The organism is Paraburkholderia kururiensis (assembly GCF_034424375.1).
Taxonomy (GTDB): Bacteria; Pseudomonadota; Gammaproteobacteria; order Burkholderiales; family Burkholderiaceae; genus Paraburkholderia; species Paraburkholderia kururiensis_A.
This window is the reverse complement of the sequence record NZ_CP139965.1, coordinates 5,839,757-5,897,427: the sequence shown is the minus strand read 5'-3', so window position 1 is coordinate 5,897,427 and position 57,671 is coordinate 5,839,757. Positions and strand designations below refer to the sequence as shown.

Annotated in this window: 51 protein-coding genes and 1 pseudogene (2 of these 52 running past the window's edge); 12 read left to right on the top strand and 40 right to left on the bottom strand. The window is 65.1% G+C overall.

Annotation, left to right across the window (positions count from 1 at the left end; all coding sequences use genetic code 11):
- Nucleotides 1-499 (top strand): annotated as a pseudogene (mutS, locus tag U0042_RS26435) (DNA mismatch repair protein MutS); its annotated part reaches 1,583 nt to the left of the window's first position; the annotation flags it as partial.
- A complete protein-coding gene (locus tag U0042_RS26430) occupies nt 486-1,757 on the top strand; it encodes a hypothetical protein (RefSeq protein WP_232833405.1) in 1,272 nt (423 codons plus the stop codon). The pseudogene mutS and the gene U0042_RS26430, both read left to right, overlap by 14 nt.
- 42 nt (nt 1,758-1,799) lie before the next feature.
- Here U0042_RS26430 and U0042_RS26425 read toward each other — a convergent pair whose 3' ends face one another.
- Complete coding sequence (locus U0042_RS26425; protein WP_114811509.1) at nt 1,800-2,345, bottom strand: FKBP-type peptidyl-prolyl cis-trans isomerase; 546 nt, start codon at nt 2,343-2,345, stop codon at nt 1,800-1,802.
- A gap of 32 nt (nt 2,346-2,377) precedes the next feature.
- On the opposite strand from U0042_RS26425, the gene U0042_RS26420 reads away from it, so the two are divergent.
- Both U0042_RS26420 and U0042_RS26415 read left to right on the top strand, forming a co-directional pair.
- Nucleotides 2,378-3,616 (top strand): cupin domain-containing protein, encoded by a 1,239-nt coding sequence (locus tag U0042_RS26420; protein WP_114811508.1) that lies wholly within the window; start codon nt 2,378-2,380, stop codon nt 3,614-3,616.
- A gap of 229 nt (nt 3,617-3,845) precedes the next feature.
- Complete coding sequence (locus U0042_RS26415; RefSeq protein WP_081601951.1) at nt 3,846-4,106, top strand: hypothetical protein; 261 nt, start codon at nt 3,846-3,848, stop codon at nt 4,104-4,106.
- A 150-nt stretch (nt 4,107-4,256) separates the two neighbouring features.
- Here the strand turns inward: U0042_RS26415 and U0042_RS26410 are convergent, their stop codons facing one another.
- From U0042_RS26410 to U0042_RS26400, 3 genes are all read right to left on the bottom strand, one after another.
- A complete protein-coding gene (locus U0042_RS26410) occupies nt 4,257-6,509 on the bottom strand; it encodes an ATP-dependent DNA helicase (RefSeq protein WP_114811506.1) in 2,253 nt (750 codons plus the stop codon).
- Nucleotides 6,510-6,570: 61 nt separating this feature from the next.
- Nucleotides 6,571-6,804 carry a DUF465 domain-containing protein gene (locus tag U0042_RS26405; RefSeq protein ID WP_114811505.1) on the bottom strand — a complete coding sequence of 78 codons (234 nt, stop codon included), beginning with the start codon at nt 6,802-6,804 and terminating at the stop codon, nt 6,571-6,573.
- Between the two features lie 110 nt (nt 6,805-6,914).
- Nucleotides 6,915-7,814: a colicin transporter gene (locus U0042_RS26400; protein WP_232833404.1), complete on the bottom strand. Its 900-nt coding sequence runs from the start codon at nt 7,812-7,814 to the stop codon at nt 6,915-6,917.
- A 208-nt stretch (nt 7,815-8,022) separates the two neighbouring features.
- Here U0042_RS26400 and U0042_RS26395 point away from each other — a divergent pair, with 208 nt between their 5' ends.
- Nucleotides 8,023-10,371, top strand: coding sequence for a Tex family protein (locus U0042_RS26395; protein ID WP_114811504.1), 2,349 nt, complete (start codon nt 8,023-8,025; stop codon nt 10,369-10,371).
- Between the two features lie 134 nt (nt 10,372-10,505).
- On the opposite strand, the gene U0042_RS26390 is transcribed toward U0042_RS26395, so the two are convergent.
- From U0042_RS26390 to ndk, 17 genes are all read right to left on the bottom strand, one after another.
- The gene (locus U0042_RS26390; protein ID WP_114811503.1) at nt 10,506-12,392 is read right to left on the bottom strand and encodes a potassium transporter Kup; all 1,887 of its coding nucleotides are present in this window, start codon (nt 12,390-12,392) and stop codon (nt 10,506-10,508) included.
- A gap of 345 nt (nt 12,393-12,737) precedes the next feature.
- The gene (locus U0042_RS26385; protein WP_198665330.1) at nt 12,738-13,295 is read right to left on the bottom strand and encodes a phosphoribosyltransferase; all 558 of its coding nucleotides are present in this window, start codon (nt 13,293-13,295) and stop codon (nt 12,738-12,740) included.
- 16 nt (nt 13,296-13,311) lie between these two features.
- Nucleotides 13,312-14,658 (bottom strand): adenylosuccinate synthase, encoded by a 1,347-nt coding sequence (locus tag U0042_RS26380; protein ID WP_114811502.1) that lies wholly within the window; start codon nt 14,656-14,658, stop codon nt 13,312-13,314.
- 206 nt (nt 14,659-14,864) lie between these two features.
- Nucleotides 14,865-16,016: an ATP phosphoribosyltransferase regulatory subunit gene (locus U0042_RS26375; RefSeq protein WP_114811501.1), complete on the bottom strand. Its 1,152-nt coding sequence runs from the start codon at nt 16,014-16,016 to the stop codon at nt 14,865-14,867.
- A gap of 151 nt (nt 16,017-16,167) precedes the next feature.
- Nucleotides 16,168-16,359, bottom strand: coding sequence for a DUF2065 domain-containing protein (locus tag U0042_RS26370; protein ID WP_017778040.1), 192 nt, complete (start codon nt 16,357-16,359; stop codon nt 16,168-16,170).
- A 35-nt stretch (nt 16,360-16,394) separates the two neighbouring features.
- On the bottom strand, nt 16,395-17,297 hold the full coding sequence (gene hflC / locus U0042_RS26365) for a protease modulator HflC (RefSeq protein WP_114811500.1): 903 nt from the start codon (nt 17,295-17,297) through the stop codon (nt 16,395-16,397).
- A gap of 11 nt (nt 17,298-17,308) precedes the next feature.
- Complete coding sequence (hflK, locus tag U0042_RS26360; RefSeq protein WP_114811499.1) at nt 17,309-18,679, bottom strand: FtsH protease activity modulator HflK; 1,371 nt, start codon at nt 18,677-18,679, stop codon at nt 17,309-17,311.
- A 60-nt stretch (nt 18,680-18,739) separates the two neighbouring features.
- Nucleotides 18,740-19,975 carry a GTPase HflX gene (hflX, locus tag U0042_RS26355; RefSeq protein ID WP_114811498.1) on the bottom strand — a complete coding sequence of 412 codons (1,236 nt, stop codon included), beginning with the start codon at nt 19,973-19,975 and terminating at the stop codon, nt 18,740-18,742.
- 58 nt (nt 19,976-20,033) lie between these two features.
- Complete coding sequence (hfq, locus tag U0042_RS26350; RefSeq protein WP_033352116.1) at nt 20,034-20,270, bottom strand: RNA chaperone Hfq; 237 nt, start codon at nt 20,268-20,270, stop codon at nt 20,034-20,036.
- A 140-nt stretch (nt 20,271-20,410) separates the two neighbouring features.
- The gene (gene der, locus U0042_RS26345) at nt 20,411-21,748 is read right to left on the bottom strand and encodes a ribosome biogenesis GTPase Der (RefSeq protein ID WP_114811497.1); all 1,338 of its coding nucleotides are present in this window, start codon (nt 21,746-21,748) and stop codon (nt 20,411-20,413) included.
- A 349-nt stretch (nt 21,749-22,097) separates the two neighbouring features.
- A complete protein-coding gene (bamB, locus tag U0042_RS26340; protein WP_114811496.1) occupies nt 22,098-23,243 on the bottom strand; it encodes an outer membrane protein assembly factor BamB in 1,146 nt (381 codons plus the stop codon).
- A 69-nt stretch (nt 23,244-23,312) separates the two neighbouring features.
- Entirely contained in the window at nt 23,313-23,942 is a 630-nt protein-coding gene (locus tag U0042_RS26335; RefSeq protein ID WP_114811495.1) for a tetratricopeptide repeat protein, read from the bottom strand.
- Nucleotides 23,943-23,999: 57 nt separating this feature from the next.
- Complete coding sequence (gene hisS, locus U0042_RS26330) at nt 24,000-25,340, bottom strand: histidine--tRNA ligase (RefSeq protein ID WP_114811494.1); 1,341 nt, start codon at nt 25,338-25,340, stop codon at nt 24,000-24,002.
- Nucleotides 25,341-25,360: 20 nt separating this feature from the next.
- Nucleotides 25,361-26,674, bottom strand: coding sequence for a flavodoxin-dependent (E)-4-hydroxy-3-methylbut-2-enyl-diphosphate synthase (gene ispG, locus U0042_RS26325; RefSeq protein WP_114811493.1), 1,314 nt, complete (start codon nt 26,672-26,674; stop codon nt 25,361-25,363).
- Nucleotides 26,675-26,762: 88 nt separating this feature from the next.
- Nucleotides 26,763-27,869 carry a helix-turn-helix domain-containing protein gene (locus tag U0042_RS26320; RefSeq protein ID WP_114811492.1) on the bottom strand — a complete coding sequence of 369 codons (1,107 nt, stop codon included), beginning with the start codon at nt 27,867-27,869 and terminating at the stop codon, nt 26,763-26,765.
- A gap of 232 nt (nt 27,870-28,101) precedes the next feature.
- Nucleotides 28,102-29,259, bottom strand: a complete 1,158-nt coding sequence (gene rlmN / locus U0042_RS26315; protein WP_114811618.1) for a 23S rRNA (adenine(2503)-C(2))-methyltransferase RlmN — start codon at nt 29,257-29,259, stop codon at nt 28,102-28,104.
- 110 nt (nt 29,260-29,369) lie between these two features.
- Nucleotides 29,370-29,795, bottom strand: coding sequence for a nucleoside-diphosphate kinase (gene ndk / locus U0042_RS26310; RefSeq protein WP_114811491.1), 426 nt, complete (start codon nt 29,793-29,795; stop codon nt 29,370-29,372).
- Between the two features lie 269 nt (nt 29,796-30,064).
- Here ndk and U0042_RS26305 point away from each other — a divergent pair, with 269 nt between their 5' ends.
- Nucleotides 30,065-30,763 carry a Bax inhibitor-1/YccA family protein gene (locus U0042_RS26305; RefSeq protein ID WP_114811490.1) on the top strand — a complete coding sequence of 233 codons (699 nt, stop codon included), beginning with the start codon at nt 30,065-30,067 and terminating at the stop codon, nt 30,761-30,763.
- Nucleotides 30,764-30,855: 92 nt separating this feature from the next.
- Here U0042_RS26305 and U0042_RS26300 read toward each other — a convergent pair whose 3' ends face one another.
- From U0042_RS26300 to U0042_RS26255, 10 genes are all read right to left on the bottom strand, one after another.
- Nucleotides 30,856-31,629 (bottom strand): MBL fold metallo-hydrolase, encoded by a 774-nt coding sequence (locus U0042_RS26300; RefSeq protein ID WP_114811489.1) that lies wholly within the window; start codon nt 31,627-31,629, stop codon nt 30,856-30,858.
- Nucleotides 31,630-31,636: 7 nt separating this feature from the next.
- Nucleotides 31,637-32,776: an outer membrane protein assembly factor BamC gene (gene bamC, locus U0042_RS26295; RefSeq protein ID WP_114811488.1), complete on the bottom strand. Its 1,140-nt coding sequence runs from the start codon at nt 32,774-32,776 to the stop codon at nt 31,637-31,639.
- A 122-nt stretch (nt 32,777-32,898) separates the two neighbouring features.
- On the bottom strand, nt 32,899-33,822 hold the full coding sequence (gene dapA / locus U0042_RS26290; RefSeq protein ID WP_114811487.1) for a 4-hydroxy-tetrahydrodipicolinate synthase: 924 nt from the start codon (nt 33,820-33,822) through the stop codon (nt 32,899-32,901).
- A 44-nt stretch (nt 33,823-33,866) separates the two neighbouring features.
- Nucleotides 33,867-34,475: a class I SAM-dependent methyltransferase gene (locus tag U0042_RS26285; RefSeq protein WP_198665329.1), complete on the bottom strand. Its 609-nt coding sequence runs from the start codon at nt 34,473-34,475 to the stop codon at nt 33,867-33,869.
- 24 nt (nt 34,476-34,499) lie between these two features.
- Nucleotides 34,500-35,702: a tryptophan--tRNA ligase gene (locus U0042_RS26280; protein WP_026122090.1), complete on the bottom strand. Its 1,203-nt coding sequence runs from the start codon at nt 35,700-35,702 to the stop codon at nt 34,500-34,502.
- A gap of 4 nt (nt 35,703-35,706) precedes the next feature.
- Nucleotides 35,707-36,372: a site-2 protease family protein gene (locus tag U0042_RS26275; RefSeq protein ID WP_114811485.1), complete on the bottom strand. Its 666-nt coding sequence runs from the start codon at nt 36,370-36,372 to the stop codon at nt 35,707-35,709.
- Nucleotides 36,373-36,400: 28 nt separating this feature from the next.
- Nucleotides 36,401-37,036, bottom strand: a complete 636-nt coding sequence (locus U0042_RS26270; RefSeq protein WP_114811484.1) for an L-threonylcarbamoyladenylate synthase — start codon at nt 37,034-37,036, stop codon at nt 36,401-36,403.
- A 135-nt stretch (nt 37,037-37,171) separates the two neighbouring features.
- Nucleotides 37,172-38,002: a 3',5'-nucleoside bisphosphate phosphatase gene (locus U0042_RS26265; protein WP_114811483.1), complete on the bottom strand. Its 831-nt coding sequence runs from the start codon at nt 38,000-38,002 to the stop codon at nt 37,172-37,174.
- Nucleotides 38,003-38,136: 134 nt separating this feature from the next.
- A complete protein-coding gene (locus U0042_RS26260; RefSeq protein WP_114811482.1) occupies nt 38,137-39,021 on the bottom strand; it encodes an alpha/beta fold hydrolase in 885 nt (294 codons plus the stop codon).
- Between the two features lie 118 nt (nt 39,022-39,139).
- The gene (locus U0042_RS26255) at nt 39,140-39,979 is read right to left on the bottom strand and encodes a ferritin-like domain-containing protein (RefSeq protein WP_114811481.1); all 840 of its coding nucleotides are present in this window, start codon (nt 39,977-39,979) and stop codon (nt 39,140-39,142) included.
- Nucleotides 39,980-40,289: 310 nt separating this feature from the next.
- Here U0042_RS26255 and U0042_RS26250 point away from each other — a divergent pair, with 310 nt between their 5' ends.
- The 3 genes from U0042_RS26250 (at nt 40,290) to U0042_RS26240 (ending at nt 42,409) form a co-directional block, all read left to right on the top strand.
- Entirely contained in the window at nt 40,290-40,814 is a 525-nt protein-coding gene (locus U0042_RS26250; protein ID WP_114811480.1) for a gamma carbonic anhydrase family protein, read from the top strand.
- A 106-nt stretch (nt 40,815-40,920) separates the two neighbouring features.
- Nucleotides 40,921-41,871, top strand: a complete 951-nt coding sequence (gene hslO, locus U0042_RS26245; protein WP_114811479.1) for an Hsp33 family molecular chaperone HslO — start codon at nt 40,921-40,923, stop codon at nt 41,869-41,871.
- A 148-nt stretch (nt 41,872-42,019) separates the two neighbouring features.
- Nucleotides 42,020-42,409 carry a hypothetical protein gene (locus U0042_RS26240; protein WP_114811617.1) on the top strand — a complete coding sequence of 130 codons (390 nt, stop codon included), beginning with the start codon at nt 42,020-42,022 and terminating at the stop codon, nt 42,407-42,409.
- 38 nt (nt 42,410-42,447) lie between these two features.
- On the opposite strand, the gene ftsB is transcribed toward U0042_RS26240, so the two are convergent.
- From ftsB to U0042_RS26195, 9 genes are all read right to left on the bottom strand, one after another.
- Nucleotides 42,448-42,897, bottom strand: a complete 450-nt coding sequence (ftsB, locus tag U0042_RS26235; protein ID WP_114811478.1) for a cell division protein FtsB — start codon at nt 42,895-42,897, stop codon at nt 42,448-42,450.
- An 85-nt stretch (nt 42,898-42,982) separates the two neighbouring features.
- Nucleotides 42,983-44,266: a phosphopyruvate hydratase gene (gene eno, locus U0042_RS26230; RefSeq protein ID WP_017778012.1), complete on the bottom strand. Its 1,284-nt coding sequence runs from the start codon at nt 44,264-44,266 to the stop codon at nt 42,983-42,985.
- A 135-nt stretch (nt 44,267-44,401) separates the two neighbouring features.
- Complete coding sequence (gene kdsA, locus U0042_RS26225; protein WP_114811477.1) at nt 44,402-45,256, bottom strand: 3-deoxy-8-phosphooctulonate synthase; 855 nt, start codon at nt 45,254-45,256, stop codon at nt 44,402-44,404.
- Nucleotides 45,253-46,914: a CTP synthase gene (locus U0042_RS26220; RefSeq protein ID WP_114811476.1), complete on the bottom strand. Its 1,662-nt coding sequence runs from the start codon at nt 46,912-46,914 to the stop codon at nt 45,253-45,255. Before U0042_RS26220 ends, kdsA begins: the two co-directional genes overlap by 4 nt.
- Before the next feature lie 130 nt (nt 46,915-47,044).
- A complete protein-coding gene (locus U0042_RS26215; RefSeq protein WP_114811475.1) occupies nt 47,045-47,848 on the bottom strand; it encodes an alpha/beta fold hydrolase in 804 nt (267 codons plus the stop codon).
- 123 nt (nt 47,849-47,971) lie between these two features.
- Complete coding sequence (locus U0042_RS26210; protein ID WP_114811474.1) at nt 47,972-50,629, bottom strand: ComEC/Rec2 family competence protein; 2,658 nt, start codon at nt 50,627-50,629, stop codon at nt 47,972-47,974.
- Nucleotides 50,630-50,834: 205 nt separating this feature from the next.
- Nucleotides 50,835-51,623 carry a TatD family hydrolase gene (locus tag U0042_RS26205; RefSeq protein ID WP_114811473.1) on the bottom strand — a complete coding sequence of 263 codons (789 nt, stop codon included), beginning with the start codon at nt 51,621-51,623 and terminating at the stop codon, nt 50,835-50,837.
- Between the two features lie 102 nt (nt 51,624-51,725).
- On the bottom strand, nt 51,726-52,472 hold the full coding sequence (gene lolD, locus U0042_RS26200; protein WP_114811472.1) for a lipoprotein-releasing ABC transporter ATP-binding protein LolD: 747 nt from the start codon (nt 52,470-52,472) through the stop codon (nt 51,726-51,728).
- Nucleotides 52,465-53,718 (bottom strand): lipoprotein-releasing ABC transporter permease subunit, encoded by a 1,254-nt coding sequence (locus U0042_RS26195; protein WP_114811471.1) that lies wholly within the window; start codon nt 53,716-53,718, stop codon nt 52,465-52,467. The genes lolD and U0042_RS26195 overlap by 8 nt, the downstream gene beginning before the upstream one ends.
- 232 nt (nt 53,719-53,950) lie before the next feature.
- Between U0042_RS26195 and U0042_RS26190 the strand changes: the two genes are divergently transcribed.
- The 3 genes from U0042_RS26190 to prfB form a co-directional block, all read left to right on the top strand.
- Nucleotides 53,951-55,057, top strand: a complete 1,107-nt coding sequence (locus U0042_RS26190) for a regulator (RefSeq protein WP_114811616.1) — start codon at nt 53,951-53,953, stop codon at nt 55,055-55,057.
- A gap of 79 nt (nt 55,058-55,136) precedes the next feature.
- A complete protein-coding gene (gene recJ, locus U0042_RS26185; RefSeq protein WP_114811470.1) occupies nt 55,137-56,843 on the top strand; it encodes a single-stranded-DNA-specific exonuclease RecJ in 1,707 nt (568 codons plus the stop codon).
- Between the two features lie 52 nt (nt 56,844-56,895).
- Nucleotides 56,896-57,671, top strand: a protein-coding gene (gene prfB / locus U0042_RS26180) for a peptide chain release factor 2 (protein ID WP_114811469.1) whose coding sequence is annotated in 2 segments (ribosomal slippage) — nt 56,896-56,976 and nt 56,978-57,671 — 1,104 coding nt in all; it runs 329 nt beyond the window's last position. Because the reading frame shifts where the segments join, the coding sequence is not laid out codon by codon here.

The following is a 57,671-nucleotide window of genomic DNA, read 5'->3' as shown; positions in this document are numbered from 1 at the left end:
CAGCTGCTACACGCTCTTTGCCACGCACTACTTCGAACTCACGCAGCTGCCGGCGGAGTTTCCTCAGGCGGCCAACGTACACCTGTCCGCTGTCGAACACGGGCACGTGATCGTGTTCCTGCACGCCGTCAACGAAGGTCCAGCGAGCCAGAGTTACGGTCTTCAGGTGGCGCAGCTCGCCGGCGTGCCGTCCACGGTAATCCGGGCAGCACGTAAGCATCTCGCGCTGCTCGAGCAGCAGTCCGCAGCGCAGCCTACGCCGCAGCTCGATCTGTTTGCCCCGCGCCCCACGACGGAAGCCGAAGACGAAACGGAGCCGCGCCACGAAGTGCGGGACGAAAACGATCAGCATAGCGAAGCGTCCCCGGTCGATCCGGTCGCCGAAGCGGTTGCCGAGCGATTGCGTGCCATCGACCCGGATGAACTGCGGCCACGCGAGGCGCTCGATCTGCTCTATGAATTGCACGGGCTCGCGACGGCGCCACATGAGAAACGCTGAGCGGTCTGCGCGCACTGCACGGCAAAGGCATGCGTGCGTGCGGGCGGTCGCCGCGGCCGCCTTGGTTGGCGCGCTGCTGGGGCTTGCTTGCGCCCCGGCTCGCGCCGCGGGGCAGCGCTACTCGTTTGCCGTCATTTCAGGCGCGATGCGAAGCCCGGCCGACGAAGCCGCGACGCAGCGGTTGATCGAAGCAGCCGGACTGAACAGGAATGTGGCGTTCATCGTCTATGACGGCGATCTCAAAGGGCCTACCGAAGCATGCAGCGACGCGCTTTACGAGCGTCGCCAGGCGGTGCTGGAAACGGCGCGGCCAGCACTGATATTCGTTCCCGGCCAATACGACTGGGTCAGTTGCTCCGCACGCGACGCAGGCGGCTTCGACCCGGTAGAAAGGCTCGATCGGTTACGGCAAACATTTTTCGCGGACCCCACTTCGATGGGACAAACGCGCCTACCCCTTACCCGCGAAAGCGAAGTATCGCGCTTCAGGCCATATCGGGAAAACGCGCGATGGCAGGTGGGGGACACGATCTTCATCGGACTCAACGTGCCGGGCGGCAACAATCATTACCTGACCGCTGGCGGCCGCAATGGTGAATTCGAAGATCGCACGATCGCCAATGCCTTCTGGCTCGAACATGCAGGCGAGTACGCCCGGCGTCGTGGCGCGCGAGCCATCGTGATCTTCACTCAGGGCGATCCGGACCCCGAGCGCTACGAACGGCCAGACCGCTTCGCCTGGCTGCGCTTTGCGCGTCGTGAGCGGCGCGATGGATATCTGGAATTCAAGCGAAGTCTGGTCAAACTCGCCGAAACGTTTCATGGCCCGGTCGTGGTGATCCATGAAGACGATGGCCACCCGGCTGGCGGTTTTCAGATCGATCAGCCGCTACGCAACGACAAAGGCGCGCGAGTCGCCAATCTCACGCGTATCGCATTCGCGCCGCGTAACAGGCTTATGCAGTGGATAGAGGTGGATGCAGACATGGCGCGGCAGCCACCGTTTCGCGTAAGCGTGCGTGACGTGCCGAAAGACTTGCCGCTGCCACAGCCACCGGCCCTCGTGCCCGGAGGCGACAGCGCACCGCCGATTCCCGCAATGCCGGAAGTCTCTTCCGCGCCGGATGTACCCACTCCCTCGTCGGGGTATGCAGAGCCGGCCAGTCAGCCGCCCGACTCCAGCACAGGCAACGGCGGCAATACGACTCATCCCGGCTATACCGTTCCGCCACCGAGCGGCACGGGCACCGTGCCTTGAACTGCACCGGCGTCAGTTGACGACGCCGGCATACCACGAGGTTCAGTGCAACGTGGGCTTTGAACCGGCTTCGCCCTCGTCATCATCTTCGTCTTCGTCGACGATTTCGAGGCCGTTCGCGCCATGCGCGTGCTCGTGCTGGATCTCGTCGTCCGTGGCCTGACGCACTTCCGTAACAGTCAGTGCAAACCGCAGGGCCATGCCGGCGAGCGGATGATTGCCATCGAGTACGACCTTGTCCTCGGCAACATCCGTCACCGTGTAGATCAGCGTGTCGACATCTTCGTCGCCCTCTTCGGGCGTACCTTCGAACTGCATGCCCACTTCGAGCGGCTCGGGAAAGCGGTTGCGCGGCTCGATCTTTACCAGTTCGGGATCGTATTCGCCAAATGCATCTTGCGGATCAAGCTGAATCTGGGTTTCGAAGCCCGGCTCCTGCCCGTCAAGCACTTCCTCGATCTTGGGGAACGTGCCATCATAGCCGCCGTGCAGATAGACCATCGGCTCGTCGCTTTCCTCAATCAGATTGCCCTGCGCATCCGACAGCTTGTAAGCGACCGAAACGACAGTGTCCTTTGCGATTTTCATTCGATTCTCCAGAATACAAATCACATTATACGATGCCCAAGCGGCCCTCCGACTATCCGGCCGGCCAACGCGCGACCGCGTCGCGCATGCCGGCTCCGGCTTCCGGCCGGCCCCTTCCCGATCAGCCCACGCCGTTGCTCGGCGGCCTCACTCCGACGCAATTCATGCGCCGGTATTGGCAGAAAAAACCGTTCCTGGTCCGTCAGGCGGTGCCCGGCATTGCCTCTCCCGTCACACGCGAAGAACTCTTCGAGCTGGCCGCGGGCGATGATGTCGAATCACGTCTGGTCACGCATTTTCGTGGACGCTGGCAACTCGATCACGGCCCATTCGACACGACTGCCCTGCCGCGCGTCACCCAACGTGCCTGGACGCTGCTCGTCCAGGGCGTGAACCTGCATGACGACCGCGCCCGCGCGCTGCTGGACAGGTTTCGCTTCGCGCCGGATGCCCGGCTCGACGACCTGATGATCTCGTACGCCACCGATGGTGGCGGTGTGGGACCGCACTTCGATTCATACGACGTGTTTTTGCTGCAGGTGCACGGCAAGCGGCATTGGCGCATCGGGGCACAACGAGACCTGTCGTTGCGTGACGATCTGCCCTTGAAAATACTGGCGCATTTCGAGCCCGAAGAGGAATGGGTACTTGAGCCAGGCGACATGCTTTATTTGCCGCCGCATATTGCGCACGACGGCATCGCCATCGGCGAGTGCATGACCTGCTCCATCGGCTTTCGAGCGCCCTCCGCAAGCGAACTCACGTCACAATTCCTCTACTACCTGGCGGAACGCGGCAACGCCCATCGCGGGGACGACACGCTCTACAGAGATCCGAAACAGCCCCCCGTGAGTGAACCGGCCCGACTGCCGACAGGGCTGGTGGAACGCGTGGGCGCGATCCTTGCGAACATTCGCTGGAAGCAATCCGACGTGTCCGCATTTCTCGGTGCCTGGCTAAGCGAACCGAAGTCAAACGTGGTGTTCGAGCCCCCCGCGCGCCCGGCAAATGAAGCCGCATTTGTGAACCGCGCTACCCGCGCCGGTGTGCGGCTGCACCGGAAGACAGTTCTGCTGTACGACAATCACTCATATTTCCTGAATGGTGAGCAAAACTCTCTTCCATCAGGCAAAAGTTGGCTCATTGACCTCGCGAATAGCCGCACGTTGAGTGCGAAACGCTTTGTAACACTCTCGCACGATTCGTCGGTGACAGCACTACTGCACGAGTGGTATTGTGCGGGCTGGGTAGAGTTGGGCGGGCTTGCATAAGCCTTTCCACCTGCTATACCGTTACGGAAACGTCTGTATGAGAAAGACAACGTATTGACCCCGCATTTGTCGACGGTCGGTACGAAAGTGCATATAATTTCCGCCCAAGCCGTAGGGAAGATTCACGCTCATGAAGTGCGTCTCCACCAGCGGCCCGGGTCGGTGTTGGAGCACATTACCGGTATTATTTTGCGCTGTTGCTTACCTTTAACCATAAAAGGACGTGATCATGAAGAAATCCCTCCTCGTAGCATCCCTGTTGGCAGCCGTTGCACTGGCTGCTTGCAACAAGAGCAGCGATCAAGCAGCTGCCCCGGCCGCTAGCGACACGTCGGCTGCTTCGGCACCGGCTGCTGCCGCGAGCGACACGGGTGCTGCTTCGAGCGCCGCTGCTGCGAGCGACACGGGCGCTGCTTCGGCTACGACGGGTGCTTCGGACGCAGGCGCTGCTGCTTCGGCTGCTGCTCCGGCGTCGGGCGCAAGCCAGTAAGTCGTTGTTGCGCGAGTTCGCCTTCGGGCGAACGTCTGCCAGAAGCCAGACGCGCTATACGCGAGCCCGGCTTCCGGCAGGCAAAAAACAAAACGCCACGAAGTTCGCTTCGTGGCGTTTTGTTTTGCGCGCTGTCTTTGATATGGACGATCAGCTCCTCGGCTTTCCGTCGCCAAAGAACTCCCGAACCACCTCGATCTCGCGTGTGCGCCTGAACGGCGGCAAGCTCTGCCAGATCCGGCGCCCGTATGGCTTATCCACGAGTCGTGTGTCGCAGATCATCAACACGCCGCGGTCCGTCTCGGCGCGAATGAGCCGCCCTGCCCCCTGCTTGAGCGTGATGACAGCCTGCGGAAGCTGATGGACCGCAAACGGGCTCAGCCCCTTCTTCGTCAGCGCGTCGAGGCGCGCCGCCAGAACGGGATCGTCGGGCGGTGCGAACGGCAGTTTGTCGATGACCACCAGCGACAGCGCATCTCCACGCACGTCGACACCCTCCCAAAAGCTCTGGCTGCCCACGAGAATGGCATTGCCGTAGGCGCGGAACCGCTCCAGCAATTCCGTCCGGCTCGCGTCGCCCTGCACGAGCAACGGTGTATTCCAGCCACGCGCATCAATGGTGTCGCGCAATTTTGCTGCTATCCGGTCCACGGCGCGCAGCGTCGTGCAGAGCATGAACACGCCGCCGCCGGAAGCTTCGATGGCGGGCAGCGCCGCATCGAAGACCGCATCCGTGAACGCGGGCGACGACGGCTGCGGCAAATTGCGCGGCACGTATAACAGGCCTTGCGTCGGATAGTCGAATGGACTGGGCAGCGTCATCGAGCGGCGCGCGTTCAGTCCCATCTGCGCGGCATAGTGCGTGAAATCGCCGCGCACCGACAGTGTCGCCGACGTGAAGATCCACGCGCGCGGCACACCTGCGCGCTGCTTCGCGAAAATGGGCGCCACCGACAACGGCGTCTCGTGCAACTGAACCGTATGCGAAAAGACCTCGACCCACCGCACCTTCTCGTTCGGGTCCGCTGCGATATGTGTGCCCGATGCGTTCTGCGCCGCATCCTGAGGCTTCGAAGAGGCCTCGGCGGGCTCGGGCACCGTCCATCCTGCGAGCGTGTCCTGCAGTTCGCGTGCACGGCGCAAACAGGCGCCCAGTGACTCCGCTCGTTCGGCTTGACCGGCCAACGCGGTGGCGAGCGCCGCGAGTTCCGCTTCGACCGCAACCAGCGCCGGGAACAGCGGATGGTCCTCCGGCAGTTGCGTCACCGACAGTCGCACCGAATCTTCCTTGAACGCGAGCCGCACGTCGCGCGCCGCGCGCTCGAGCGCCGCGCCGAGCTTCACCCATTCGACAGCGTCGCGCGCATGACTCAGCCCCTCAGCAACACAGTCTCGTGCCAGTTCGAGCAGTTGCGTCGTAGAAAGCGTCTCGCCGAAGAAAAGCGTCGCTGTCTCGGGCAGTTGGTGCGCTTCGTCGAAGATGATCGTGTTCGCCGTGGGCAGCAACTCCGCCATGCCCGTGTCGCGCAGCATGATGTCGGCGAAGAAGAGGTGATGATTGACCACCACGATGTCGGCCTGCTGCGCTTCGCGGCGTGCCTGCATCACGAAGCAGTCCTTGTAATGCGGACACTCCTGACCGAGGCAGTTCTCACGCGTCGAGGTCACCATCGACCAGACGGCAGCCGTCTCCGGCACGCTCGCCAGTTCGGCCTTGTCGCCCGACTTCGTGATTTTCGCGAACCGCACGATCTCCTGAAGCCACGCCGTTTCCTGACGCGACGGCAGGCGCCCGTTGTCTGCGGTGCGCTGCAGGTAGTAGTGGCAAAGATAGTTCGCGCGACCCTTGAGCATCGCGACCGACACCGGTACAGCGAGCGCGTCGCGCACGGTGGGAATGTCGCGCTGGAACAGCTGATCCTGAAGATGCTTGGTGCCCGTCGACACTACGACCTTGCCGCCCCACAGCATGGCGGGCACAAGGTAGGCATATGTCTTGCCGGTGCCCGTCCCCGCTTCCACGATGAGCGTGTTTTCGCCGCCGTCGATGCCCGCCTGCTCGTCGCCGCCAGCGTCAGCCTGGCTGTTGCCCGAGCTGGGCGCGCCCGCACCTTGCAGGCGCCGCGCCGGACGCTTCTGCGCCTCGAACATGGCTGGCTCGGGCATGGCACGGCCCGAGGCCTCCATGGCGGCCGCCACGGCGTGCGCCATCTCGATCTGCGAGGCACGCGGGCGATAGCCGTCGATCTCGCGCGCGAGCACGCCGTCGGCCGCGAAGATGGCATCGAGTTCCGACACGCGGCGCGCATTTAGCACAGGCGCGTCCGCGTTGGCGCGCAAGGCGGACGCCGGCGCATCGCCGTCGGGCGTCGCGCCGGAAAGAGAAACAGGCGATGAATTCAAGGCAAGCGGTTTCCTGCAAAGTCCGGTGTGCGCGTAGGCCCCGGCGCCTGCCAGGGCGCGATTAAACGCGCCTGTCGGATGTCCTCAATGAATCGGGTTCCAGTTGCAACTGCAACAGGATGATGTTGTCCTTGACCTTCAGCTTGCGCTTCTTGAGACGCTGCAGCTCCAGGTCGTCGGAGCCGGGGTCGTCCGACATCCTCTCGATCAAGCGGTCCAGATCGCCGTGCTCCGATTCCAGTTGCAGAATGCGGTCGCGAATGACCTCGGCCTTGACATGATGTTGATCGCGCATGCTCGCCTCCTCACCGATGCGGCGAACGCCGCGCCGCGTGCGCGGTTTCGCCTGAGGTTGCCGTCCGACTGACAAGCGGCAGTGCCGGTGCTGCTGCCGCCCTTCCTGCCTTACTGCGATTGCTGCTGACCCTGCTGTTGCTTCAACTGATCCTGCTGCTTCTGCTGCGCTTTTTCCGCGGCCTGACGCTGACGCTCGTCCACGTCAGCCTTATGCCTCGCAGCGTCTTCCTGCTTCTGCTCGAAACGCTGAGCCTTCTCCTGCCGCTCCACCGCCTTCTGCTGGCCTTCGCGACGCGCCTCGTCGAGCTGCCGCTGGAAGTCGGCCTGCTTCTTGTCGTACGCGGCCTGATTTGCGGCCTTTTGTGCGGCGTCGGGACCACGACGAGCCTGGTCGACTGCGTGTTGCTGCTGCTTCTGCTCGAAGGCCGCTGCGTTGGCCGCGCGCTGCGGCGCTTCGGCGGCGCGCTGCGCTTCGTCCAGCGCATGCTGGCGCTGCTTCTCTTCGTAGGTCTCTTGATTGCGAGCTTCGTCTGCGGCCCGCTGCGGCGCGTCGGCTTCGTCCTGAGCGCGCTTGAGCGCCGCCTGCTGGTCGCGCTGCTGCGCCCGCACGGCTCGCTGTTCGTCGTCGAGCGCCAGTTGCTCCTTGCGGATGTCGGCCTGGACCGCGCGCATCTGGTCGCGTGCCTTGTTCAGGCAGTGATTGACGAAGAAAGTGCTGTAGCAATTGTGCTGCGCCACGGCATAACGATAGTTGTTATCCGCGCCACGCCGGTCGAGTTCCTTTTGCCGCACGTCGAAATCGCTCTGCGCGGCGGGTGCTGTGTCCGAACCGCCGGAAACGGCAGCGGACGCGCCGGCTGGCGCACTCGTGCCATGAGGTGCATCGGTAGTGGCCTCCACCGGCGGCGTCTGCGCAGCAACCGATGACGCCGGGCAAACCACGATCGATGCGACCACCACAAGTGCAGCGCCAAGCGCGACATCCCGTGCCGCGGTAGCCCTGCCCATAACGGGCAAAACGGGGAAAAAACGCAAGTTTGTCAACGTCATTAGAGGGCCACGGAACATGCGCGAAATTCTATCACCGTGCGCTTGAGCGCTCGGGCATTTATGGCAAAATGCCCCGCTTCAGCAATCCGCCGCGCAAGGCGCCCAGCCCGCCGGCGCGCGGCTTTCCGCGCCGTAGCGCGGGCCTCGCAGGAGCATCGAACAGCTTATGACGGACACCGTAGCACTCAAGATCGTACAGCGCATCGCCAACGAACTGTCGGTTCAACCACGCCAGGTGGCGGCCGCCGTGCAACTGCTCGACGAGGGGTCGACCGTTCCGTTCATCGCCCGCTACCGCAAGGAAGTGACGGGCAACCTGGACGACACGCAGCTGCGTACGCTCGAAGAGCGGCTCCTTTATCTGCGCGAGCTCGAAGAGCGCCGCACGGCGATCATCGCGAGCATCGACGAACAGGGCAAGCTCACGGAAGAACTGCGTGCCGCCATCGAGGGCGCCGACAGCAAGCAGCTGCTCGAAGACCTCTACCTGCCCTACAAGCCGAAACGCCGCACGCGCGCCCAGATCGCTCGCGAAGCTGGGCTGCAACCGCTCGCCGACGCGCTGCTCGCCGACCCGCAACTCGATCCGCAAACCGAAGCGGCGAAGTACGTCGACGCCGAAAAAGGCGTGGCCGACGTGAAGGCCGCACTCGACGGCGCGCGCGACATCCTCTCGGAGCAGTTCGGCGAAACGGCCGATCTGCTCGGCAAGCTGCGCGACTACCTCTACAACCAGGGCGTGGTGTCGTCGAGCGTGATCGAAGGCAAGGAAGGCGAAGAAGGCGAGAAGTTCCGCGACTACTACGACTACGACGAACCGATCAAGACCGTGCCGTCGCACCGCGCGCTCGCCCTCTTCCGCGGCCGCAACGCCGGCGTGCTGCTGGTGAAGCTGGGCTTGGGCGAAGAACTCGACGCTCAGGTGCCGCATCCCGGCGAGGCCATGATCGCGCGGCACTTCGGTATCGCGAACCAGGGCCGTCCCGCCGACAAATGGCTCTCGGACGTCTCCCGCTGGTGCTGGCGTGTGAAGGTGCAGCCGCACATCGAAAACGAATTGCTCACCAACCTGCGTGAGCAGGCCGAAGCGGAAGCGATTCGCGTGTTCGCACGCAACCTCAAGGACCTGCTGCTTGCTGCGCCCGCGGGCCCGCGTGCCGTGATCGGCCTGGACCCGGGGCTGCGCACCGGCGTGAAAGTCGCCGTAGTGGACCGCACGGGCAAGCTGCTTGCCACCGACACCATCTACCCGCACGAGCCGCGCCGCGATTGGGACGGCTCCCTCGCGAAGCTCGCACGCCTTGCGCGCGAGACGCAGGCGGAGCTGATCAGCATCGGCAACGGCACGGCCTCGCGCGAAACCGACAGGCTCGCGGCCGAGCTGATCGCGCGCCATCCCGAACTGAAGCTGCAGAAGATCGTGGTCTCGGAAGCGGGGGCTTCGGTGTATTCGGCTTCGGAACTCGCCGCGAAGGAATTTCCCGATCTGGACGTTTCGCTGCGCGGCGCGGTATCGATCGCGCGGCGCCTGCAAGACCCGCTCGCTGAGCTCGTCAAGATCGAGCCGAAAGCGATCGGCGTGGGACAGTACCAGCACGACGTGAACCAGCGCGAACTGGCGCGCTCGCTCGACGCTGTCGTCGAAGACTGTGTGAACGCGGTGGGCGTGGACGCCAACACCGCGTCGGTCGCGCTCCTCGCGCGCGTGTCGGGTCTCAATGCCACGCTTGCGCGCAACATCGTCGACTATCGCGACTCGAACGGTCCGTTCCCGTCGCGCGAACATCTGCGCAAGGTGCCGCGCCTCGGCGACAAGACCTTCGAGCAGGCCGCAGGCTTCCTGCGCATCAATGGCGGCGAGAATCCGCTCGACCGGTCCTCGGTGCACCCGGAAGCGTATCCCGTCGTCGAACGGATTCTGGCGAAAATCCGTCGTGGCATCGGCGAAGTGCTGGGTAATCGCGACGCGCTATCCGGCCTCTCGCCCACCGAGTTCGTCGATGACCGGTTCGGCCTGCCCACCGTGCGCGACATTCTCAGCGAGCTGGAAAAACCCGGCCGCGATCCACGTCCGGAATTCAAGACGGCGACGTTCCGCGAAGGCGTCGAGAAGATCTCCGATCTTTCGCCGGGCATGGTGCTGGAAGGCGTGGTCACCAACGTTGCGGCGTTCGGCGCGTTCATCGACATCGGCGTGCATCAGGACGGCCTCGTGCACGTCTCGGCCATGTCGACGAAGTTCATCAAAGACCCGCACGAGGTAGTCAAAGCCGGCCAGATCGTCAAGGTCAAGGTGCTCGAGGTCGATGTAAAACGCCAGCGCATCTCGCTCACCATGCGGATGGACGACGACGTGGCCGCAGCCGGCACCTCTGGACAGCGTAGCGGCGCCCGGGACGACCGCACCATGCAGGGACGCAATGGCGGCGGCGCAAGGCCGCAGCAGCGCTCGCGCGAGTCCGAAGCCGTAGGCGCCATGGCAGCCGCGTTCGCCAAGCTGAAGCAACGCGGCTGATCATCCGGCATACACGCTGCGGACGGCGTGCCCTCGAGCCACGCCATCCGCATCACGTCGATATCGCAGAAACACGCGCGTAGGCAAAAACGAAAAGGGGGATCCCCGTTCTTCTTGGACGACGCCTGCGCCGATCAGATCTCGATCTTCGTACCCAACTCCACCACGCGATTCGCGGGAATGGCGAAGAAGTCGGTTGGCTTCGCCGCGTTCTGATGCATCCACGCGAACACGCGTTCGCGCCACAGCGACATGCCGGGCAGCTGGGTCGGCACCACGGTTTCGCGCGCGAGGAAGAACGACGTGTCCATCATGTCGAAGGTCATACTGTGCTGCTGGCCCATATGGAGCAGCACGGCCTTCACGTCAGGCGTCTCGTTGAAGCCATAGTCCGCCTTCACGAGAAAAAGTCCGCCGCCGATGTCCTTGACCGTCATGCGCTCTTCGTCCTTCACATAAGGAATGTCGCGCGTGACAAACGTGAGGAAGATGGTGCGCTCGTGCAGCACCTTGTTGTGCTTGAGGTTGTGCAGCAGGCTCACCGGCACGAGCGAGGCACTGCCCGTCAGATAGATCGCGGTGCCCGACACGCGATGCGGCGGATGCGCGAGCAGGCCCTGCAGGAACGGCATGAGCGGAATACCGTCCGCAGCCGTGCGTTCCTTGACGATCAAGCGGCCCTTGTACCAGGTCATCAGCAGGAAGAACAGCAACGCGCCGACGCCGAGCGGCAGCCAGCCGCCCTCTTCGACCTTCAGCAGATTGGCGCCGAAGAAGCCGAGGTCCACGGTCATGAAGACCGCGATGATGACTGCGACCAGCACCTTGTTCCAGTTCCACACATTGACCATGACGACGCAGGCGAGCACCGTGGTGATCACCATCGTGGCGGTCACGGCGATGCCGTATGCCGCAGCAAGGTTATCCGAACTCTTGAAGCCGATCACGATGCATAGAATCACGGCCAGCAGCAGCCAGTTCACGACGGGCACGTAGATCTGCCCGATGGCGAGTTCGGACGTATGGAGAACCTTCATGCGCGGCACGTAGCCGAGCTGGATCGCCTGGCTCGTCAACGAATACGCGCCCGAAATGACGGCCTGCGATGCGATCACCGTGGCGACCGTCGAGAGCACGACGAGCGGCAGCAATGCCCATTCGGGCGCGAGCAGGAAGAACGGATTCTCGATGGCCTTCGGGTTGTGCATGAGCAGCGCAGCTTGCCCGAAATAGTTGAGCACGAGCGACGGCATGACGAGCGCATACCACGCCACACGAATCGGCTTTGCGCCGAAGTGACCCATGTCGGCGTAAAGCGCTTCGGCGCCCGTCAGCACCAGCACGACAGAACCGAGCACCACGTAGGCCTGCAGCATGTGCGCAGACATGAAGGCGACGGCATACCAGGGATTGAGCGCGGCGATGATGCCAGGCGACTGCGCGACGTGCCAGACGCCGAGCGCGCCAATGGTCGCGAACCATACCAGCATGATGGGTCCGAAGAGACGGCCGACTACTGCCGTGCCATGTCGCTGGATCCAGAACAGCGCGATCAGAATGACGATGGTGAGCGGCACCACCAGATGCGCCAGCTTCGGCGCGGCGACCTCCAGCCCCTCGACGGCCGAGATCACCGAAATGGCAGGCGTGATCACTGCATCGCCGTAGAACATGCAGGACCCGAAGATGCCCAGCATCATCAGCACGCCGGCGGCTTTGGTCTTCGTGCCGAAGGGCCGCAGCGAGAGCGCCATCAGTGCGAGTACGCCACCTTCGCCGTTGTTGTCGGCGCGCATCACGAACAGCACGTACTTGATGCTGACCACGATGATGATCGCCCAGAACAGCAGCGAGGCAACGCCAAGAATGGACGTTTCGTTCAGCGGAATGCCGTGGGAGGGACTGAACGCCTCTTTCAGCGCATACAGCGGGCTGGTGCCGATGTCGCCGAAAACGACGCCGATGGCGGCGAGCGCGAGAGACGGCAACGAATGCTTGCCCGCGTGGTTGCTATCGTTCATAAGCAGTTTGCGTGTCGGGGGCGAAAAACGTGCGCTATTCTAAACCGGGCCTCCAAATCTGGCCCCGTGCTCGTTGTGGCAGCACCACGTCGTCATACTGGACAGTCTGGCGCCGCACTGTTACAGGCAGCACGGCGGCTCGCGGTGGTCCAACTTTCCGATGAACCGTCCGCCGCCGAAGTTCGCCGCCGAAACGACCGGTCGTTCGCAGCCGTGTGGCGCCACCTTCAGCTCAGCCTCGCGCGAAAGCGTAGCTTGCATGAAAAACGGAGCCGATAGTGGCTCCGTTCTGATTCGCGACACATGCACTTTCGACCGCATGACGGGCGCCGCTCACGTGCAGCGTTACGGCTGCTTCCCCGTGCCGCGCTTGATCCATGCGCCCAGGTTGTGCGGCCTGACCGTGTCCCATTCTTCGAACGGCTGATGAATCCACGGATTCGTGGGCAGGTGCTGCACGTAATAGTCCGGCTTCACCTTCGAGCACGCCTTGTACCAGAGCACCGCGGAACGCACCGTCTCGACGGCCGGATAGCGGTCCTTCAGATGCTGTTGCACGCGTGCCAGCGTCACGCCGGAGTCGACGAGGTCGTCCACCAGCAGAACGTTGCCCGACAGTTCACCACGCGTCATGGTGATGTATTGGGCAATGTCGAGGTCGCCCTGCTCCGTGCCCGCCGCTTCGCGATACGAACTCGTGGCGAGGATGGCAAGCGGCAGATCGTAGATGCGCGACAGCTGATCACCCACGCGCAGACCGCCTCGCGCGAGGCACAGGATCTTGTCGAACTTCCACCCCGAGTCGTGCACGGCGAGCGCGAGCAGTTCGATGAGGCGGTGGTACTCGTCCCAGTTGACCCACAGGTTCCGGTCATCGTTGCGCGGATCCGTCATCTGAATCATGTCCGTACCCCGCCAGTCAAACCTTGAACGGATGGCGCAGCAGGATCGTTTCGTCGCGATCGGGACCGGTGGACACCATGTCGATCGGCACGCCCGCCACTTCCTGCACGCGCTGGAGATAGGCCTGCGCGTTGGGCGGCAGTTCGCTCCACTGCGTAATGCCGATCGTGCTTTCCTTCCAGCCGACGAACGTTTCGTACAACGGTTCGCAACGCGCCACTTCGGCTGCGCCGCGCGGCAGGATGTCCGCGTCCTTGCCGTCCACCTTGTAGCCGACGCACAGCTTCACCTCGTCGAGCCCATCGAGCACGTCGAGCTTCGTGATGCACAGGCCGGACACGCCATTGATCTGGATCGAGCGGCGCAGCGCGGCGGCATCGAGCCAGCCCGTGCGGCGCGGACGCCCCGTCACCGAGCCGAACTCCTTGCCCACGTTGGCAAGCGTCACGCCCACCTGTTCCTGGCGATCCGGATTGTCGGCGTCGTACAGTTCGCTCGGGAACGGGCCCGCACCCACGCGCGTGCAATACGCCTTCGTGATGCCGAGGATGTAGTTCAGCTTTTGCGGCCCCACGCCAGCACCCGCAGTGGCGGCACCCGCCACGCAGTTGCTCGAGGTGACGAACGGATAGGTGCCGTGATCGATATCGAGCAGCGTGCCCTGCGCGCCTTCGAACAGCAGATTGCGGCCTTCGTGGTTTTCGTCGTAGAGACGGCGCGACACGTCCGTCACCATGGGCGCGAGACGGTCGGCATAGCTGAGCATCGTGTCGAGCGTCTGCTGGAAGTCGACGGCGGGCGCACCCAGGTACTGGGTCAACACGAAATTGTGGAAGTCGAGGTTTTCGCGCAGGCGATCGGCGAAGGCCTTGGGCTCGAACAGGTCCTGCACGCGCAGCCCGCGGCGGCCCACCTTGTCTTCGTACGCAGGCCCGATGCCGCGGCCCGTGGTGCCGATCTTGCCGGCGCCGCGGCGCGCTTCGCGTGCCTGATCGATTGCGATGTGATACGGGAGAATCAGCGTGGCCGCTTCGGAGATGAAGAGGCGCTTCATGACGTCGACGCCAGCGCTTTCCAGCTCGTCGATTTCCTTGAAGAGCGCCTCGGGCGAAAGCACGACACCATTGCCGATATAGCACGCCACGCCGGGACGCATGATGCCCGACGGGATCAGACGCAGAATGGTTTTCTTGCCGCCGATGATGAGCGTGTGGCCTGCGTTGTGGCCGCCCTGGAAACGCACGACGCCCTGAGCGTGGTCCGTCAGCCAGTCGACGATCTTGCCTTTGCCCTCATCTCCCCACTGGGTCCCTACGACAACGACGTTGCGCCCGGGATTCACATTCACTGCGCTGGCAGACATGGTGTTTCGTAAGCTGGTTAAAAACGTATTTTACCTGGGTTCGCGCAGGGTTCCGAGTTTTTTCCCGAATTTTCCTTTTGCGCTCAACGATATGGCGCGGTCGGCTCGTCTAACGGAGAGCCTGCTTCGATGCGCATGGAACGCATCCCGCGCCGCGTCGACCGGCTGCATTCACCGGCCGCGAAGACAACGCCCGGAGTCGTGCTTCAGGGTCGTGCTTCAACGACCCATGCGCCGTTGCGCTCGACCAACACGCGGTCGCAAGCGAACTCGTCGAGATCGTGCTCGTGTCCGGGGAGCGCCTGGATCACGACTTCGCCCGCATCGCGCAGCGCGGCCACGCTGGCCCGCAGCGCATCGCCGTGCTGCCACGGCGCAAGAATCGCACTGCTGCGCGCTTCCACGGGCGACACGCGCGCCACTTCGCGCAGATCGAGCGAAAAGCCCGTTGCGGCGCGGGCACGCCCGTAGGCCTGGCCGATCTGATCGTAGCGACCACCGCGCGCCACCGCATTCGGCACACCGTCGACATACGCGGAGAACATCACGCCGCTGTGATACGCGTAGCCGCGCAGATCGGCGAGGTCGATCATGACTTCGGCGCCTTCGACCTGACCCGCGAGGTATTCGAGGTCGTCGAGCGCACGCCCGATCTCGGGTCGCTGCGGCAACCGCGCGCGGGCTTCGGCGAGCACCGATGCGTCGCCGTACAGCATGGGCAGCGCACGCAGCGCGTCGCGCGTCACAGGTTCGAGTGACGCTGTGAGTTCCACAAGTCGCGGCACGTCTTTGCCCGCAAGCGCTTCATACAAAGTCTCGCCCAGTATCGCCACGGCCGGCTGACCGTCCATCAACGCGGCCAGCACGCCGGCGTGGCAGAGGTCGAGCCGCACTTTCGCAAGACCCGCCAGACGCAGGGCATCCAGCATCAACTGCTGGATCTCGACGTCGGCTTCGAGTCCGCCATGACCGTAGATTTCCGCACCGATCTGGATCTGCTCGCGTGTGGCATGCAGCCCGCGCGGGCGCGTATGCAGCACGTTGCCCGCGTAGCACAGCCGCGTCACACCCTGGCGGTTGAGCAAATGAGCGTCGATGCGCGCCACCTGCGGCGTCATGTCGGCTCGCAGGCCCAGCGTGCGGCCCGATAGCTGGTCGACAAGCTTGAACGTGCGCAGATTCAGATCGCTGCCGCCGCCCGTGAGAAGCGACTCGATATATTCGAGCAGCGGCGGCATGACCATCTCGTAGCCGTACGAGCGGAAGCGGTCCAGCAAACGGCGCCGCAACTCTTCGATCTTGCGCGCCTCGGCAGGCAGCACGTCGGCGATATTCTCGGGAAGTAACCAGGTCGACATCGGTTGAGTCCTACGACATTGAAAACGGCGCTTGCGCACCGCTGAAACGTGAGCGCGATGCAACTGCCGCACTCCGGCACCCCGGCGGCATCGCAGCGCATATCGCATGCGTTGGACGCGCCTTGGGCGTTCGCTCCGCCTGCCGCACCGCCTACGTGGCGATCAGCAGCAACACGAGCCCCAGCCCCATCACGATCAGGCCGCCGATGCGAATGTGATGCACCGGACGCTCCGCTATTCTACGAAACGTGTCGCGCCATGCCGACGGGAACACGAACGGAAACATGCCCTCGATGATCAGCATGAGGGCGATCGCGAGCAATAACGAGCCGGCTATGTCCATGGGGGCAAGGCGCCGCGTGCAATGCGCGGCGGTTGTTAGTGTTTGCGCGAGGGCGCGGGTGTATCCGAAGAGCCGGTACCACCAGGTCCGCGCATGAAGCGGAAGAACTCGCTCGACGAATCGACGACCACGACGTCGTTCGGCTTGAAGCTCGCACGGTAGGCCTGCATGCTCTGATAGAACTGATAGAACTGCGGGTCGCGGCTGAATGCCTGCGCGGCGATCGCCGCGGCCTTGCCGTCACCCTCGCCCTTGATCGACTGCGCCTCGCGATACGCGTTGGCCACGACCGCCTGCTGCTGACGTTCGGCGTCGGCCTTGATCTGTTCGGCCTCCGATGCGCCCTGCGCGCGTTCGTCGCTCGCCTGCTGCTCGCGCGCCGCGATCATGCGCTTGTAGACGGTATCGGCCATCGCGGCGGGAAAGTCGACGCGCGTCAGCGTGACGTCGAGCACATCGACGCCCAGCGGCGCGGCCGCCTTCTGCAATTCGTCGCGCGCGGCGGCCGCGATGTCCTGCTGCTTCGCGAGCGCGTCGGTCAACGTGTATTTCGAGAACGCGTCGCCAAGCACGTCGCGCGACAGCGAAGCGAGGCGGTCCGTGAGCGTCTGCGTGTCGCCCTTCGTCGCGGCGAACAGCTTCAGCGGTTCGTTCACGCGATATTTGATGACGGGGTTCACGAGGAGATCCGTCTTGTCCGACGTCGTGTACTTGTCGGCGTCGGGCGCGTCGAAGCTGCGCACGCGGGTATCGATCCACGTCGCCGTCTGCAACGGAGGCGGCAGCTTGACGTGCAGCCCCGCGCCGACAACGGCCGGCGCACCGCCGCTGCGGCCCGAGACCACGACCACATGGCGCGGATCGACCACGAACACCGTGGACGACGCCACGAGCAACACGACGACGATAGCGATGACGAGCGCAATGATTCGGTTCATGTGGGCGCTCCTTACTGCAGGTCGTCTTCGCGACCGCGACTGCGGAACGCGTCGCGCGAGCGCAGCGCGTCGTCCGACGCGGCCGCCGGATTGGCGGCGCTCGCCGGTGCCGGCGCGGAGGCGGCCGAAGCAGCCGATGCGGCGGGCGCAGCAGGCGCTGGAACGGCCTGCATCGCCGCAGCAGCGGACGACGCCGACGCGGCTTCAGCCGCCCGGCGACGCGTTTCGTCGACGATCTTGTCGAGCGGCAAATAGATCACGTTGTTGCCCGACTTGCTGTCGACAAACACCTTCGTCGTATTCGAGTAGATGTGCTGCATGGTGTCCAGATACAGACGTTCGCGAATCACCGCAGGCGCTTTCGCGTACTGCTCGTACACCTGCGTGAAGCGGTCGGCGTCGCCTTGCGCTTCGGCGACCACGCGGTCGCTGTAGGCCTTGGCATCGTCGATCATACGTGCGGCGTCGGCCTGGGCGCGTGGCAGCAACTGGTCCGCGTAGGCCTTCGCGTCGCGCTTCGCGCGCTCGCGGTCCTGACGGGCCTTCGCGGCGTCATCGAATGCCGACTGCACCTGCTCAGGCGGCTGAACGCCCTGGATCGTCACGCCCACCACCGCGAGACCGGTCTTGTACGCATCCAGCGAACGCTGGATGGCATCGGTCAACTGCTGGCGGATCGCTTCGCGGTCCTGATAGAGCACGTCACTGGTACTGCGTGCACCGACGATTTCGCGCACGGCGGCCTGCGCCGCCTGCGTCACGCTCAGATCGGGATCGGCGCTCTGGAAGAGATATTCGGTGGGTTGGCGAATCTGATACTGCACGACGAAGCGCACGTCCAGGATATCGCCGTCGTGGGTGAGCATGGACGCGTCCTTGACGTTGGCTTGACGCACCACGTTGCTACGGCCGATCTCGACCGAACGGATCTGCCCCACGTTGACGATCTCGTGCGCTTCGAACGGATACGGAAGGCGCCAGTGCACACCCTGCTGGGCCGTGTAGCGATACTGGCCGAACTGGAGCACCACCGCGGCCTGCCCTTCCTGGACGACGAACACGCCGCTGCCGAGGTACACCGCCAGCAACACGCCGATGACGATGCCTACGCCGATGCGCGCGCCGCGACCGTTGTCGGGCCGACGCTCGCCGAGCCCCGGTCCCTTGCGCCCGAAAAGCCCCGACAGACGCCGGTTGAAATCGCGCCACATTTCGTCGAGATCGGGAGGGCCGTCACCGCCATTCTTGCCGTTTTGCGGACGGCGCGATTCGTCCGAACGCTGACCGCCGCCATTGCCCTCGCCGCGTCCCCACCGGGGGTCGTTCAGCGAAAAGATGCCATGTGATCGCAGCCAGCCAATCCGCTTCTTGTAATCGTTCACCTGTGTTCGTTCGCCAGTGTAGACAGCGGGTCGTTGCATGTTCATGCGGAGGGGAGCGGGTCAGTGCCCGTGTTCCGGGACCTTGCGGGAATCGTACGGTGTCGCCGGCCACCCGTCTTGCGGCCCCTCATCTGGCCCGTTACGCACGTCGTGTACGCCACGTACATCGTGTACGTCACGCACCTCGTCCGAAAGATATTCGGCAGTAGCGATTTCGGCGATGGCGGCGCGCAGTGCATCGAGCCCCTGGCCCGTGCGCGCGCTCAAAAAGACGCGCGAAATATTACCATACTCATCGCGCTCGACCGCGCTGCCGCGGGCCGCCAGCTCCGGCACGGCGTCGATCTTGTTGAACACGAGCACCTGGCGGATGGAGTCCGCACCGATGTCGTGCAACACGCCGTTCACCTGCTCGATCTGGTCGAGCCGCACGGCGCTCGACGCATCGACGACGTGAAGCAGCAAGTCGGCGTGAACCGTTTCTTCGAGCGTGGCGCGAAACGCCGCCACGAGCTGGTGAGGCAGTTCGCGGATGAACCCCACCGTGTCGGAAACCACCACCTGTCCCACCCCGTCGCCCAGATAGACACGGCGCGACGTGGTATCGAGCGTAGCGAAGAGCTGGTTTGCCGCGTAGGCCTGCGCCTTCGTCAGCGCATTGAACAATGTCGACTTGCCCGCGTTCGTGTAGCCCACGAGCGATACCGACATGGTGCGGTTGCGCTCGCGCTGCCGACGCTGCGTACCGTGCTGGCGGCGCAGCTTCGCAAGACGCGACTGCAACATCTTGATGCGCTCGCCGATGAGGCGGCGGTCCGTTTCGAGCTGCGTTTCACCAGGACCGCGCAGACCGATACCGCCCTTCTGGCGTTCGAGGTGGGTCCACGCGCGGATGAGCCGCGTAGACAGATACTGCAATTGCGCGAGTTCGACCTGCAACTTGCCTTCGTGGCTGCGGGCGCGCTGCGCAAAGATATCGAGAATGAGGCTCGTGCGGTCCACGACACGCCGGTTAAGCGTTCGCTCCAGATTGCGCTGCTGCGCGGGCGCGAGTGCGTGGTTGAAGATGACGATTTCGACGTCGTTCGCCTCGCACGCGAGACGCAGTTCTTCCGCCTTTCCGCTGCCGACGAACATGGCGGCATCAGGGCTGGAGCGGCGACCGGTGAGTGTGACGGCGGGATGGGCGCCCGCGCTTTGCGCGAGCAGACTGAGTTCTTCGAGGCTGGCTTCGAAATCGATCTTGCCGAAGTCGATGCCGACGAGCGCTGCGTTGATCAAATTGGAGGATGTCAAAATGGAAACGGCCGGTTCGTGTCGCCGACTGGCGACGTTGCGCCGGCCGTGACGGGGATCAGGTGGATTCGGTATCCGGGTGGAAATTCACGGGGCGTGCAGGCACGACCGTCGAGATGGCATGCTTGTACACCATCTGGGTCACCGTGTTCCGGAGCAACACAACGTACTGGTCGAACGATTCGATGTTCCCTTGAAGCTTGATGCCGTTGACGAGATAGATCGAAACCGGCACATGCTCTTTACGCAGTGCGTTCAAAAACGGGTCTTGTAACAATTGCCCTTTGTTGCTCATAGCAAACTCCGTATTTTTTTGCAGGTTGTCCAGATTGTCGGCGAAGAAAAAGAAATTCGCCGCCAATCGCTACACTATAGCCGATTTTCGTTTCGGCGCGAGTCCTGGCCATCCGGCCAAACCCGTGCCACACATGGGTCTCAGCCTTTGTCGGCGTACGGGTTCCTGGACGAGCGGAACTCTATGCGCAATGGAGTCCCGGTAAGCGCGAAAGTTTCCCGGAAGCGATTTTCGAGGTAACGCTTGTACGTGTCGGTGACCGCGTCCAGCGCATTGCCGTGAATTACGATGATGGGCGGGTTCTGCCCCCCCTGGTGCGCGTAGCGCAGCTTCGGACGCACCGGGCCGCGTCGGCGCGGCTGCTGGAACTCCACGGCGTCGATGAGCGCGCGCGTGAGTTTCGGCGTGGGCAGCTTCGACATCGCGGCGGCATAGGCTGCATCCACCGAACGCATTAATGCGCCGATGCCGAAATTCTCGGTAGCCGAAATGAAGTGAAATTTCGCGAACTCGAGAAATTTTAGCTTGCGCTGCAAGGTGTGCTTCGTACGCTCTCGCACATGCTCGTCGAGCCCATCCCACTTGTTCACGCCCACCACGAGCGCACGGCCCTGCTCCACGACGAAGCCCGCGATGTGCGCGTCCTGGTCGGAGATGTCCTGGCGCGCGTCGAGCAGCAGGATCACGACGTTGGCGTCGGCGATGGACTGCAGTGTCTTCACCACCGAAAACTTTTCGATGGCCTCGAACACCTTGCCGCGACGGCGCAGGCCAGCGGTATCGATGAGCGTGTACTGCTTGCCCTGCCGCTCGAAGTCGACATAAATCGAATCGCGCGTGGTGCCCGGCATGTCGAACGCAATCACGCGGTCTTCGCCGATCAGCGTGTTGACGAGCGTGGACTTGCCCACATTCGGACGCCCGACGATCGCGATCTTCACGCCGTGCGCTTCCTTCTCCTCTTCGGTCTCTTCGGGGTACCCGGCGTACGCGACGGCGAGCGCCTCATTGATCATTTCCGTGACGCCGTCGCCATGCGCCGCGGAGATGGCGCGCGGGTCGCCGAGACCCAGTTCGTAGAAGTCAGCGGCTACCGCGCTGTACTTCATGCCCTCGGCCTTGTTGATGACGAGGAAGATCGGCCGCCCGGTCTTGCGCAGATAGTCCGCGATGTTCTTGTCCTGGGGCGCGAGACCGTTGCGGCCGTCCACGATGAACACGACGACGTCGGCCTCTTCCACCGCCTGGCGCGTTTGCCGGGCCATCTCGTGGAGGATGCCGTCCTTCGCGACCGGCTCGAAGCCGCCCGTGTCCACGACGAGATAGGGTCGATCGCCCGCCCGCCCCTCGCCGTAGTGGCGGTCGCGCGTGAGACCCGGCAGGTCCGCGACGAGCGCGTCGCGCGAACGCGTAAGCCGGTTGAACAGGGTGGATTTCCCCACATTGGGGCGCCCAACGAGGGCGATTACGGGTTTCATCTGATGTCGTTCACGGTGAAGCGCTGCACCGGCCGCCGAGCCGGCACGGCAAGGTCACGCTGCGCAGCCGCGCGGCTGCGCTTGATGCAAATTATCACGATCCGGGCGCGATCGGGCATTGCCCGCACGGCGCCGATAGCGCGGTACGAAAAACAGGTCGGGCCGGCATGATACCGGCCCGCATGTTCGCATTTCGGCAAGCCGCCGCTTACGTCGGGGCGCCAAGGGGCGACGCGCGACCGTCCTTTCGATACTGTTCGCCCCTCTTTCCAAGCCAGCCCTCACCGGCCTGCGGCTCAACGAGGAGAGACGTGTCTTGCGGGCGGCCGCAAGGCATAGGACCCAGGAATCAGCGCGGACGGAACCCGTACAGGTCGCCGTCGTGCGTCTGCACGACGAGCGTGTCGCCGGCGAGAACCGGCGCCGCCGTGATGGGGCTGCCGTCGGTCTTCACGCGCGCGATCAGACTGCCGTCGTCGCGCGACAGGAAGTGCACATACCCCTGGTAGTCGCCCACCACAGCCGCATGGCCGAGCAGGTACGGCACGCTGACATCGCGGTTCTTGAGCTTGTCGCTACGCCACAGCAGCGCGCCGCTCGACGCGTCGAACGCGTCCACCACCGACCAGTCGTCGCCGCCCACCACCACGCGGTCGTCCTGCGCGATACCGCTCGTGCTGGAGAACGGCTTTTCCCAGATCGGGCGGCCGGAGTTCGCATCGAAGCAGCCCAGCTGACCCTGGAACGTCACGGCACACGTCGCTGCGCCCACGAGCGTCGGCGCGCCCGTCACGTCGTTGATTCGTTCGACTTCCGTCACGCCCTTCGGATACGAAACCGGCGTTTCCCAGAAGGCGTCGCCCGTCTGCAGGTTGATGGCCGCGAACGTGCCGCCCGGGAAGCCCGCCAGTACTGCGGCGTTACCCGCGAACGTCATGCCGGCCGACACGCGCAGGTTGAGCGGCACGGCGCGATTGCGATACACCCACTTCTGCTCGCCCGTTTCGGCGTTGAACGCGGTGATCTGACCGTCGACGGTACGCACGACCACGAAGCCGTTGCCCACGAGCGGCGGCGAAATGATTTCGCCCGGCGCGGTCGCCTTCCAGAGCAGCTTGCCGTCCGCCCCGAGCACATAGACTTGACCTTTCAGCGCGCCCACGGCCGTCAGCGTGCCGTCACTGCCTACGCCGGCCGACAGGTCGCTATCCAGCTTGGTGCGCCACACTTCCTTGCCGGTCTTGGCGTCGAACTTGGCAACCGAGCCATTCGTGCCCGCGGCGTAGACCGCGTCGCCCACCGCAACCGGCGAGAAGAGGTAACGTCCGCCCTTGCCGACGCTTGCCTTCCACGCCTGTTGCACCTCGAGCACGGGCTTGAATTCCGTGAGCGGCGTGGGCACGCGGCGCTCGTCTTTCGTCGATGAGCAGGCCGCCATCGTGAGGACAGTCATCGCGCAGGCAACGGGCACAGCGTATCGTTTCAGCAGATTCATCGGTGGACGAAACATGTATGGAAATTAATCAAATGAAGCGGTTCTGACCGCCGCTCTCGTGTGGCGGACTCAGCCGCCAAGCGCATCCAGCTTGAACTGGATCAGCTGACGCGACGACGTATCGCTCTGCGGCAGAGAGTCCAGCGCGAGCTTGTACGCCGCCCGCGCTTCATCGCGCTTGCCGGCGGCAGCGAGCAGGTCGCCCCGACCATCGGCCACCACGCCCTTGAATGCGTCGGATTCGGGTGTTGCGAGCAGCGCGAGGCCTTGATCGTAGGCTTTCTCGTCGAGCAGCAGCGACGCAAGGCGCAGCTTCGCGATCTGGCGGAATTCGTCGTCCTTCGCATGGTCGGCAGTCCACTGCAGTTGCGCCTTCGCGCCCGCGGTGTCACCTGCCGTGTAAAGCGCCTTGGCGGCTTCGAGCGCCGTCATCTGCGCATAGGCGGTGCTGCCGTACCGGTCTTCCATGTCGGACGCAACGCGGCTGACCGTCGCCTTGTCGCCCGACTGCACCGCCTGCTGCACCTGGTCGTACAGCACGGCTGCTTGAGCCGCCTGACGACGCTGCCAGAAATTCCAGCCGTTCCAGGCCGCAGCGGCGAGAAGCACCACCAGCACCACCCACGTGGTCGCATTACCCCATTGCGCCCACCATGCCTTCAGGCTTTCGATCGATTCCTGTTCGTCGTGATAACTCATCGCGAAGCGATTTCCTCTTTATTGCGTACGTGCTTTTGTTGTCGCGCCATCCCGCGATCAGTCCTCGCCGTCTTCGGCGGTTGCAACCATGGCACCGATTAGAAATTCGGTCAAGTCTTCGACCGGCACCGTTTGCTGCTCACCCTTACCGTCTTGCTGAGCCCCGGCACGCAGCGCTTTGACGCCGGCCGTACCGTTCGCGATCTCGTCTTCGCCGAGGATCACAGCGAACGCGGCACCGCTCGCATCCGCCCGTTTCATCTGCGACTTGAAGCTCGCGGACTGGCCGTCGGCGCTGCAATGAAGGATGACGTCGAGACCCGTATCACGCAGACGCTCCGCGATGACGAACGCCTGCTCGCGCGCCGCTTCGCCCTGATGTACGACGTAGACGTCGCAGCCTTCGTCTTCAGGCACGAGCTCCTCTTCTTTGAGGAGCTCGAGAATGCGCTCGACGCCCATCGCCCACCCGCACGCGCCGGTGGGCTTGCCGCCCAGTTGCTCGATCAGCGGATCGTAGCGGCCACCCGCGGCAACCGTGCCCTGGGCGCCCAGCTTGTCCGTGATCCACTCGAACACCGTGAGGTTGTAATAATCGAGTCCACGCACGAGCCGCGGATTGATCGTGAACGGAATGTTGTTCGCCTTGAGGATGCGCTGCAGTCCGTCGAAGTGCGCGCGCGATTCCTCGCCGAGAAAGTCGATCAGCTTCGGCGCGTTCTGCGCGATTTCCTGCAGCGCCGGATTCTTCGTGTCCAGCACGCGCAGCGGATTCGTATAGAGGCGCCGCTTCGCGTCTTCGTCGAGCGCGTCCTTGTGTTGTTCGAGGTAAGCGATCAGTTCGACGCGATGCGCGGCACGCTCATGCGCGAGGCCCAGCGAGTTGAGTTCCAGGCGAATGCCCGTGAGGCCCAGGTCATCCCACAGCCGCTGGCACATGAGGATGATTTCGGCGTCGGCATCGGGACCGGCGAAGCCCAGCGCTTCGATACCGACCTGATGAAACTGCCGGTAGCGGCCACGCTGCGGACGTTCGTGGCGGAACATCGGCCCGATGTACCACAGCCGCTTCGGACCGTCGTACAGCAGGTTGTGCTCGATCGCCGAACGTACGACCGCGGCTGTGTTTTCGGGGCGCAGCGTGAGGTTCTCGCCGTTGAGCGCGTCGGTGAAGCTGTACATCTCTTTTTCGACGATGTCGGTCACTTCGCCGATACCACGCGTGAAGAGCTGCGTATGCTCGACGATCGGCGTGCGGATGTTCTGGTATCCGTACGAACGGAGCATCGACTTCACGGTCGATTCAAAAAACTCCCACAAACCGGCGTCCTGCGGCAGGACGTCGTTCATGCCTTTCACACCAGCCAGCTTTTCGAGCTTTCTTTTCTGTTCAGTCATCTGTCTGCGTCGACGGTTATTCAGTTGAGCGCGGCGGCACCGTAAGTGCGCTCGACGTAATCGCTCACGATCTGCTGGAACTCCTGCGCGATGTTCTCGCCGCGCAGCGTCTTGACCTTCTCGCCGTCGATGAACACCGGCGCGGCCGGGTTCTCGCCCGAACCCGGCAGGCTGATGCCGATGTTCGCGTGCTTCGATTCGCCCGGCCCGTTCACGATGCAACCCATCACGGCCACGTGCATCTCTTCGACGCCGGGGTACTTGTCGCGCCAGACCGGCATCTGCGTGCGCAGGTACGTCTGGATCTGCGAGGCCAGTTCCTGGAACAGCGTGCTGGTGGTACGACCGCAGCCCGGGCATGCGATCACCATCGGCGTAAACGAGCGCAGGCCCATCGTCTGCAGGATCTCCTGACCGACCACCACTTCGCCCGTGCGCGACGCGCCCGGCTCCGGCGTGAGCGAAATACGGATCGTGTCGCCGATGCCCTGCTGCAACAGCACCGAGAGCGCAGCCGTGGAGGCGACGATGCCCTTCGAACCCATGCCCGCCTCGGTGAGCCCGAGGTGCAGCGCGAAATCGCAGCGGCGCGCGAGTTGCTGGTATACGGCGATCAGATCCTGCACGCCGCTCACCTTGCACGACAGCACGATGCGGTCGCGGCCGAGGCCGAGTTCCACCGCGCGTTCGGCCGACCCGATCGCAGAGCGGATCAGCGCCTCGTACATCACGCTCTGCGCGTCCCACGGCTCGGCCCGCGCGCCGTTCTCGTCCATCATCCGCGCGAGCAGATCCTGGTCGAGACTGCCCCAGTTCACGCCGATGCGCACCGGCTTGTCATACTTGATGGCCGCTTCGATCATCTGGGCGAACTGGGTGTCGCGCTTGGCGCCCTGCCCCACGTTGCCCGGGTTGATGCGGTACTTCGACAGCGCTTCGGCACAGCCGGGGTAATCGCGCAGCAGCAGATGGCCGTTGTAATGGAAGTCGCCGACGAGCGGCACGGTCACGCCCATGCGGTCGAGCTGCTCCCGGATGGCCGGCACGGCCGCCGCCGCTTCCGGCGTGTTGACCGTGATGCGCACGAGTTCGGAACCTGCTTGGGCGAGTTCCTTGATCTGGATGGCAGTGCCGATGGCATCGGCGGTGTCGGTATTCGTCATCGACTGCACGCGCACCGGCGCATCGCCGCCGATCGTCACGAGCTGGCCGCCCCAGCGCACGTGCACGGCTTGCGATTTACGGCGCGCCGCGTGGCCGCCCACGATCGGTTCCGACGACGAAATCTGGCTGCAGGATTGGACTTGCGGTTCGGATTGCATCAAAAGACCCATTTACGCCGCACGCGCCCCGCAACAGACGGGACGCGCGAATTGAAAAGGCGTCGCGGTACGAGCGACCGCGGCGCATGCCTTGACAGGATCAGGGCAGGACGAAGCGTGCCACATTGCCCCGCGCCGCTGCATATTTGGCCGGATCGACCGGCTGCCCGTCGAGCGTGATCGACTCAAGACCGGCCTTGTTGCCGATGGTCACCTTCAGCGGCGGCTCGCCGGCGATCTCGCGCGACTCGCCAGCGCGAACGATACCGGAAAACACTTCCTTGCCGTCTTTCTGCCGGACGCTGAACCAGCTGTCCTGCGTCACGCGCACGGCGACGGTGGACTGCCCGGCTACCGAGGACGCCGCCGCGGACGCGCCTGATGCCGGGGCGACGGCGGGAGCGCTTGCCGTCTGTGCTACCGCGGCGTTTGCCGCCGCGCTCGCGGCGGCGCCCGGAGAGGCGACCGCAGGCTGGGCCGCAGATGCGCCAGCCGGGGCCTGCTCGACCTGCGCGTCGCTGCCGGCTGCGGCCGCCTGATCGTTCGACGCCGCCGCTGCCGCCTCCGCGCCGGACGCCTGCTGCGCGCCGGCCGTCTCGCCTTGCGCGACTGTAGCGGACGCGGCCTGCGGGCCCGCTGCCGTCGCGCCGTTGGCGCTCGCCTTCAACCGTGCCAGCCAGGCGGACGACTCGCCGCCGTTGTTGTGCCACATCGCAAGCGCAATCACCGCGACGACCAAGGCCGCGATGCCCCAAAGCCACGAACGGTGGCGCGACTGGTTGCCGCCGAGGGACAGCGACACGCGCCCACGCGGCAGGTCGGCGCCCGCCGACGCAGGCATGCTGAGATCGGGCTGGGGCACACCCTTTTCGCGCCGCAGTGCCTGGGTGAACGGTGCCGGATCGGCGCCCAGCATCTTCGCGTAGCTGCGCACGACGCCGAGCGCGAAAGTCGTGTCGGGCAACTGGCTGATGTCGCCGGCCTCCAGCGCACGCAGCTTGGCGGCGGAGACCTTGAGCCGGGACGACACGTCGTCGATGGTCCAACCCTTCGATTCGCGCAGTTGCGCGAGTCTGGCTCCGAGGGCTGCGAGAGAATCAGGTACCGGCTGCGCCGCAGCCTGCGCGGGAGCGGGCTCCGGCGTCGCGCCTGGTAGCGGACGCGCCATGTTCCTGTCTGACCCGTATGGCTGCTGCGGCTCGCTCATCCCAAATCCTTGCGTCGATTCTTGTTTATGCCATCCGGCGGTACCGGATGTGCAGACCGTTTATAACAAAATGCGCGGCCGGTGTGCCGCATCCGATCGCAACTGCAACGTATCGCGACGTGTCGTGTACGACGCGCCGCTCGCTTTCCACCTACTTTCCGGCCCGTTCCCCGCGGGCCGACTACACCAGCAACCGCGACGCCATTCGTCGCCGCGCCTTTTACCTCTGCCGTCAAACCGCCCGCACCTCGATCACCTTCCCTGCACCGCGGCCGGTGCGCTCCGCAAGCCGCGTACGGTCCTTCACCGCGCCCGCGAGCTGGCCGCAGGCGGCGTCGATATCGTCGCCGCGCGTCTTGCGCACGGTGGTCACGACGCCCGCATCCATCAGCACCTGAGCGAATCGCTTGATCTGTTCCGGCTTCGAGCGGATCAGCCCGGATTCGGGGAACGGATTGAACGGAATCAGGTTGAACTTGCACGGTACGTCGCGCGTCACGGCCAGCAATTCGCGCGCATGGGCTTCCGTGTCGTTGACGCCTTCGAGCATGCAGTATTCGAACGTAATGAAATCGCGCGGCGCAACTTTCAGGTAGCGCTCGCATGCAGCCATCAACTCGCGCAACGGGTACTTTCGGTTGAGCGGCACGAGTTCGTCACGCAGGGGGTCGTTCGGTGCGTGGAGCGACACTGCGAGCGCGACCGGCAGATCGGCGCCGAGTCGGTCCATCATGGGCACCACACCCGAGGTCGACAGCGTGACGCGGCGGCGCGACAGCCCGTAGGCGTTGTCGTCGAGCATCAGCCGCATGGCCGGCACGACTGCGTCGTAATTGAGCAAGGGTTCACCCATGCCCATCATGACGACGTTGGTGACGACGCGTTCACCCTTGCCTTGGCCCCCCACGGCCCGGCCGCCTGCTTCGGCGCCTCGCGAGGCGCGCAGCGCGAACTCGGCCATGCGCAACTGGCCAATGATCTCGCCCGTTGTGAGATTACGGGAAAAGCCCTGCTTGCCGGTGGAACAGAACCGGCAGTTCACCGCACACCCCGCCTGCGACGACACGCACAGCGTGCCGCGCGTCTCTTCCGGGATATACACGGTTTCCACGGCATTGCCGCTACCGACATCGATCAGCCACTTTCTCGTACCATCGGCCGAAACATGGTCCGACAGAATGTGCGGCATGCTGATGACGGCGCGGCCTTTCAGCTTCTCGCGCAACGATTTGGCGAGGTCCGTCATGCCGTCGAAGTCGGCAGCGTTGTACTGGTGAATCCAGCGTTGAAGCTGTTTGGCGCGAAACGGCTTCTCGCCGAGGCGCTCGCAGTATGCGACGAGGCCCTGGGCGTCGAGATCGAGAAGGTTGACGGTTGAACTGCTCGTCATGTCGAATCCTGCCATTTCAGTGCGAGGCGGAATTCCGGCGGCACCCTTGCCGTGCCGCCCGAAGACCACGCCGCTCGCGACCGTATTGCTGCCGGTGAACGTTTACAAGCTTAGCGCGAGTAGACGTTGACTTCCGGGAAGAAAAACGCGATTTCCACGCTCGCCGTTTCGGCGGCATCGGAACCGTGGACGGCATTGGCGTCGATGCTGTCGGCAAAGTCCGCACGGATCGTGCCCTTCTCGGCCTTCTTCGGGTCCGTGGCACCCATCAGCTCGCGGTTCTTCGCGATAGCGTTTTCGCCTTCCAGCGCCTGCACCATCACGGGACCGGACACCATGAAGTCGACGAGGTCCTTGAAGAAGGGGCGGCCGGCGTGCACGGCGTAGAATTTCTCAGCGTCGGCGCGCGACAGTTGGACCATACGGGCAGCGACGATCTTCAGGCCGGCATTTTCAAAGCGGCTGTAGATCTGGCCGATCACGTTCTTGGCCACTGCGTCCGGCTTGATAATCGACAGGGTGCGTTCGATCGCCATAAAAACTCCAGAAAATTAAGAGGTTACAAATCCAAACGAATCTGCAATTGTAGCATGTTCCAATGTATGATTGCGATTGAACCCTTACACCGCAGAAAGGATCCAACGGATTTAATCCGAAGAGAAGCGCAGCATCCGGGCAATGCGTTGAAACTCCGGGGCGCCGCGCTTATCTTAGGAATGTGACGTGGCGTGCGGCGCACAAAACCCGCTGCCACCCTTTCACCGGGACCACCGCGCAACATTTGCGTCTGACGCAAGGAGAAACCATGAACGACTATCCCTACAACTTCGGCCGCAGCGGTACGGTTGTAGCGGCCGAGACCCGCAACCGCGTACTGCGCAACACCTACTGGCTCCTTGCGCTGTCGATGGTGCCCACCGTGCTGGGCGCGTGGGTGGGCGTGGCGACCGGCTTCTCGCTGTTCGCGGCCACGAGCCCCGCCATGAGCCTGCTCGCCTTCTTCGCGATCGCCTTCGGTTTCATGTTCGCCATCGAGCGCACCAAGAACAGCGCCGCCGGCGTGTTCGTGCTGCTAGGCTTCACTTTCTTCATGGGCCTGATGCTGTCGCGGCTGCTCGCCTTCATCCTGGGCTTTTCCAACGGGCCGTCGCTGATCATGCTCGCGTTTGGTGGCACCGGTGTGATCTTTACGGCCATGGCGACCATCGCCACGGTCAGCAAGCGCGACTTTTCGGGGCTCGGCAAGTGGCTCTTCATGGGCGTCATCGTGATCCTGCTCGCAGGCATCGCGAACATGTTCCTGCATCTGCCTGCGCTCATGCTGACGGTGTCCGTGCTGGCTATCGTGATCTTCTCCGCGTACATGCTGTTCGACGTTCAGCGTGTCGTGAATGGCGGCGAAACGAATTACATCACCGCCACGCTCGCGATCTACCTGGATCTCTATAACGTCTTCACGAACCTGCTGGCGCTGCTAGGCATCTTCGGCGGCAACCGCAATTAAGAAACTTCAGCGGCAATGAAAAGGCCCATGACCGGGTAGGTCATGGGCCTTTCGTTTTGCGGTTCAACCGACCAGGATCGCGCGGGCGACGCTCACAGGGTCAGCCAGCCAAACCCCTCGGCTTGCGTGGCGATGGCAATTTCGGTTGCGGCATTGCCCAGCACCGTCGCCATCGCGGCGCGGGCCAGCTCCGCCGTATTGTTCTCCTGGCTCAGATGCGCGGCGACGAGGTAGCGAAGCCTGGAACGGTCGAGCGAGGCGAGGATGCCCGCTGCCGCCTCGTTGTTCAAATGCCCATGGGCACCGCCGATACGAGCCTTCAGCGAAGGCGGATAGCGACTCGCGGCCAGCATCTGCAAATCGTGATTGCACTCCAGCACGAGCGCGTCGCAGCCGCTTAATACGGTGCCGATGTGTGGCGTCGACGTGCCGACGTCGGTCAGCACGCCAAGCCGGCTGGCGCCGTCCGAGAACACGAACTGCAACGGCTCGCGAGCGTCGTGGGGAACGGTGTAAGCCAACACGTGCACGTCGCCGATCGCCACCGCCTCGTCGCCCCATAACACGTTGAGTTCGACATCGGCCTCGTCGGCACCTACTGCGCGTGCCGTCCCCCAACTCATGTAGAGCGGAATCGACCACTTGCGGGCGAGCGTCAGTGCACTGCCGATGTGGTCACTGTGTTCGTGAGTGGTGAGGATGGCGTCAAGCTGGCCGGCCTCGAAGCCGGCCCGCGCGAGGCGGCGCTCCATCTCGCGCGCGGAAAAACCGCAATCGAGCAGCACGCGGGTCGCGGTCGCGCCGCTCGACGCCTCGACGATCAGTGCATTGCCCTCGCTGCCGCTGCCAAGACTGGCGAAGCGCACGGCGGGCTTAGTTGAGCTGCGCGTGGAGCAGCGACACGATGCGCTGCGCTTCCGACGACGTATCGACCTGGCCGTTGGCATCCAACACGGCCACTTGCGTCAGTGCGTCGCCTTTGGCCCGCACGTTGACCATGAACTCCTGGCCGGGCTTCCTCGACTTCGAGCCGCTGTAGAACAGCTTGCCGAGAAGGCCGTCGCCCTTGAGTTCTTCCATCGAATCCGCGTAGCGCACGTAGTAAATGCCCTTCGCGCGATCGCGGTTGTCCACGGTGAAGTTAGTGCGGTCGAGCGCCAGGCCGACGCGCAGCCAGGCGCGGTCGAACGACTCGGCCAGATCGAGCGTCGCGGCGCCCGCGCTCTTGTCGATCTGCGCCGGCGCCGTGTTCGTGCGGGCGTCCGTCAGCAGTTGCTTCGACTGCGCGTCGGTCAAGCCGAACTTCTGCATCAGCTTCGAGAGGAACGAGGCTTCCAGCGCCGGATCCCGCGGGCGCTCCACCCATCGCGACGAGGTCTTGTCCTGCCCCGTCAGTACTTCCTCCATCGCGCTGTGCGTGATGGAGATGTCGGTCGTGCCGTTCGGTCCGCGCGATACGAGCGTGCGGAAACGGTCGCGCGTACCAGACGAATACGCGAAGTCGATCACGCGGCCAATCGTGCGGCGGAACCAGTCGTCGGGAATGTTCGCGCGGTTTTCAGCCCAGTCTGTCGACATGATGCCGGTGGCCGGCGCGTCGGTGGTCAGCGTAAAACCGTTCTCCTGCCAGAACGCCTGGAGCTGCGGCCACAGCTGTTCGGGCGTGCGCCCGTCCACCACCAGCCAGCGGCGATCGCCGTCGCGCTCCACGTGCATGCCGAGCGGGTCTTGCGCATTCGGCGTGCCTTCGGTGGCGTTGCCCGCCGCGGTCACGGCACGTTGCGGCGCGCCGCCGAGCGCAAGGCTCGCAGGCGGCGCGATGTAACGTTGATCCTGCTGTGCGGCCGACAGGTCCTTCGGTACGTTGAGCGCGGGTGCGCTCGGTGTGTCTTTGTAGTTGACGCGATCGGACGCGAACCAGTCGTTCAGCGACTCGCAACCGGCGAGCGAACCAAGGGCGAGCGCCAGCGCCGCCATGCGGGCTGCGTTCAAAGAAAATGCGGAACGTTTCATGGGGTCCTTCGTGATGCTGGAACGCGGTGCCTTGCTCGATACGGAACGAGAGCGGTGTCGACGTCGTTTAGGGGAATGCCGGGTGAGGAATACCACGCAACCTGGGCTTCGCGCGGCCTGCCTCAGGCCAATGCGCCGGACACGCCGGACAGTCCCGCCTCACGCAGCGCAGCGCGCACGATCTCGTGATAGCGGGCGTCGAGCGGCGTCAGCGGCAGCCGGATGCCGCCTTCGATGCGCCCCAGCGCCTGGAGTGCCCACTTCACCGGAATCGGATTCGATTCGATGAACAGGTTCTTGTGCAGCGAAAGCAACTTCAGGTGGATGGCGCGTGCCGTCTTGACGTCGCAGTTGAGCGCGGCCTTGCACAGGTCGCTCATGGCGCGCGGCGCCACGTTGGCCGTGACGGAAATGTTGCCGTGGCCACCCAGCAGCATGAGCGCGATCGCGGTGGGGTCGTCGCCGCTGAAAATCGAGAAGCCGGCCGGCGCCGCCTTGATGAGATGCGCCGCGCGGTCGATATTGCCCGTCGCGTCCTTCACGCCGACGATGCCCGGCACGTCGGCAAGACGCAGGATCGTCTCGTTGGACATATCGGCCACCGTACGCCCCGGCACGTTGTACAGGATGACCGGCAGGTCGACCGTCTCGGCGATCTTGCGAAAATGGCGATAGATGCCCTCCTGCGTGGGCTTGTTGTAGTACGGCACCACCTGCAGCGTAGCGTCGGCCCCCACGGCCTTGGCCCGCTCGGTCAACTCGATGGCCTCGGCGGTCGAATTGCCGCCCGAGCCCGCGATCACGGGAATGCGGCCCGCCGTGTGCTCCACCGCGGTCTTGACCATCAGGATGTGTTCTTCGACCGACAGCGTGGCGGACTCGCCGCTTGTCCCCACTACCACCAGCGCATCCGTGCCCTCGTCCACGTGCCAGTCGATCAGTTTGCGGAACGCCGGCAGATCGAGGCTGCCGTCTTCGTGCATGGGGGTGACGATCGCGGGGATGCTGCCGCGGAAAATGATGCCGTCCTGAGTGCCGTTAGCCATGAAACGCCAGTCAAATTAATCGGATAAACCGGGATTGTAACGGATTAGCCAGCCAGATCGTAACGAGCGGGAGGTAAGGATTCCGCGGAGTCCGCGTGCCGTTCCGGCACCAGAACTGCGCAGACGCGCTGCACGAACGCCTCCTTGGGTGTGGCGAGAAAACCGTCCTGAAAAGCGACCACGCGTAGCTGCGGTCGCACCACGTCGAGCAGTTCGCCCGGCGCGAGCAGAAACGCGGGATTCGACGGCTTGCCCACCGTCTCGTTGCTCTGCGCGAAGGTTTCGTAGATCAGCACGCCGCCCGGCGCGAGCGCATCCAGCAATCGGCCGAAGAGCGGTCGGTGCAGATAGTTCGTGACGACCACGGCGGCGAACTTGCGGCCGTCGTCGAGCGGCCAGGGACCGCCTTCGATGTCCGCCTGCACGGTCACGATGCCGGCTTCGTGCCGCATGGCGGCGAGTGCGGCCGGATCACGGTCGATGGCCACGACAGGGTACCCGCGCGACGCGAACCAGCGCGCGTGCCGTCCGCTGCCGCAGGCGACGTCGAGCACCGTGCCGCCGGGGGTCACGAGATGCGCCCAGCGGCGCACCCAGCGCGACGGCTCGGGTATCGCGACCACGGCGCCCTCAGCGGACGCGCCGGGGTTCATCCCACACGACGTCGAGCCCATCGATCAGCTGTACGCGAGACCCATGGCCTCGCGGACGTCGCGCATCGTCTCGGTGGCGAACTTGCGGGCCTTGTCGCAGCCGTCGGCGACGATTGCTCGCAGCAGCGACGGGTCGTCCATGTACTTCTGCGCACGCTCGAGCATCGGCTGCTGCTCCCGCAGAATGCCTTCGATCACCGGCTGCTTGCACTCCAGGCACCCGATGCCCGCCGAACGGCAGCCCTTCTGCACCCATTCGTGCGTGGTCTCGTCCGTGTAGACCTGATGCAGTTGCCAGACGGGGCACTTGTCCGGATCGCCTGGGTCGGTGCGGCGCACGCGCGCCGGGTCGGTCGGCATGGTGCGCACTTTCTTCGTGATGGTCTCGGCGTCTTCGCGCAAGCCGATGGTGTTGCCGTACGACTTCGACATCTTCTGGCCGTCCAGCCCCGGCATGCGCGACGCTTCGGTGAGGAGCGCCTGCGGCTCGGGCAGGATGATCTTGCGTGCGCCTTCCAGATAGCCGAACAGCCGCTCACGGTCGTTCATCGAAAGACTTTGCGACTCCTGCAGCATCGCGCGCGCCTGTTCGAGTGCCTCGTCGTCGCCTTCCTGCTGGTATGCGTTGCGCAGCTCGTGATAGAGCTTGGCGCGCTTGCCGCCGAGCTTCTTCGCCGCCTCCAGTGCCTTTTCCTCGAAGCCCGGCTCGCGGCCGTACATGTAGTTGAAGCGCCGCGCGATCTCGCGCGTCATCTCGACGTGCGGCACCTGGTCCTCGCCCACCGGCACGAGCGACGCGCGGTACAGCAGAATGTCTGCCGCCATCAGCACCGGGTAGCCGAGAAAGCCGTAGGTCGAGAGGTCCTTGTCCTTGAGCTTTTCCATCTGCTCCTTGTACGTCGGCACGCGTTCGAGCCAGCCGAGCGGCGTGCTCATGCCGAGCAGCAGCGCGAGTTCGGCGTGTTCGGGCACCCGGCTCTGGATGAAGAGCGTGGCCTGGGCCGGATCGATGCCCGAGGCGAGCCAGTCGATCAGCACTTCCCAGACGTTCCCCTCGATCACCTCCGGCGTTTCGTAGTGCGTAGTGAGCGCGTGCCAGTCGACCACGCAGAAGAAGCATGGGTACTCGGACTGCAGCCGAACCCAGTTTTTCAGCACGCCGTGGTAGTGGCCGAGGTGCAGCGACCCCGTGGGTCGCATGCCGGAGAAGATACGGTCTGGGAACATGGTGTTATGAAAAGAGCGAGACAAGGGGAGTCAGAATCGCGGTGATCGCGTCGTAGCCGAGCGAGACGAGCGGCTGGAGCCAGAACCTCGTCAGCACGCCGGTAACCACGAGCGCCATCACGATAAAAAAGCCGTAAGGCTCGAGGCGGGAAAGCGCAATCGACTGGCGCGCGGGCAGCAGTGCGGCGAGGACGCGCCCGCCGTCGAGCGGCGGCAGCGGAAACAGGTTCAGCACGCCGAGCACGAGATTGACGCCCACGCCGGCCGCGGCCATGCGCGTGAAGAACGGCTCGTCAACGGCGAGCACCGCAAGCACAACGCCGAACACGCCCCAGATGAGCGCCTGGACGAAGTTGCACGCGGGTCCCGCGAGCGCGACCCACAGGCTACCCCAGCGCGGATCGCGCAGATTACGGAACGTGACGGGCACCGGCTTGGCATAGCCGAACATGAACGCGCCGCTGGTGAGGAAATACAAGACGAGCGGAATCGCGATGGTGCCGAGCGGATCGATGTGCCGCATCGGGTTGAACGACACGCGGCCCATCATGTAAGCGGTGTTGTCGCCCAGGAGGCGCGCGACGTAGCCGTGTGCCGCCTCATGCAGCGTGATGGCGAAGATGACGGGCAGCGCGTAGACGACGATGGTCTGTATCAAGGAAGAATCCATAGCGGGCTATTGTATCCGGGCAGCGCGCTCATGCCGTTTCTTCGAGCCCGAACGGCGCGAGACTGCCGCGGCCGGCGCGCACGAGCACTGGCGTTTCGCCCGTCAGATCGATCACCGTCGACGGTTCGCACGGACACGCGCCGCCGTCTATCACAAGGTCGATCTGTTTTTCGAGCCGCACGCGGATTTCCTCGGGGTCGTTGAGCGGCACGGTATCGGGCGGCACGATCAGCGTGGAGCCGATGAGCGGCTGACCAAGCTCTTCGAGGATCGCGAGCGTGATGGCGTGATCGGGAACGCGCAGGCCGATGGTCTTGCGCGACGGATGCGAGAGCCGCCGCGGCACTTCCTTCGTCGCCTGCAGCACGAACACATACGGCCCCGGCGTGACCGACTTGATCAGCCTGTACTGGCGGTTGTCCACCATGGCGAAGTTCGCGAGTTCCGAGAGATCGCGCACGAGCAGCGAAAGCAGTTGGCGTTCGTCGAGCCCGCGAATGCGCCGTAGCCGCTCCACCGCCTGCTTGTCGTCGAGATGGCAGGCGAGCGCGTAGCTCGAATCCGTGGGCAGCGCGACGAGGCCGCCGTCGTTGATGATCTGCACCGCCTGCTTGACGAGCCGCGGTTGCGGGTTGTCGGGGTGAAGCCGGAAGTATTGGGACATGAGTCGGAGTTCAGGAAATCCGCTGCGGGACGCTCATCGACCGTGTCGGCCGACGCCGGCCGGACGGATGAGCGAGAGCCGGATGAAGACAGGCAAGAAAGACGGACGAACGGGCGGGCCGTTCGCGGCGCGCCATCACAGCCAGCGGTCCCAGACCGGCGTCAGATAGTCGGGCAACGGCGGCAAGCTGCCGAGCTCGACGCTGTCCGGTCCCGGCGCGTGGAAGTCCGAGCCGCGCGACGCTTCGAAACCATAACGACGCGCCACCGTGGCGTACTCGGCGTACTGGTCGGGCGTATGGCTGCCGGTTACCACTTCGATCGCCTTGCCGCCCAGGTCGATGAACTCGCCGAAGAGCGCGCCGAACTCCAGCGGCGAATAGGCGTAGCGGCCCGGGTGGGCGATGACGGCCTCGCCGCCCGCGCCCTTGATCCACTGAACGGCGTCCTGCAGTCTGGCCCACCGATGCGGTACGTAGCCGGGTTTGCCGTCGCCGAGAAAGCGGGTAAAGGCGTCCTGCGTCGAAGCGGCGTAGCCTTTCTCGACCATGAAACGCGCGAAATGGGTACGCGAAATCAGATCGGGATTCGAGACGTATTCGAGTGCGCCCGTGTAGGCCTCCGGGATGCCGAGTTCGGCGAGCCGCTCTGCAATGGCCTCGGCTCGCGCCGCGCGTCCGTTCCGGGTGCGCGCGAGTCCCGCCACCAGTTCCTCGTTCTCCGGATCGATGTTGAGCCCCACGACGTGCACCGTGCGCGACGCCCAGGTGACTGAAATCTCCACACCGCACAGATACCGCATGCCGAGCGCGGCGGCGGCTTCGCGCGCCTGCGTCTGACCGCCCACCTCGTCGTGATCGGTGAGCGACCACAGCGTGACACCGCCCTCGTGCGCGCGCTGCGCCACGACGGCGGGCGCGAGCTGGCCGTCTGAAACGGTCGAATGGCAGTGCAGATCAGCGTTCATTGGCAGTGGAAAAAGTTAAGCAATCATTCTACTGCAATGCAGTACGCGCGGTTCGGGCAAGGCGGGCTGCGCCGCGCAGCCCGCCGCCTCGATCTGGAAGCAATCCTTATGCGCACAAACTCGTGTTGCCGGGTTCACGCGCAGAACGCTTCGATCAGCGCGGCCACCTGTTCGGGCTGGTCGTGATGAACCATATGACCGGCGTCGTCGATGATCTTTTCGCGCCAGTCGGCAAACGCGCGAAAGCGCGCCTTGAATTCGTCGAGCGGAATGTCGCCTGCCAGTTGCGCGAGCGTGGGCGAAGCGGCGGCCTCCACATGAAGCACCTTCGCGGCGACCTTCGACCACACCGCCATGACCTCGTCGAGCCGGTACAGCAGCGGCCCGCGCAGTTTGTGCGCGGGATCGGCGAGCAGCATGTAGCCACCCTCGCCGTCCGGCTTCGACCAATGGCGCGCGAGGAAACGCGCACGCGCCGGATCGAGTCGCGGATTGGTCTTGATGAGGCGTGCCGCAACATCGTCGAGAGACGCGTAGCGGCGCAGCGCGGGCGGCTCGCGCAGGTCGTCGAGCCAGGCGCGCAGCCGTCCGGGCGACTGCGCGGCGTGGGCCGGCGCAAGCCCGAAGCCTTCCAGATCCACCACGCGCCGCACGCGTTCCGGTCGTACGCCCGCGTACAGGCACACCACGTTCGCGCCCATGCTGTGCCCGACGAGGTTCACCTGCCCTTGGGGCGCGTAGCGGTCGAGCAACGCATCAAGGTCGGCGAGATACTCCTGGAACCAGTAAGTACCGCCGCCGCGCTCCGCCACGGGCCAGTCCGACAGACCGAACCCGCGGGCGTCCGGCGCGATGACCTGCCAGTCGCCGCCCAGCGCATCGACGACGAACTGGAACGACGCGGCGACGTCCATCCAGCCGTGCAACATGAAGAGCGTCGGCGCGTCCGGGCGGCCCCAGCGCAAGGTGTGCAAGCGAACGCCGCGGACGGTGACGAAATCGGACTGGGGAGTATTCATGTGCGCCTGCCGCAAAAAAGAATGATCGTTCGATTATAGTGGCAGCCAGGAGCAGGCGCCGGGCGCCGTGCTTGAGTGGACTCGATGTGCTGCGGCGCGGGTTACCAGCCGGCGTTCTTTAGGCATCCCCAGCAACTGGGTCTTCGCCAGAGGAAAGTTTGGTCAGTGCCGCCAGTTCCGTCTCGTCGAATCCGGCCTCGCGCCGCGCCTCGAAATTGAACGGACCGCGCAGGCGCGGCGCCTTGTAGCGTTCCGCGAGCGCGAGCCACGTCCCGTGCGGATCGAGACCGCGCCCCGCGCACACATGCCTGAACCAATGGTTGCCGATCAGCACGTGCCCCACTTCGTCATGCAGGATCACGTCGAGGATGGCGGCCGAGGCGTCGTCGCCGGCCTGCACAAGCCGCGCGCGAATCGGCGGCGAGGCGTCGAGGCCGCGAGCCTCCAGCGTGCGCGGCACGAGCGCCATGCGGGCCAGCACGTCGTCGCGCGTGCGCTCGCACATTTCCCACAGGCCATCGTGAGCCGGAAAGTCGCCGTAGGCGGTACCGAAGTCGGCCAGCCGCGCGGCGAGCAGCGAGAAATGGTGCGCCTCTTCAGCGGCCACCTTCAGCCAGTCGCGATAAAAGGGCTCGGGCATGCCGGCGAAGCGCCAGACGGCATCGAGCGCGAGATTGATGGCGTTGAACTCGATATGCGCGAGCGCGTGCAGCAGCGCCGCCCGTCCCGCTACGGTGCGCATGCTGCGTCGCTGCAGCCGTCGCGGCTCGACCAGTTCGGGCCGCGCGGGCCGGCCCGGCAGCGCGACCGGTTCCTCGAACGTTCGAGCCGGGTCGATTTCGGTCACACCGGCAAGCACGCTTTCGTATAGCGCGCTCGCTGCGCGGGCCTTCGTCACCGGATCGCGCTCGGCCAGCACGCTGAGCGCAATGGCGCGAGCGCACGGGACCTGAAGCACAGCGGAGCCGCAAGCTGGTGCGGCGGTCGAGCGAGCGGGATCACGCTGCTCATTGGCGTGAGGGCCGGAGCCGGAGACAGCCGACGAAGCGGCTTCCGGGCTACGGCTGGCCGCAGCGGCAGCCGGGAAAGACGAGTCGGAACGGGAGGAATTCATACGGCAACGAGACTGAAGGCAGGCGCAGCGGCGCACGGCGGCATTGTGCCAGACGGGCTCTTCACGCATCCATTTACAATACGGGATTGACTATGCGGCGCCCCGCGCGTGCGGGCAGTGACACACCCATCCCATCTGAAGGAGACAGTTCACCGTGGCAATCTACAAGCTTGGCGACGCCGCCCCGACCATCCACGAAAGCGTGTTCGTCGCGGACACGGCGACCGTCATCGGCAAGGTCACGCTGGACGAAAATTCGAGCGTCTGGTTCGGCGCGGCCATCCGCGGCGACAACGAGCCGATCACGATCGGCCGCGGCAGCAACGTTCAGGAAGGCGCCGTGCTGCATACCGATCCCGGCTATCCGCTGTCGATCGAAGCCGGCGTGACGGTCGGCCACCAGGCCATGCTGCACGGCTGCACGATCAAGGAAGGCGCGCTGATCGGTATTCAGGCGGTGGTCTTGAATGGCGCGGTGATCGGCCGCAACTGTCTGGTTGGCGCCGGAGCCGTGGTGACGGAAGGCAAGGTGTTCCCCGACAACTCGCTCATCCTCGGCGCTCCCGCCAAGGTCGTGCGCGAGCTGACGGAGGAGGACGTCGCGAAGCTGCGCCGCAACGCAGAAAACTATGCAGAACGCCGCGCCTGGTTCAAGGCGAATCTCGTGCGGATCGGCTAACGCCGCATCCCGCGCGTCGTACCGCAAGGAACCGGCACGGAACGAGGCAAGACAGCGGCGTGACGCGTAGCAGCGCGACGCCGGGCAATTCAGTGAAGGAAATATTGTGAGCGATCAGTTGCAGAAATTCATGTTCAGTACGGCCCCGGTGCGCGGCGAGATCGTCTCGCTGCGCAATACGTGGCAGGAAGTGCTGACGCGCCGTTCCTACCCCGCGCCTGTGCAGACCGTGCTCGGCGAAATGATGGCCGCGTGCGCGCTGCTGTGCGCGAACCTCAAGTTCGACGGCACGCTGATCATGCAGATTTTCGGCGACGGCCCCGTCAAGATGCTGGTCGTGCAGTGCAATTCGGAACTGTCGATGCGCGCCACGGCGCGCTACGGCGACGCCTCGGCGAACGCGATCGGCGAGGAGGCAAGCCTCGTCGATCTCGTGAACATCGGCGGCAACGGCCGTTGCGTGATCACGCTGGATCCGCACAACAAGGTGCCGGGACAGCAGCCGTATCAGGGCATCGTGCCGCTCAACGGCGAAGACGGTCCGTTGCAGTCCATCGCGGCCGTGCTCGAGCACTACATGCATCACTCCGAGCAACTGGACACGCGTCTGTGGCTCGCCGCGAACACCGAACGCGCGGTGGGCATGCTGCTGCAGAAACTGCCTGGCGACGGCGGGATCGTGCCGCACCCCGGCGAACTCGACGCCGATACGTGGGAACGCGTGTGTACGCTCGGCAATACGCTCTCGCAGGACGAACTGCTGAAGGAAGAACCGCAGACAGTGTTCCGCCGGCTCTTCTGGCAAGAGAACGTGCGCCATTTCGATCCGGCGCCGGCGCGCTTCGAGTGCTCGTGCTCGCGCGAAAAAGTGGGCGCCATGCTGAAGATGCTAGGCCGTCCCGAAGTGGATAGCGTGATCGAGGAACGCGGGCACGTCGAAATTCATTGCGACTTCTGTAACCAGCGGTATGAATTCGACCCGGTGGACGTCGCGCAACTTTTCGTCGCGAGCGGCCTCTCAGAAGGAGTCGCGCCCGCAACCGGACAGCGGCACTGAAACTGCTGCACTGAACCGGCACAAAAGCGCGCCGCTTCCGCTCGCTCCATCGGGAGACCACGAGCACACAGCGGAAGCGACAGAAAGTGTTAAACGGCGGCGCCTCGCGGGGTGATCTTGTTCAGGCGTCCGACCGATGGAGGTCGTCATGAACGTTCACACCCGTGCCTCGCTCGCGCGGCGCACACTCTTCGCCGTGTCGGCGCTCGCTGCAGTCGTCGCCTTGAGCGGCTGCATGATGGACCCGCCGGGGCCATCGCCGATCTATAGTCGCTTGCCCGCCGACCAGTCCGGCGTGCCGACAGGCGCCCAAGCCCTCACACCGGAAGAACGGCAACGTTACGACGCCATCGACAAGCAGGTGCTCGCCGACCAGAACCGCGCCATCGCCGCCGAACAGGCTGCCGAAACGTGGTCGCGCTATTACTCGGCGCCGGCGCCCATGACGGTCTACGGCAGCTATTACAGCGGCGGTTGGGGGCACGGCTGGGGGACGGGAATCGGATACGGCTATCCCGGCTGGGGATGGGGCTGGTGACCTGGTGACGATGCCGGCGGCGGCACCGCCGCCGGTATTCAGCCGGCACCTTTCGGCTTGACGTTCTTGCCGTGCGCGTCCTTTGCGGCGCGCGCGTGTTTCTTATCCGGCTTCGCGCGGGACTCGGGGTTCGGCACTACCCGCACGGGCGCGGCCGAAACTTCCCCACGCGTCGAGGTATTCGGCGCCACGTTGTTTGATGCAGGCAGCGGCGCATTCGGCGAGACAAACTGTACGAATACTTCGCTGTCCTTCACCATGCCCATCTCGTAGCGGGCCCGTTCCTCCACGGCGGCCGTCCCGCTCCGCAGATCCTGCACCTCGCCGGCAATGCGCTCGTTGCGCAGCTTTTCGTCCGCGTTTTTCTTCTGCTGTTCGGCAAGTTGCTGCTGCAGTTCATGGACACGCAGCCAGCCGCCATGCCCCCACCAGAGCGGGTACTGGATCAACACCAGCAGAATGATCAGAACGACAGTGACAAGCCGCATGAAAGGAGCCGGACAATACAAGTCGCCCTGCGCTATACGCAGGGCGACGGGGAGGATCAAAAGCCAGAAACGACGCTGACGTTCATCAACGCAGATTGTAGAACGTCGACTTGCCCGGGTAGCTCGCGATATCGCCGAGGTCTTCCTCGATGCGCAGCAACTGGTTGTACTTCGAGATGCGGTCGCTGCGCGAGAGCGAACCGGTCTTGATCTGGCCGGCGTTCAGGCCCACGGCGATGTCGGCAATGGTCGAATCTTCGGTTTCGCCCGAGCGGTGCGAAATCACAGCCGTGTAGCCCGCGCGCTTGGCCATCTCGATGGCGGCGAACGTTTCGGTCAGCGTGCCGATCTGGTTGATCTTGATGAGGATCGAGTTCGCGATGCCCTTCTCGATGCCTTCCTTCAGGATGCGCGTGTTCGTGACGAACAGGTCGTCGCCCACCAGCTGGATCTTCTTGCCGAGGCGCTCCGTCAGCAGCTTCCAGCCGTCCCAGTCGCCTTCGTGCATGCCGTCTTCGATCGAGACGATCGGGAATTTGTCGGCCAACGTGGCGAGGTAGTCGGTGAACTCGGCCGACGACAGTTGCAGGCCTTCGCCCGCGAGCTGGTACTTGCCGTCGTGATAGAACTCGCTCGCCGCGCAGTCGAGCGCGAGCAGCACGTCTTCACCGGCACGGTAGCCGGCCTTTTCGATGGCCTGGAGAATCGTGGAGAGGCATTCGTCGTTGCTGCCGAAGTTCGGCGCGAAGCCGCCTTCGTCGCCCACGGCCGTGCTCATGCCGCGGTCCGAGAGAATCTTCTTGAGCGCGTGGAACACTTCCGCGCCGCAACGCAACGCTTCGCGGAAGGTCGGCTGGCTCACCGGCACGATCATGAATTCCTGGATGTCGAGGCTGTTGTTCGCGTGCGCGCCGCCGTTGACGATGTTCATCATCGGAACCGGCAGTTGCATCGCGCCCGAGCCGCCGAAATAGCGGTACAGCGGCAAGCCGGCTTCTTCGGCGGCGGCCTTCGCCACGGCCATGGACACCGCGAGCAGCGCGTTGGCGCCCAGACGCGACTTGTTGTCCGTACCGTCGAGCTCCAGCAGCGTCTTGTCGAGGAACGCCTGTTCCGACGCGTCGAGGCCCATGATCGCTTCGGAAATCTCGGTGTTGATGTGCTCGACCGCCTTCAGCACGCCCTTGCCGCCGTAGCGGCCGGTTTCGCCGTCGCGCAGTTCGATCGCCTCGCGCGAGCCGGTGGATGCGCCCGACGGCACCGCCGCGCGGCCCATCGTGCCCGACTCGAGCAACACGTCGCATTCGACGGTGGGGTTGCCTCGCGAATCCAGAATCTCACGACCGATGATGTCTACGATTGCACTCATGGTTTCCTCAGGAAATGACGTTGAATTCTTACGGCGACGACGGCGTTCGAATCGCTCCGGCATGAACCTCGTATCGCCGCCGGATGCGGTTCGCGGTGGGCGCCGCACACGACGTGCGCCCACGCGAGACGCGCATCAGTTGAAATCGTGCTCGAGGAACGGCTTGCGCTTCACGGCCTCGTCGAGCGTGAGCAGCGTTTCGAGCAGGTCCGCCATGCGGTGGAGCGGCACCGCGTTGGGACCGTCCGACTTCGCCTCGGCCGGGCGCGGATGGGTTTCCATGAAGAGCCCGGCCACGCCCGTCGCGACGGCCGCGCGCGCGAGCACCGGCACGAACTCGCGCTGACCGCCCGAACTCGTGCCCTGCCCGCCCGGCAACTGCACCGAGTGCGTGGCGTCGAACACGACCGGCGCGCCCGTCTCGCGCATGATCGCAAGCGAGCGCATGTCCGAGACGAGATTGTTGTAACCGAATGAAACGCCGCGTTCGCAGGCAAGAAAGCGATCTTCGGAGAGCCCGGCCTCGCGCGCCGCTTCGCGTGCCTTGTCGATCACGTTCTTCATGTCGTGCGGCGCGAGAAACTGGCCCTTCTTGATGTTGACAGGCTTGCCCGAGCGCGCGCAGGCGTGGATGAAGTCGGTCTGACGGCAGAGGAACGCCGGCGTCTGCAGCACGTCCACCACCGCCGCTACCGGTTCGATTTCCGCTTCGCTGTGCACGTCGGTGAGCACCGGCAGGCCGAGCTGACGCTTCACTTCACCGAGGATACGCAGCCCTTCGTCCATACCCAGCCCGCGAAACGACTTGCCGCTGCTGCGATTGGCCTTGTCGTACGAGGACTTGTAGATGAACGGCACGCCGAGCTTCGCGCAAATTTCCTTGAGACGCCCGGCCGTGTCGATCGTCATCTGCTCCGACTCGACCACGCAGGTGCCCGCGATCAGGAAGAACGGCTTGTCGAGACCGACCTCGAACCCGCACAGCTTCATGCCTGCTCCTTGACGCGCGACTGTTGGCAAGCGAGCGCCGCTTCGACATACGCCTTGAAAAGCGGATGACCGTCGCGCGGCGTCGACGTGAATTCGGGGTGAAACTGCACGCCGACGAACCACGGGTGCAGGTCGCGCGGCAACTCCATCATTTCCGGCAGATCTTCGCTCGGCGTGCGGGCGCTGATGACGAGGCCGCCCGTCTCCAGTTGCGGCACGAAGCGGTTGTTGACTTCATAGCGGTGACGGTGACGCTCGTTGACGTCCTTGCCGTAGATCTCCGACGCCATCGTGCCGGGCTTGATCGGGCAACGCTGCGAGCCGAGGCGCATGGTGCCGCCCAGGTCCGACTCCTCGTCGCGCTTTTCCACCTTGCCTTCGCGGTCGTACCATTCGGTGATGAGCGCGACGACACGGTTCGGTGTTTCCGGATCGAACTCGGTGCTGTTGGCGTCCTTGAGGCCCACCACGTGGCGCGCGAACTCGATCACGGCGAGCTGCATGCCGAGGCAGATGCCGAGGTACGGCACCTTCGCCTCGCGGGCGTACTGGATCGCCTTGATCTTGCCTTCGGTGCCGCGCCGGCCGAAACCGCCCGGCACGAGCACGGCGTCGAGATGCTTCAGGCTTTCGACGCCTTCGGTCTCGATCTGCTCGGAGTCGATGTACTCGATGTTGACCTTCGTCGACGTGTGGATCGACGCGTGCTTGAGCGCTTCGATGAGCGACTTGTACGACTCGGTGAGATCGACGTACTTGCCGACCATGCCGATGGTCACTTCATGCTTCGGATGCTCGAGCTTCTCGACCATCTCCGACCACACTGTGAGGTCTGCGGGCTTCGGCGAGAGCTTCAGTTCCTCGCACACGATCGCGTCGAGCCCCTGGTCGTGCAGCATCTGCGGAATCTTGTAGATGCTGTCCACGTCCCACACTGAAATCACGGCGTCCTGCGGCACGTTCGAGAAGAGCGAGATCTTCTGGCGTTCGTCGTCGGGAATGCGGCGGTCGGCACGGCACAGCAGCACGTTCGGATAGATACCGATCTCGCGCAGCTTCTGCACGCTGTGCTGCGTGGGTTTGGTCTTCAGTTCGCCCGCCGTCGCGATGAACGGCACCAGCGTGAGGTGGATAAAGCACGCGTTGTTGCGGCCCATGCGCAGGCTCATCTGCCGCGCCGCTTCGAGAAACGGCAGCGATTCGATGTCGCCCACCGTGCCGCCGATTTCCACGATCGCCACGTCCGGTTCGCCACACGTGGCCGACGCGGCGCCGCGCTCGATGAACGCCTGGATTTCGTTGGTGATGTGCGGAATGACCTGCACCGTCTTGCCGAGATAATCGCCGCGGCGTTCCTTGCGGATCACCGATTCGTAGATCTGGCCCGTGGTGAAGTTGTTGGCCTTGCGCATCTTCGTGCTGATGAAGCGCTCGTAGTGGCCGAGGTCGAGATCGGTTTCCGCTCCGTCTTCCGTCACGAACACTTCGCCGTGCTGAAACGGACTCATCGTGCCGGGGTCGACGTTGATGTAGGGATCGAGCTTGAGGAGGGTGACTTTCAGACCGCGCGATTCGAGGATCGCGGCGAGAGAGGCGGCGGCAATACCCTTGCCGAGGGAGGAAACTACGCCGCCGGTGACGAAAACATATTTGGTCATCGCTGGATGCTCGCGGGAAAAACGGATTATACCGTAAAGGCTCCCCTTTCCTGGAATCCGTCCCCGCAAAAAACACCGCGCGAGGATGCCGCGAAGCGTACTGCAACATGTGCTGCAAAGCGCCCCGCCGCTACCCTTCGCGTCCGAGCCGACGCAGCATGCCGAGCACCGCTCGCGCAGTGTCGATGGGTCGCTCCATCGGATAGAGATGGCTGCCTTCCATCCATTCGATGCGCTCGCCCGCGGCTCGCCGCGTCGCCGCCAGTCCCACCTGACGAATCTCCTTCGAGCGCGTGCCCGCGATGAATCCGACCGGCACCGGCGCGCCATGCGCGAGCCGCGCGCCGAGCGTGTGCGGCAACGTGCGGTAAATCAGATATTCGACGCGCCGGTCGAAGGCGAGCGAGCGGCTGCCGTCGGGCGCCGTCTGCGGAATGCCGAAGTCGATGTAATCGGAGAGCACACGTTCGTCCCAGCGCGCGAACGCCGGCTTCGCATGGAAATGCCGCCAGGCCTCGTCGCGGCTCGCCCAATGCGTGCGGCGCGTGCGCGTAGCCGCGGCGGGCGAGAGCCGCTCGTCGAGTCCGGTCCACTGCGAAACGCGCAGCACGCTGCTGCGCCAGCCCGCGATCACGGGCGAGTCGAGCATCACGACGCCCCTCACCCACTGCGGGCGCCGCAACGCCGCCATCAGCGAGAGGTAGCCGCCCAGCGAATGCCCGACAAGCCAGACGGGCTGCTCGTACGAACGTTCGATGTCGGCGAGCAGTTCCTCGACGAGATGCGGCCAGTCGCGCGTCACGGGATACCGCGGGTCGTGACCAATGCGCTCGACGAAGCGGATCTCGTAGTCGTCGGCGAGTTCGGCGAAAAGCGTCCGGTAGGTTGGCGCCGGAAAACCGTTCGCATGCGAGAAGTGAATGACGTTCTTCAAATGCGTGCTGTCTCCTTGATGAGGCTCGCGGGTTCTTCGCGTCCCGCTGCGGTTGGCCGCCGACCGTGAGCGGTGGCCGCCCACGCTCGAAGGCCCGTTCGACGTGCCTGTTCGCTCTTCTCTCTAGCGATCCATCCAGTAGCGCCGGTGCGTCTCGCGATAGCGCTCGGGCTGCGGCGGCGCCGTCGGGTGTTGCCCCTGCCCACTCGCGTCATCGGGTCGGACGAACGCTACGTCGAGCCGGACCGCGCCATCCACGTCGCTACGCGTGAGCGTCGTCTCGCGCGCCTCGTAGCGCGCGAGCACGCGCGGATTCGGGTGGTGGAAACGGTTGCGATAGCCTACCTGAAATATCGCGACGAGCGGTTCGACGGAATCGAGGAACGGCTCGGTAGACGAGGTCGCGCTGCCGTGATGCGGCACGACGAGCACCTGGGCGCGCAAGGCCGAGCGGTCGCGGGCGATCAGCGTGCGTTCGGTTTGCGCGTCGGCATCTGCGCTGAGGAGTGCCGATGGTGGCGGATTCCGCGCGGGTGCGGCGTCGGACGCAGCCTGCGCCGTCATGCCCGGCGCTGAACCTGCCGGCACCGCCGCCGTCACGCGCAACACGCAGCAATGCTCGTTGGTCTTGCCGCGCAGCGGACCGGGATCGGGCCACAGCATCTCGAAGTCGACGCCATCCCACTGCCAGCGCTGCCCCGCCGCGCACTGCACCGTCTGCGCACCGGCCGCACGCGCCGCCGTCCAGAGAGGATGCGACGGCGCGACGGCCGCCAGCACCTGGCCCACCTCCACGCCGTCGAGCACAGCCGCCGCGCCGCCCGAATGATCGGAATCGTCGTGGCTCAGCACCAGCGTATCGAGCCGCCGCAGGCCGCGCGCATCGAGGTACGGCACGACCACGCGCTCGCCGGCGCGCGTCGATTCGGGCCCGGGCCCCGCGTCGAACAGCAAGGCATGCTGCGCCGTTTCGATCAACACCGAGGAACCCTGACCGATGTCGAGCGCCGTCAGACGAAACGCGCCCACAGCGAGCCCGGACGGCGGCGGCACGAGCAATGGCAGCCACGTGAGCGGCGCTGCCCAGCGCAACGGCCAGCCCCGCGGCGCGAGGCACCAGAGCACACCCGCCGCCGCAGCGGCAAGCGCCCACGGCCCTGGCATCGGCACGTGAAGCAGCGCCCACGAAGGCCGCGAAACCCCTTCCAACGCCACCGCAAGCCACACGAGCAGTTCATGCGCGACACGAAAGACGGGCGCATCGAGCGGCGCGGGCAGCACGCAACCCACCAGCACGACCGGCGTCACGACGACGCTCACCCATGGGATGGCAAACGCATTCGCCAATGGTCCGACGAGCGGAATCTGCGCAAACCACAAGGCCGTAAGCGGCGCGAGCGCGATGGTCACGGCGAACTGCACATGGGCGCCTTCCCGCAGCCATCCGCCGAGGGCACTGCCCATCCGCCGAACGAACACGGCGAGCCACGCGAACCACGCGATTCGTCGCGGTGAATCCTCGCCGCTGTGCAGCGCGGTCGCGTCACGCTCGGCGTCATCGGGTCCGATCGCCGTGCTCGCTTCGCGTCGACGCACGGTGCGCGACATCGCATAGAAGATCGCGACGACCGCGCCGAACGACAGCCAGAACCCCGCCGACAGGACGGCCCACGGGTCGATCAGCAGCACGATGCCGAGTGCCCATGCAAGCGCCGTGGACCGCCCCACCTGACGACCGCTCAGAAACGCGAGGCCGATCACGGCGAGCATCCATAACGCGCGCTGAGCGGGCACGTTGAAGCCGGCGAGGCCGGCATAGACCGCCGCGGCCAACGCACCGCCCACCACGGCAACCTTTTGCGCCGGCACGACGAGCGGCCAGTCGCGGCCAACGAAGCACGAGCGACGCCACAACGCGGCCACGAGCCACCCCACCATGCCTGCAACCAGACCGATATGCAGCCCCGACACAGCCACCAGATGACTCGTGCCGGTGCGGCGCATCAGCCGCCAGTCGTCGTCGCCGATGAGATCCTGCGCGCCGTTCGCGAGCGCGACCACGATGCCGCGATGCGGCGCGTCGCCCAGTGCCTCGACGATGCGATCGCGCAGCGCCATGCGCGCACGCTCGAAGGCGATGCCTACGCCGCGTTCATCGCCGGGCAGTCGCTGCGCGTTCTGCGTCGCGCTCACGTAGCCCGTGGCGCGCACGTTGCGCGCGATGAGCGCCGCTTCCGCGTCGCGCACGCCGAAGTTCGCCGTGCCATGCGGACGTTTGAGCCGCACCGTCAGGCGCCAGCGCTGCCCCGGCTCGAGCACGGGCACCGGCGCATCGCGTGCGATCCACGAAAGCTGGACGCGCCGCGCAAAGTGTTTCGCCACAGCGCGATCCTGCGGCTCGGCCGCTCGACCAGCAAGCGCTGGGGACTCCACCGCGAACTGAAAGCGCACACCGGTGGCGTCCGTAGCGGGCAGGTTCTCGATATAGCCCTGCAGTTCGACGTCGCGCACTTCCCATGCCTTGGGCAATTCGTACGCGAGCCGCGTTTCGGCGCGCCACGCCGCGTAGACGAATCCGATGCAAGCCGCGGCGATCCAGACGGCACACCAGCCGCCCGCACGCACGACGCGTCCGCGACCCTTTCGCCCCATCGCGCTTGCCCCGACGGCCGCCGTCGCCGCCATCAGCAAGCACGCCATCACAACGTGCCAGCCGGGCAACGCCGCCTGCTGCTGCAACCCCACCACGCCTAACGCAAACCCGCACCACACTGCCCGCATGCCGCCTCCCGATCCGGCGCGGACCGTTCGATGCGAAGCTGCATCCGCACGGATGCCGTCCCGCCGGGCGACATCCGGCGAGGCGTGGCTTCGAGCGCATCGAAATACAAACGCGCAGCCGCTCTCGCCGTTCGTTGTGCAAAGTTGCGCAAAGCCACAACGAAGACGAAGGCGCGCCGCGCGCGGCCCGCTCTACAGGAAACGATTATGAAGACGAAAGCGCGAGTCGCGGCAGCGCCGCGTGCGCGTTAGCCGTTGTGCCTAGGGCGAGTTCGTGCTCACTCATGCCGCGCAGTTCGGCGAGCACCGCGCCGATGCGCGAGACCTGATCGGGCGTGTTGCGTCCGCGATAGATCCATGATGGAGGAATGTCGGGCGCGTCGGTTTCCACGACGATTGCGTCCAGCGGCAATTGCTGCGCGAGCCGCCGGATCTGCCGCGCACGCTCGAACGTCAGATTGCCGCCAAAGCCGAGGCGAATGCCGTGATCGAGATAGGCCTGCGCCTGCTGGAAGCTGCCGTTGAACGCATGGGCGATGCCGCGATGCACGCCGTGCCGCCGCAGCCCCTTCAACACCTGGTCCTGCGACTTGCGCACGTGGCAGATCACGGGCAGTTCGAACTCGCGCGCCAGTTCGAGTTGCGCCTGGTAGAAGTGCTGCTGCCGCGCCTCGTCGAGCCCGGCCACGAAAAAATCGAGGCCGATTTCGCCGATGCCGACGAAGCGCTCGTCGGCGAGGCTCGCCTCGATTTCCATGCGCAGCCGGTCGAGGTCGGCTTCGGCCGCGTGCGGCGTAAAAAGCGGATGAATGCCGAGCGCGTACGTGCCGCCTTGCACGCGATGCGCCAGCTCGCGCACCGTCGCAAAGTTCTCGCGCCCCACGGCCGGAATCACGATGCGGCCCACGCCCGCTTGCTGCGCGGCGCGCGCCACCGTGTCACGGTCTTCGTCGAACTCGGCCGCGTCGAGATGACAGTGCGTATCGATCCACATGGCAATGCCCTCCTCGCGACGGGCCGCCGCAAGGCGCGGGCCCGGCTTGCGGCGCGTCCGTCGTTCGATCCTTCGATCTCGTGACCCGAACGCGCCGCGGATTCAGCCGTGATGTGCCGCCGGCTCCTCGTGCAGCGTGCCGTCGCGCAACCGCAGGATGCGATCGCAGCGATCGGCGAGATCGGGGTCGTGCGTGACGATCACGAAGCTCGTTTCGAGCGTTGCGGAAAGTTCGAGCATCAGGTTGAACACGGTATCGGCCGTGGTGCCGTCGAGGTTGCCGGTGGGCTCGTCGGCCAGCACGCAGGCGGGCTTCGTCACCAGCGCCCGCGCAATGGCCACGCGCTGGCGCTCGCCGCCCGACAGCTCGCCCGGCCGGTGTTTCGCGCGATGCCCCAGCCCCACGCGTTCGAGCATCGCGAGCGCTTCGCGACGAGCTTCCTCGGTCGACATGCGGCGAATGCGCAACGGCATCGCGACGTTGTCGAGCGCGGAAAACTCGGGCAGCAGATGGTGAAACTGATAGACGAAGCCAAGCGCGCGGTTGCGCAGGTCGTTGCGCTCGCGCTCGGAAAGCTGCGTGAACGGCTTGCCGAGCACGGACACCGCGCCCGCCCCGGGTTCGTCGAGGCCGCCCAGCACGTGCAGCAGCGTGCTCTTGCCCGAGCCCGAGGCACCCACGATGGCGAGCTTCTCACCGCGCTTCACGACGAGTTCCGCGTCCTTGAGCACCGACACGTCGAGGCCGCCCTGCACGAACGACTTCGAAATGCCGTTCGCTTCGAGCACGTAAGGCGAATGGCCGGCCGGGCCTGCCGCCTTCGCCGCAGCGAGAGAAAGATCATTCATAGCGCAGCGCCTCCGCCGGGCGAACCTTCGCGCCGCGCCAGCTGGGATAGAGCGTCGCGAGCGCCGAGAGCAGGAAGGCAATGCCGCCGATGCGAATCACGTCGGAGGCGACCAGCTCGGAAGGCAGCTCGCTGATGAAGTAGACGGACGGCGGCAGGAACTGCACGCCGAGCATGTGTTCGATCATCGGCACGAGCCACGGGATGCTCCATGCGATGAGGCAGCCCAGCGCGACGCCCGTTGCCGTGCCGACGAAGCCGATGGTCACGCCCTGCACCACGAAGATCTTCATGATGGAACCGGGCTGCGCGCCGAGCGTGCGCAGGATCGCGATGTCGGCCTGCTTGTTGGTGACCGTCATCACGAGCGACGAGACGAGATTGAACGCGGCCACCGCGATGATCAGCGTGAGGATGATGAACATCATGCGCTTTTCGATCTGGACGGCCGAGAACCAAGTCTTGTTCTGCTGCGTCCAGTCGCGGATGTAGAGGTCGCCCGAAAGCGTGCGCGCCAGTTGGTGCGCGACTTCGGGCGCGCGCTGCATGTCTTTGAGACGCAGCCGCACGCCGGTGGGCGCGGGCAGCCGGTACAGCGCCTGCGCATCACGGATGTTCACGAGCGCGAGCGTGCTGTCGTATTCGTAGTGGCCCGATTCGAACACGCCCGCCACGGTGAACTGCTTGAGGCGCGGCAACAGGCCGGCGGGCGTCATGGAGCCTTCGGGCGCGACGAGCGTGATCTTGTCGCCCATCTGCACGCCGAGATTGGCCGCGAGATCCGCACCCAGCACGATGTCGAAGCTGCCCGGCGTGAGATCGGTCAGCTGACCCGCCTTCATTTCCTTGCCGATGTCCGAGACTTCGGGTTCGAGCGACGGCTCCACGCCGCGCAGCGCCACGCCGCTCACGGTGTCGCCGCGCGTGAGGAGCGCCTGGGCATCCACGTACGGCGCCGCGCCGATCACGGAGGGGTTCTGCCGCGCTTCCTTCGCGGTGAGCTGCCAGTCGGGCATGGACCCCGTGGGCGAAAAGATTTCGACGTGCGCGAGCACCGAGAGCATGCGGTCGCGCACTTCGCGCTGAAAGCCGTTCATCACCGAAAGCACCACGATGAGCGCCGCCACGCCGAGCGCGATGCCGGACATGGAAACGAGCGCGATGAACGAAATGAAGCCGTTGCCGGTGGTGCGTTTGCCTGCGCGCGTGTAGCGCAGGCCGATCTGATATTCGTAGGGAAGTTTCAAGCGAATCCTTGTTTGCGCCCCCGGCGCGTGATTCCTGTGGTGATGCGTGTCGTGCGACCGCGCTGCGGCGTGGCGGAGCGGCGGCGTATTCGTCAGCGCATTGCCCCCGTCTCATCGCTCACTCATTGCCCGCTCATTGCTCATGTTGGGCGCGGATCGCGGCCGATGGTTCCACGCCGCGGTCGTCCACGCGCGGCGCGGCGATCAAATCAACCGCGAAGTTTGCCATACAATGCGCACCATCATGCACGTCGAACCCCTCCACCGTCTGCACCTGCTCCTGCCTTTCGCGCTGCCCTCCGCAGCCGACGCTTCCACCGCGCTTGCCCATCTCGCCCACCCCGCGCTCGATCAGCTCGTCGCGCGCGCCACGCTGGTGGAGCGCGTGATCGGCGAAGACTTTCAGCGCACGCTGCCGCACGAGCGCTGGGTGGCACGCCGGTTCGGCGCAGTGCCTGCCGGTGCCGCGGCAGCCGACGAAGCGCCGCTCGCGCCGTACATGCTGCGCGCCGACGGCGGCGCGCCCGACGCCGCGGCATGGGCATGCGTGGAGCCTGTGCACGTGCGCATCGCACATGACCATCTCGTGCTGGTCGATCCCGCGGCGCTCGAACTGACCGACGAAGAAGCGGCCGTGCTGCACGGCATCGCGCGGCCGCTCATCGAGGAACTGGGCGTTCGCGTCGAAGCGCCTACGCCGCGACGCTGGTATCTCTCGAGCGACGCGTTCGGCACGCTCGCGGGCGCGTCGCCGCTGCGCGCAAGCGGCCGCAACATCGAAATCTGGCTGCCGCACGAAGCCCATACCGGCGAGCGCTCGCGGCTCTGGATGAAGCTGCAGAACGAGATCCAGATGGCGTGGTTCGAGCATCCCGTGAACGAGGCGCGCGAGGCACGCGGCCTGCCGGCCGTCAATTCGATCTGGTTCCACGGTCAGGGCACGGCGCAGCCCGTCACGAGCCCGTTCGCGCACGTCTACTCGAACGCCGTCGCCACGCGCGGGCTCGCGCTCGCGGCGCAAACGCCGCATGAGGCACCGCCCGCAACTTTCGCGGCGCTGCGCGAGGCGGAAGGCCCCACCGACGGCGCCACGCTCGTCGAGCTCGATCCGTTCTCCGTGCCGTTCGTCGAGCAGGACTGGGCGCGCTGGAATGCCGCGTTCGCCGCGCTGGAGCGCAACTGGTTCGCGCCCGCCCTCGCCGCCCTGCAAAAGGGCGAACTGCGCACACTAGAACTCACGCTGTGCGGCGACACGGGCTCGGTCACGCTCGCCGTCACGCGCGGCGATCTGCGCAAATTCTGGCGCCGGCGCGTATTCGCGTCGCTGTTCATCGAATGAGCGCGCCGCTTTCGCATTCGCACCCGCCGGCGGCCCGACGCCGAAGCACGAACCCTCTGCGCAGCACGCACCGAACAGCATGACCCGAATCGTTACCCGCGCAGCGTCCATGGCCGACGTCGAAGTCCTGATCCGGCACGGCCTGCATCCCGTGCTCGCGCGCCTCTATGCCTCGCGTGGCGTCTGCGAGCCGGGCGAGATCGAAACCGGCCTCGCGCGCCTCACGCCGCCCGCCATGCTGAGCGGCTGCGACGAGGCGGCCGCGCTGTTGGCCGATGCCATCGAAGCAAAGCGCCGCATGCTGGTGGTCGCCGACTACGACTGCGACGGCGCCACCGCCTGCGCCGTTGCGGTGCGCGGCCTGCGCATGTTCGGCGGCGAGGTGGACTACCTCGTGCCGAACCGCTTCGAGTACGGCTACGGGCTCACGCCGGAGATCGTCGCGCTCGCGGCGTCCCGGCCCGGCGGCAAGCCCGATCTGCTCATCACCGTGGACAACGGCATTGCGAGCGTCGAGGGCGTGGAGGCAGCCAACGCGCTCGGCATCGACGTGCTCGTCACCGACCATCACCTGCCCGGCGACACGCTGCCCGCCGCACGCGCCATCGTCAATCCGAACCAGCCGGGCTGCGGCTTTCCGAGCAAGTGCATTGCGGGTGTGGGCGTGATGTTCTACGTGCTGCTGGCCGTGCGCGCGGAACTGCGCCGGCGCGGCGCCTTTAATGACGGACGCGCCGAGCCGCGGCTCGACGGCCTGCTCGACCTCGTCGCACTCGGCACCGTGGCCGATGTCGTGAAGCTCGACGCGAACAACCGCGTGCTGGTCGCACAAGGCCTGCAACGCATTCGTAACGGACGCATGCAGCCCGGTATCGCCGCCCTCTTTCGCGCGGCGGGCCGCGACGCGCGCAGCGCCTCGGGCTTCGACCTCGGCTTCGCGCTGGGCCCGCGGCTGAACGCGGCCGGGCGTCTCTCGGACATGTCGCTCGGCATCGAATGCCTCACCACGGACGACGTCGGCCGCGCCTGGCAACTGGCGCAGCAGCTCGACGCGATGAACCGCGAGCGCCGCGAGATCGAAGCCGGCATGCAGCAGCAGGCGCTCGACGACCTCGCGCAGGTCGACCCCGCGGATGCCGCCACCATCACGCTCTTCAACCCCGCCTGGCATCAGGGCGTGATCGGCATCGTCGCGGGACGGCTCAAGGAGCGCTTTCACCGGCCCGTGTTCACGTTCGCGCGCGCCGACCAAAGCGGCGTGCTCGTGCGCGGCTCGGGCCGCTCGATTGCGGGCTTTCATCTGCGCGATGCGCTCGATCTCGTCTCGAAGCGCGAGCCGGGGCTGATCCTGAAGTTCGGCGGCCACGCCATGGCGGCCGGCCTCACGATCGCCAGTGCCGACGTGCCGCGCTTCACGGCCGCGTTCGAGTCCGTGGGCCGCGAATGGCTTTCCGACGACGCGCTCGCGCGCATCGTCGAGACCGACGGCGAGCTCGAAGACGCGTATTTCACGCCGCAGTTCGTCGAGATGCTCGATGCCGCCGTTTGGGGCCAGGGCTTCCCGGCACCGGTCTTTTCGGGCGAATTCGACGTGGTCTCGCAGGCGCTCGTGAAGGACCGCCATCTCAAGCTGCAACTGGTGCGCGCCCGCCAGCGCTACAACGCGATCTGGTTCAACCACACCGACCTGCTGCCGGCGCGCGCCATGCTCGCCTACCGGCTTGCATCCGACACCTGGAACGGCGTTTCGCGGGTGCAGCTGATCGTGGAACACGCGGCGGCGTGACCCCGCAATCGGCTATAATTTCACGTTTTTACAGCATCAAATCAGGACCGACATGGAAGCGGAACGTCTGAACGCGATCGAAAGCTCTCTAGCCGACCTGCGCCGCCGCGCAGACGAGCTTCGGGGGTATCTTTGACTACGACGCCAAATCTGCGCGTCTAGCCGAAGTCGACAAGGAACTCGAAGACCCGAACGTCTGGGACGATGCGAAGCACGCCCAGGCACTCGGCAAGGAAAAGAAGCTGCTCGAAGGCGTCGTCACTTCGCTCACCGGCATCGGCAACGACCTGCGTGACACGCAGGAACTGTTCGAGATGGGCCGCGAGGAAAACGACGAAGACACGCTCGTCGCCTGCGAAGCCGACGCGGCCGCCATCGAGAAGCGCGTCGCCGACCTCGAATTCCGCCGCATGTTCGCGAACCCCGCGGACCCCAACAACGCCTTCATCGACATCCAGGCCGGCGCCGGCGGCACCGAAGCGTGCGACTGGGCTTCGATGCTGCTGCGCCAGTACCTGCGCTACTGCGAGCGCAAAGGCTTCAAGGCCGAAGTGCTCGAAGAGTCCGAAGGCGACGTCGCGGGCATCAAGAGCGCGACCATCAAGGTGGAAGGCGAATACGCCTACGGCTTTTTGCGCACGGAAACCGGCATTCACCGCCTCGTGCGCAAGTCGCCGTTCGATTCGTCGGGCGGGCGCCACACCTCGTTCTCGTCGGTGTTCGTGTATCCCGAGGTGGACGAATCGTTCGAAGTGGACATCAACCCGGCCGATCTGCGCATCGACACGTTCCGCGCTTCGGGCGCGGGCGGCCAGCACATCAACAAGA

Coding starts and splice junctions, on each gene's coding strand:
- U0042_RS26430 (WP_232833405.1), top strand. CDS start 486: ATGAGAAACGCTGAGCGGTCTGCGCGCACTGCACGGCAAAGGCATGCG.
- U0042_RS26425 (WP_114811509.1), bottom strand. CDS start 2,345: ATGAAAATCGCAAAGGACACTGTCGTTTCGGTCGCTTACAAGCTGTCG.
- U0042_RS26420 (WP_114811508.1), top strand. CDS start 2,378: ATGCCCAAGCGGCCCTCCGACTATCCGGCCGGCCAACGCGCGACCGCG.
- U0042_RS26415 (WP_081601951.1), top strand. CDS start 3,846: ATGAAGAAATCCCTCCTCGTAGCATCCCTGTTGGCAGCCGTTGCACTG.
- U0042_RS26405 (WP_114811505.1), bottom strand. CDS start 6,804: ATGCGCGATCAACATCATGTCAAGGCCGAGGTCATTCGCGACCGCATT.
- U0042_RS26400 (WP_232833404.1), bottom strand. CDS start 7,814: ATGGGCAGGGCTACCGCGGCACGGGATGTCGCGCTTGGCGCTGCACTT.
- U0042_RS26395 (WP_114811504.1), top strand. CDS start 8,023: ATGACGGACACCGTAGCACTCAAGATCGTACAGCGCATCGCCAACGAA.
- U0042_RS26390 (WP_114811503.1), bottom strand. CDS start 12,392: ATGAACGATAGCAACCACGCGGGCAAGCATTCGTTGCCGTCTCTCGCG.
- U0042_RS26385 (WP_198665330.1), bottom strand. CDS start 13,295: ATGATTCAGATGACGGATCCGCGCAACGATGACCGGAACCTGTGGGTC.
- U0042_RS26380 (WP_114811502.1), bottom strand. CDS start 14,658: ATGTCTGCCAGCGCAGTGAATGTGAATCCCGGGCGCAACGTCGTTGTC.
- U0042_RS26375 (WP_114811501.1), bottom strand. CDS start 16,016: ATGTCGACCTGGTTACTTCCCGAGAATATCGCCGACGTGCTGCCTGCC.
- U0042_RS26370 (WP_017778040.1), bottom strand. CDS start 16,359: ATGGACATAGCCGGCTCGTTATTGCTCGCGATCGCCCTCATGCTGATC.
- hflC (WP_114811500.1), bottom strand. CDS start 17,297: ATGAACCGAATCATTGCGCTCGTCATCGCTATCGTCGTCGTGTTGCTC.
- hfq (WP_033352116.1), bottom strand. CDS start 20,270: ATGAGCAACAAAGGGCAATTGTTACAAGACCCGTTTTTGAACGCACTG.
- der (WP_114811497.1), bottom strand. CDS start 21,748: ATGAAACCCGTAATCGCCCTCGTTGGGCGCCCCAATGTGGGGAAATCC.
- bamB (WP_114811496.1), bottom strand. CDS start 23,243: ATGAATCTGCTGAAACGATACGCTGTGCCCGTTGCCTGCGCGATGACT.
- U0042_RS26335 (WP_114811495.1), bottom strand. CDS start 23,942: ATGAGTTATCACGACGAACAGGAATCGATCGAAAGCCTGAAGGCATGG.
- hisS (WP_114811494.1), bottom strand. CDS start 25,340: ATGACTGAACAGAAAAGAAAGCTCGAAAAGCTGGCTGGTGTGAAAGGC.
- ispG (WP_114811493.1), bottom strand. CDS start 26,674: ATGGGTCTTTTGATGCAATCCGAACCGCAAGTCCAATCCTGCAGCCAG.
- U0042_RS26320 (WP_114811492.1), bottom strand. CDS start 27,869: ATGAGCGAGCCGCAGCAGCCATACGGGTCAGACAGGAACATGGCGCGT.
- rlmN (WP_114811618.1), bottom strand. CDS start 29,259: ATGACGAGCAGTTCAACCGTCAACCTTCTCGATCTCGACGCCCAGGGC.
- ndk (WP_114811491.1), bottom strand. CDS start 29,795: ATGGCGATCGAACGCACCCTGTCGATTATCAAGCCGGACGCAGTGGCC.
- U0042_RS26305 (WP_114811490.1), top strand. CDS start 30,065: ATGAACGACTATCCCTACAACTTCGGCCGCAGCGGTACGGTTGTAGCG.
- bamC (WP_114811488.1), bottom strand. CDS start 32,776: ATGAAACGTTCCGCATTTTCTTTGAACGCAGCCCGCATGGCGGCGCTG.
- dapA (WP_114811487.1), bottom strand. CDS start 33,822: ATGGCTAACGGCACTCAGGACGGCATCATTTTCCGCGGCAGCATCCCC.
- U0042_RS26285 (WP_198665329.1), bottom strand. CDS start 34,475: ATGAACCCCGGCGCGTCCGCTGAGGGCGCCGTGGTCGCGATACCCGAG.
- U0042_RS26280 (WP_026122090.1), bottom strand. CDS start 35,702: ATGTTCCCAGACCGTATCTTCTCCGGCATGCGACCCACGGGGTCGCTG.
- U0042_RS26275 (WP_114811485.1), bottom strand. CDS start 36,372: ATGGATTCTTCCTTGATACAGACCATCGTCGTCTACGCGCTGCCCGTC.
- U0042_RS26270 (WP_114811484.1), bottom strand. CDS start 37,036: ATGTCCCAATACTTCCGGCTTCACCCCGACAACCCGCAACCGCGGCTC.
- U0042_RS26265 (WP_114811483.1), bottom strand. CDS start 38,002: ATGAACGCTGATCTGCACTGCCATTCGACCGTTTCAGACGGCCAGCTC.
- U0042_RS26260 (WP_114811482.1), bottom strand. CDS start 39,021: ATGAATACTCCCCAGTCCGATTTCGTCACCGTCCGCGGCGTTCGCTTG.
- U0042_RS26240 (WP_114811617.1), top strand. CDS start 42,020: ATGAACGTTCACACCCGTGCCTCGCTCGCGCGGCGCACACTCTTCGCC.
- ftsB (WP_114811478.1), bottom strand. CDS start 42,897: ATGCGGCTTGTCACTGTCGTTCTGATCATTCTGCTGGTGTTGATCCAG.
- eno (WP_017778012.1), bottom strand. CDS start 44,266: ATGAGTGCAATCGTAGACATCATCGGTCGTGAGATTCTGGATTCGCGA.
- kdsA (WP_114811477.1), bottom strand. CDS start 45,256: ATGAAGCTGTGCGGGTTCGAGGTCGGTCTCGACAAGCCGTTCTTCCTG.
- U0042_RS26220 (WP_114811476.1), bottom strand. CDS start 46,914: ATGACCAAATATGTTTTCGTCACCGGCGGCGTAGTTTCCTCCCTCGGC.
- U0042_RS26210 (WP_114811474.1), bottom strand. CDS start 50,629: ATGCGGGCAGTGTGGTGCGGGTTTGCGTTAGGCGTGGTGGGGTTGCAG.
- U0042_RS26205 (WP_114811473.1), bottom strand. CDS start 51,623: ATGTGGATCGATACGCACTGTCATCTCGACGCGGCCGAGTTCGACGAA.
- lolD (WP_114811472.1), bottom strand. CDS start 52,472: ATGAATGATCTTTCTCTCGCTGCGGCGAAGGCGGCAGGCCCGGCCGGC.
- U0042_RS26190 (WP_114811616.1), top strand. CDS start 53,951: ATGCGCACCATCATGCACGTCGAACCCCTCCACCGTCTGCACCTGCTC.
- recJ (WP_114811470.1), top strand. CDS start 55,137: ATGACCCGAATCGTTACCCGCGCAGCGTCCATGGCCGACGTCGAAGTC.